Genomic DNA, 57671 nt, shown 5'->3' with positions numbered 1-57671 from the left:
CGATGCTTTTGGTGGGTGAGGGAAAGATTAATTTGGATACTTTTGCCGCGATATTAGAAAGTAGAGATCGTACCCGAGCTGGGCGTAGTGTGCCGGCTTGTGGCTTGTATCTCAAGGATATCATCTATCCTAAAGACGTGTACATTTAAATTCAATATTCTGTTTTGAAGAAAGAAAAGGCAAGTGGAAACATTGTAGATTTTAAGGTGCTCAAGCGGCTGTTTGCCTTTGCCAAACCCTACATGCTGTCGTTTAATGTGTTGATATTTTTGACTGTTGCTCTGGCAATCCTTGTGCCGATTAGACCCTATTTGATACAGGTCGCCATCGATACGGATGTTGCTCAAGGCGACTTTGATGGTTTGGTGGAGATGATTGTGCTGTTGATTGGTTTGTTGGTGGTACAGGCGATCGTGCAGTATTTTCATACTTACCTGTCGAGTTGGCTAGGCCAGCACATTATTCGTGACATTCGGACGACTTTATATGCGCATGTTCAGCGACTCAAACTCAAGTTTTTTGACAATACTCCGATTGGTAGATTGGTCACTCGAAACGTGTCGGATATAGAAACCTTGGCGGATGTATTTAGTCAAGGGATAGCCATGATGATTGGTGATTTGCTACAGCTAGTATTCATTCTCGGTTTCATGTTTTACACCAATTGGAGGCTCACTCTTGTGAGTTTGTCAATGTTGCCGATATTGATTTTTGCGACCTATATTTTCAAAGAAAAAATCAAAGTCTCCTTCAATAATGTGAGAGCTGCAGTGGCCAATCTCAATTCCTTTGTGCAAGAGCATATCACCGGAATGAACATCGTACAAATCTTCAATAGTGAGGAAGAAGAATTGAGGAAATTCAAAGAAATCAACCGAGAGCATCGTCGGGCCAATATCAAATCAGTTTTGTATTACTCGATTTATTTTCCAGTAGCAGAGGTGATCCAAGCGGTAGGGATCGGTTTGGTCGTCTGGTATGGTGCTATACAGATGATCGACAGTGTCTTCGAACCTGGCGAGTTGATTGCTTTTATCATGTATATCATGATGTTTTTTAGACCGATTCGGATGATTGCAGATAAGTTCAATACCCTGCAGATGGGGATTGTGAGTTCCAATCGAATCATGACACTGCTAGATAGTACGGAGCACATCCCCAACGAGGGGTCATATGTTCCTGAAAATTTTGAAGGAGGAGTGATTTTTGATAAGGTGTGGTTTGCGTACAACGACGAAAATTATGTCTTGAAGGATATCAGCTTTGAGGTTAAACCTGGAGAAACTATCGCGCTGGTAGGAGCTACGGGTGCTGGCAAGTCGTCGGTGATCAATTTGCTCAGTCGGTTTTATGACATCAACAAGGGAGCAATAAGCATTGATGGTGTGGATCTACAGGAGTATGATTTGGAGTCCTTGCGCCAACATATAGGGGTAGTATTGCAGGACGTGTTTCTGTTTTCTGATACGATCAAGGCAAACATTTCGTTGGGCAATCCGGATATTCCTCTCCAAAGAATCATAGAAGCAGCAGATCTAGTAGGGGCTCGTGAATTCATTAGCAAGCTACCGGGAGGGTTTGAATACAATGTGATGGAACGAGGAGCCACACTGTCGGTGGGGCAGAGGCAATTGATCTCCTTTGTGAGAGCTATGGTTTATGATCCCAAAATCATCGTCCTTGATGAAGCTACTTCCAGTGTAGACACAGAGACAGAGGAACTTATACAGAAGGCTATTGATAAGATGATGAAGGGGAGAACCTCTATTGTGATTGCGCATAGGCTATCGACCATCCAGCATGCGGATAAAATCATCGTCCTCGATCACGGACGGATCATGGAGAGTGGAACTCACGACGAATTACTTGCGAAAGACAGTTATTATTCGCAGCTTCACAAAATGCAATACAAGGAAGTGGTATTAAGTGAATAACTATTGGCTTACCCTAAGAAAATATACTTAATAGGTATGCCCGGCTCGGGCAAAAGCACCTTTGGAAGAAAACTGGCGGACCAGCTAGGAAGACAGTTTTTTGATCTAGATGAACAGATTGAAAAGATGTCTGGTTTGACGATTCCTGAGATTTTTGCGGATGCAGGAGAGGATCAGTTTCGTATGTTTGAGACCTATGCCCTAGGGATGATTACCCAACTCAACGAACCTGCCTTGATTGCTACGGGGGGGGGAGCACCTTGCTTCAATTCCAACCTGGAACTCATGAATGAAGCTGGCTGCACCATATTTTTGGATACACCACTCGAGATCATTATCAAGCGCGTACTCAAAGACAAAGCGACGAGGCCTTTGGTCAATGATATGCCAGATCAAACGGTAATTGCGGATATGACTAAGCTATACAACCATCGCTTGCCTTTTTATCAGCAAGCTAAGTTTACCACTGATTCTAACATGGACGAGGTGGTCGCGTACTTGGAGACATTGTGATAGGTTTCTCTTAGAAAGAAAAGCCGGCAGTGAGAGCTACATTGAGGTTGTTGTTGGATATGGTTGCAACAGGACTGATGTTGTCCGTAGGGTCGTCGAAACTATATATCGTGTAGGGGCTCCGTTGTGAATCGTAGTGCGTATGAACCACGGACAAGTCGATGAAGAAGGCTTCATTTTTGTAACCTATCCCTCCTGATATCCTCTGTATGCTGTTGTCAATACTACTGTCTATATAAGGATCTCCATCTATTCCATAGCCCCCTCGGAGCATAAATTGGTTGATGCGAAATTCTCCTCCTATTCTAAAGTTGATGGTATTGGTATAGAGGTTTTGAATGGAAGTATTGTCCGCGTCTACTTCAAAATCATTGGATTGTAGTGTGGACTCTGCATAGTTGATGAAGTCTACATCAGCAGATAAAAACCCACGTTTTCCAATGAAGATGGAGGCTCCAGTGGTGAATTTCCAAGGAGTGACGAGGCTATACCGGGAATTGGAGAGGTACTCGTCGTAGTATTCATAATCTGGATTGTCTATAAGTTCGTTGTACACGGTCCAAAAATCCTCCGAGGATTTTTCGCGCATGCCATAATAGGTCGGAGTGTTGACCGTGGCGCCTAACCTTACAAAGGGTGCTGGCCTAGCGATTATTCCGAATTTGCCGCTGATCCCTGTACCGTTGACTCGTAGGGTGTTGCGGGTACTGTAGAAATCGATAACATGATCGGGCTGGCCGTTGTATAGGAAGTCACTCTCTGTATAGGTGCTCTCTGTATAGTAGTTGATGGTGCTGATGCCCAGACCTGCGCCAAAAAAGAAGATGTCGTTGATATTGGCTCCTCCAGAGAAATCCCACTCGTACTGGGCACCGCGTGTTAGCACATTTTCTTCTTGGAAAGGAAAGTCACCAATGAATTTGTCATAGGCAGTGAAATCTTGCCCAGTTTGCGAGTCTGTCGCGATGTAGGGGTTGATCAAGTATTGGTTGTATGCATCGAATAGGTCACCCTGAAGATCGTCCTCTGGAATGCCCCAAGCACGATCGAGATAGGAGTCGACGATGGAGGATTTGCCAACCTCTGTGTCGTTGTATCCACCGTAGCGATAGTTGCTGTGGAAATTGTTTTTTCTCGTAACTGTGATAGCAAAAGTTCCTCCTCTAAATGCTCCGGGTTCGTTTGCTTCTTTGAGCATGCTAAATGCCATGCCCAAATTGGCAATATTGAAATTTGCTTTGAAGCCGTCGGTAGTAGTGTCGAAGTACTGTGATCGGGTGTTGTTGAAGTCTAAGGCCATGGTCATAGCCATGCTCGACCTACGGATCGAGCCGAGTCCAGCGGGATTGGCATAGGCAGCATTGATATCTCCACCCAGTGATACTTGCGCTCCACCGATTCCTTGCATCCGTGCTGTCCCCCCATCATATGTCCTGCTGAAGAGCAACGCGTCATTGTAGTAGCCAAACGCCCCGTCTGCCACTTGAGCAGAAGTAATTGAGAGCGTACTAAGTAATACCAGGGAGAGGGAGATAATTTTTTTCTTGAGCATAGCTATGTTGTATCTCTCGTGAGTTGGGATTGAGGTTTTCTATTGGGATTAAGGTTATCTTCTACTTCTGCTCGAAGAGGAAGAGGACCCAGACGACCGGCTTCCAGAGCTACTGCTTCCAGAATTACTACTTCCTGATGATCTAGAAGATCCACTTGAGCTTCTAGAATAGCTGCTGCTTGATCGCCCGCTTGAAGCCCCATTGCTATAGTTGGTTCTAGATCCACTGTTGCTAGCCCCACTGTTGTATGAGTTTCCACTGCTTTGGTATCGTCTAGTGGAGTTGCTAGTGGAGGAGTAGCTAGAACGTTGCGTTGGCGCATTGCTTGTTCTACGCGGTGTTGTATTGCTGTTAGAGCGTTGACTAGTGTTCGTGCTTTGTGTACGAGTACGAGTTGAGTTTGTCGAAGAGCTGGTTCCGCTTGTTCTGGTGTTAGAGCTACTTGATGTAGCGGCTCTTTGATAAGAAGTCGTCGTGTGATTACTTGTTGGGGTTGGGCGCGTGCTATTGTTGCGAGTAGCACGTGACGAGGACATGCTTGTGTTCGCGCTGCTGTACGATCTGTCTCTAGCGATGTATTCATTTTGACTGGAACGGGTGCGTGCCGTACTAGTGGCTGCCGTAGAGCGGGTACGCGCGCTACTTGATCTGCTGGCTGTGGTAGCCGTGCGATCTTGTACACTGTTCGTACGTGAGTTTGAACTACGTGAAGCACTGCTGCGTGCAGGTTCGACAGAAGAGAGTCTTGTCAGCCTTCCGTTGTTGGTGGATACGGTTGAACCCCTGCTGTAACGAGGGCCTCTAGCGGAACTGCTCGAATAGACGTATTCGGGATAGTGCCCATAGCTAGGATAGTAGCCTCCACCATAGCCATAGTATCCACCATACCATCTATAGCGGTTGTAGCAGTACATTGGGCTGTAAAAGGGGTCGTAGAAGAAGGGGTCATAGTAGCCATATCCTCCTCCGTATCCATACCCATAGCCATAGTTAAAGCTCAGGGACCAGCCCCAGCCAGCGTTGTACCCTATGCCCCATGCTGGGCTGTAGATAGGGTAAGCTGCACCATAGTATGGGGAGGTGTTGCCATAGTAGTTGTTGACTATGGTTGTACCTGTGGGTTGAGAGTTGTAGTTGGAGGAGGTATTCTCGTCGTACCCTTCGACATAATAATCCGATTGGGAATAGATAGGAGCATCAGCGTAAGATTGTGCTGTACTCGTATTGGTCTGGTCTTTGTATTTTTGGAGGTAGTCGGGATTGACTTGCTTGTCTGCATAGGTATTGTTATATGCGTCATTGTTGTATGCAGTGATGACCTCTTCCGAATCGTTGGCTTTGGCTTCTTCCTTCTCGGCTATTTTCTCACGATCTTTGCTCGTATAGTACATGTCATCGTAGACTTGCGCTACGGTAGGAGCGGCACTCCCGAAGAGAATGATCGCTGATGTGATGCCGATTATTTTAGTGATTTGTAGTTTCATAGAGTCCTCCTGCTAAATGATGGTACATTGAGTTTATATTATACGACAAAGAATTATATTTGCCGCATATCTCTTCGGAAATATTGCAATTTTCATACCAAAGAATTAAAAAATCAAGATGAGTAAAGGATTACCTAAAAGAAGCGAAGATTATTCGCTCTGGTATAATGAATTAGTGAAGCGAGCGGACTTGGCCGAGAATTCGGCGGTGCGAGGATGCATGGTCATCAAGCCGTATGGTTACGCTATATGGGAGAAAATGCAAGCGGTACTGGACGAGATGTTTAAGGATACAGGGCATAGCAATGCTTACTTTCCTTTATTTATACCCAAGTCATATTTGAGCAAAGAGGCTGATCATGTAGAAGGTTTTGCCAAAGAGTGTGCCGTAGTGACACACTACCGATTAAAAAATGATGAAAATGGAAACGGAGTAGTCGTCGATCCAGAAGCCAAACTGGAAGAGGAGTTGATTGTGCGTCCTACGTCGGAGACTGTGATATGGAACTCCTACAAAAACTGGATCCAATCGTATAGAGACTTGCCGTTGTTGATCAATCAGTGGGCCAATGTGGTGCGTTGGGAGATGCGAACACGGCTCTTTTTGAGGACAGCTGAGTTTTTGTGGCAAGAGGGGCATACTGCTCATGCTACCAGACAAGAGGCGATAGACGAGACAGTGCAAATGATTAATGTCTATGCAACATTTGCGGAGGAGTATCTTGCTTTGCCAGTACTCAAAGGAGTCAAAACGGAGAGTGAGAGGTTTGCTGGAGCAGAAGATACCTATTGTATCGAAGCACTGATGCAAGATGGCAAAGCGCTGCAGGCGGGTACGTCACACTTTTTGGGACAGAATTTTGCGAAAGCATTTGATGTCAAGTTTGCCAACAAAGAAGGCGGAGCAATGGAGTATGTGTGGGGAACGTCATGGGGAGTGAGTACACGCCTCATGGGAGCGCTGATCATGGCCCACTCGGATGACAATGGTTTGGTACTGCCTCCTAAATTGGCCCCTTTTCAAGTTGTTATCGTACCGATATTTAAGGGAGAGGAGCAATTGGCTGAAATCTCAGAAGTAGCATTGAAAATCAAAGCAGACCTAAAGAAGGTGGGAGTATCGGTCAAGTTTGACAACAGAGACACTTATAAGCCAGGGTGGAAATTTGCAGAATATGAACTTAAAGGGACACCTGTGAGGATTGCTATCGGACCAAAGGACCTTGCGAATGGTACTGTAGAAGTCGCTCGTCGGGATTTGTTGGAGAAGAGTGTCATGCAGTTGAATGATGATTTTGCACAGAATATTTCGGCACTTTTGGACAATATACAGGAGACCATTTATAAGAAAGCACTGGCATATCGTGAGGAGCATTCGTTTACGGCAGATACATACGAAGAATTCAAGACTATCATCAATAGCGAAGAAGGAGGGTTTGTCTATGCACATTGGGATGGTACCGCGGAGACTGAGGAGAAAATCAAGAATGAGACCAAAGCGACGATTCGTTGTATTCCGATCGATCAACCAGAGGAAGAAGGCAAGTGTGTCTATTCTGGAGCACCATCCAAGGGGCGTGTTGTTTTTGCAAAGGCATACTAAAAAGTAAAATATACCAAAGTGTCACTGAGAGAAATCGAGGCTAAATGTAAGCTGGGATTTTTCGGTATCGGTGACATTTTTTTTGATAGGGTTTAGGTGGTGAGGCGGATATGTGGCTATCTTAGGCTCCCAAAATAAAACAATCTTTACCTTGATAGACTGGATCATCATTGGCTTACTCATATTGGCAGGCATCGGACTGATTATTATAGAGATCGTCTTTGTGCCAGGCACGACGATTGTGGGTATTGCTGGTTTTTTGGTGGGTGGATATGGTATCTATCACAGTTATGAGCTTTTTGGGACGATGACAGGACATTGGGTGCTTGCTGCTTCGGTGACTGTCGGAGTGTGTGCAATAGTTTACAGTTTCAAATCCAATACATGGAGTCGATTTGCACTCAAAGGGTCAATCCAATCCAAAGTCAATGAAAACTTGGGAAGTACTTTGGTACTAGGTCAAGAAGGTGTCACTCGTTCTTCGCTCAAGCCTATTGGCAAAGCAGACTTTGGAGACGTCGTGGTAGAGGTGCGCTCCTCAGGACAGTTTGTTGAAGAAAATAAGGCCATCAAGATTGCCAAGATGGATGGGAATAAAATATACGTGGAACTAATTATAACGAATAAGATATGATGTATTATGCCATTTATGCAATGATAATCATTGTAGGATTTTTTATCTTCTTGTACTTCGTGCCAGTGGGCTTGTGGATTACAGCTCAATTTTCTGGAGTGAAAGTAGGGTTGTTTGATTTGGTATTTATGAGAATACGGAAAGTGCCTCCGTCTCTTATTGTCAACTCATTGATTACAGCAACTAAGGCAGGATTAGATGTGACCTCCAGTGAATTGGAGACACATTACTTGGCAGGAGGGCATGTGCCGTCTGTGATCAAGGCTTTGATTTCGGCGGACAAGGCGAACATCGCATTGGAGTTTAATCAAGCTGCAGCGATCGATCTAGCAGGTAGAGATGTGTTTGAGGCAGTGCAGATTTCGGTCAATCCTAAAGTAATCACCACACCAAGAGTCGCTGCAGTAGCGTCTGATGGTATACAGTTGATTGCTGTAGCGCGAGTGACTGTGCGTGCCAATTTGACTCAGCTAGTCGGAGGAGCCGGCGAAGACACGATTTTGGCTCGCGTAGGAGAAGGGATTGTCACTTCGATAGGTTCGGCAGTGACACACAAGGATGTATTAGAGAACCCCGATAAGATTTCGAAGTTGGTTTTGTCAAGAGGGCTGGATGCAGGTACAGCATTTGAAATCTTATCGATTGATATTGCTGATGTAGATGTGGGTAAAAACATCGGAGCAGATCTACAGACGGATCAAGCGGCCGCAGACCTCAAAGTGGCAGAGGCCAAAGCAGAGGAGCGTAGAGCGATGGCAGTTGCTGTAGAGCAAGAAATGAAGGCCAAAGCACAAGAGGCACGAGCCAAAGTGATCGAGGCGGAAGCCGAGATACCGAAGGCAATGGCTGAAGCGTTTCGTGATGGTAACCTTGGGATCATGGATTACTACAAGATGGACAATATCAAAGCAGATACTGAGATGCGTGAGTCCATCGCCAAACCAAAGTCTAGCGGAACTAAAAAGAAGGATGACAGGTAACAACCTGTGTGCCGTGAAGAAAATGGGGGCTGAGGAGAAATCTTCAGCCCTTTTTTATGCTTCCAATTGATGGATGAAATTTGACTTATACCCCAAACAGGGTATTTAATTTGACGGCTATCCTACACAACTTTGAAATCTCCTGCCTTAGCCTTACTTTCAAGGAATATGTATTTACTTAAACTTATTGAAAAATGAAAAATCTAATGTTGTTAGGTGTGTTTGTCATGCTGATGAGTGCTTGTACGGACTCGGCAAGCTTGTCAGACCTGAAAGAAGAAAACGCGTCGTTGAAAGAGAAAATCATGGAATATGAGAGCTTGGATGCCGTCAAAGCATACAACAATGACCCGGAGTATTTGGAGGAGCTGAAGGTGCAGGATTCCCTGGAGCTGATATTTGCAAAGAATGTAAGAATCTATCCAAACTTGGGTCGAGCTTTGACGACTAGTGAGGAGGACACGATAGTCAATGTGGAAATGCCCCAGTTTAAAAAATTTCGTAAAAAATTGAGACAGCCAAGTGGGTTCTCTGTATCGGTGTCTTCGAGTTTCTATATCGGTATCTCGACGATGCAAGACATGGTTGATCAATATATGGCTGTCAACTTGAAGTACGGGACTGATACAACGAAGTGGCCTATCCAAGGAGTCGGGATGCACATCTATACAAAGCCAGGAGCAAGAGGGGGTAAAAAATCTTTTACTGATCTTGTCCTTCTACCTAGTGGAGATGCCCCAACTTTCGATGATGATGTGATGGAGTTGCGTGGAGAGCCAGGCGCTCCAGGATACAACAATACAACGGCTTGTCCTGTTTGCAACTAATCGTAGGTTTAAGAAGGGGAAATGAAATTGGATACAGGCTTAGTGCTACTTGTTGCGCAGTATACATCTACTTTTTCACCTTTATTGTTTTTGGCCGTATGGGTGTCTAGCCAAAGAATAAAGGCCAAAGAGTTGTACTATCTGTTTGGAATTGTACTGCTGTCATTCAGTTCCGATTTGATTTCTCTTTCTTATTATAAGCTGACGGGTAACTCGACGTATTGGATTCTCAATGTCTACAATCTGATCGATACTTGCTTGGTGTTTCTCTTTTTTGGTGCCATATTGAGCAGGGCAAAGGCTGCCTATTTTTGCCTTTTTGTCGTCCTGTCGTTTACAGCCTATTACCTTTTTCATCTTGGTATACATGTGATATGGAGCGATGCTATTTCTATCAAAAATGTACTGGTATTGGGGCTTTGCATTTTGTACTTGTATGAATTGTTTGCCAAAGAGGCCGAAGTATTCATAGAGCGCAACCCGTTGTTTTGGGTGATTGTCGGTTTTTTGTTTTATACATCGGGGACACTTTTTTTGTGGTTACTGAGTGCAGAGTTCATTGGGGCAGGCAAGGTTTCATGGATGATTAATATGGTGTTGAATATTCTGAAGAATGCTTTTTTTGCTTTAGGTCTATGGAGAGCCAGAGTAGCCCGTTGAATGTAGAAATGGTCCTAGTCCTTGGGACCAGTGGGATGCTGCTGTTGGTGGCATCCATCATCCTGTTTATCTACCTCTATCAGCGCAAACTGCTCAAGAAAAAACTGGAGTATCAGGAGATCGAGGACCTGCTCAAGCGGGAGGAACTCAAGTCTGCCTATGCCATGCTCGAAGGCAAAGATAAAGCCTACCGACAAGTGGCAGAAGAACTGCATGACAATCTCGGAAGCATGCTAGTGACTCTAGGGATGCTGTCTGACACTATCCCAAAGAAGAAGGATGAGGAGTCTCGCAATCGCCTCGCGGGTAAAATCAGTGAGGTAGCTGCACGAGCCACGGAAGTGACGCGGAGGATATCTCACAGCCTGCACTCCGAGGCTTTGATGCACTTTGGGTTGAAATCAGCGGTATATGAACTGACCGACGCACTCAACGAATCACACAGCATATCGGTGAGTACTGAGGTGCACTTGGACAGGGATATTGATAGTCAAGTGAGTCTGAATGTCTACCGTATCATCCAAGAATTGATCAACAACACTTTGAAGCACGCCAAAGCGAGTCAAGTCAATATTGACCTGACCGAAACGCAAGGACATCTCAGTCTTATTTTTGAGGACAATGGAGTGGGGTTCGAAAAGCCAGAAGAACACGAAAAAGGCTTGGGGTTGAAGAGTATTCGTTCTAGAATTGATACTTTGGATGGTCAAATGACTTTACAAACAGGAAAAAAGGGAACTACGTTTATTATTGATATACCGGTATGAGTGAAATCAAAGTGTTGTTGGCAGACGATCATGCGATCGTAATGGAAGGTTTGGAAGTGATTCTAAGTGCAAGTGCAGAGGTAGAGATTGTAGGCTCTGTGTTCAACGGAGAGGAGGTCTTGGCGTTCGTCAAAAACAATGAGGTTGATCTAGTAGTACTTGATATCAACATGCCCGTGATGGACGGCATCACCTGTGCGAAGCAACTCAAGAAGGCGTATCCAGCAATCAAAATAATTATCTTGACTATGTACGCCCAAAAGTCCTTCGTCGAGGAGATCGTCAAGATTGGTATAGATGGTTGTTTGCTTAAAAGTAATACGGGCAAGGAGCTCCTTGGGGCTATTTCGATGGTGATGAATGGAAGGCCATACTACGACCAGTTGAAAGCATTCAAATCCGAAGACGAAGTGCGTCAGTACAAGCTCAGCAAGCGCGAGATCGATGTGATCCGGCTCATGGCTGAGGGGTTGACCAGCAGTGAGATCGGAGAACGGTTGTTCATCTCTGAACTCACCGTGCAGACCCATCGCAAAAATGTCATGCGCAAGCTAGATCTAAATAAAGGTCTCCAAGTTGTACAATTCGCCAAAGACAACGGTCTGATTTAGCCCCCTTTTATTGAGCCGTTCTTTTATCTTTCATGGGCCTCCGACCTCTCATTTGATTTTCATCACGGAGATGTAGTAGTTGCTGTCAGGGCTCAGCGAATGCCCTGAGACTTCCTGCCATTTGCCCTGCTGTGGAGAGAGGGATTGAGGTTGACCATCGATGGTGACCTGTACCGGCATGTCAAAAGTGTCAATGGTGTTGGTCCAGCGGTAGAAAAGGCTCTCGTCCTTTGCGAAATATTCCAAAGTCGGTACACGTATATCTCTCAAGTACTGGTCAAAAAAGGCTTCTAGGTTCAGGCCAGCGTGTTGAGAGATATAGTCCTCGATCTGCTGACTGGTGACCGTCTGGTGGTAAAACTCCTCTCCCAATCCACGCAGAATTTCACGCCATTTGTCGTCATCATTGATCCAGCTGCGTAGGGTGTTGAGCATGTTGGAGCCTTTGTAGTACACGTCCGAATCGTGATGCTCTGCGTTGATGCCATAGTCGCCGATTACAGGGTATTGATTCTGGATGTTGGCACGGGTGCCGCGGATGTACTCCCTGCCCGCATCTGTGCCGTAGAAATACTCTACAAACACCCCTTCGGAGTAGGCCGTGAAACTCTCGTGTATCCACATGTCAGCCGCATCACGATGGGTGATGTTGTTGGCAAACCACTCGTGTCCTGACTCGTGGATGATGATGAAATCAAATTTGAGTCCCCAGCCTGTACCACTCAGATCCCTGCCCAGATAGCCATTCGCAAATTTATTGCCATAGGTAACGGAGCTTTGGTGCTCCATGCCGAGATAGGGCGCTTCTACGAGTTTGAATCCATCCTCGTAGAAGGGGTAGGGGCCGAACCAGTGTTCGAAGGCTTCTAGCATGCGGTGGTTTTCTTTGAACTGCGCACGCGCCTTTTTTTCGTTGTATCGGAGTACCCAGTTGTCTATGTCCAGCGTCCCTTTTTCTCCCGCATAGGTCTCGTGCCAGTGGGTGTAGTTGCCGATGTTGATGTTGACGCCATAGTTGTTGATGGGGTTGGAGACTGCCCAGTGATAGGTCTTCGTTTTTTTCTTTTTGTTTTCCTCTGTCTTGACGAGGCGTCCGTTGGATACGTCGATGAGGCCTTTGGGCACCTCTACACTGATCAGCATGCTGTCCACTTCGTCGTACATGTGATCCTTGCATGGCCACCAGACCGATGCGCCCAGCCCTTGGCAAGAGCTGGCGATGAAGTGCTTGCCTTTTTCGTCCTTCTTCCAACTGATGCCGCCATCCCACGGCGCGTGGACTGCTTCTCTCGGTTGGCCGCTATAGGTCACGACGATGGACTCTGTAGCACCTTTTTTTTGTTCTTTTTGGAGGGAAATGAAATGTGCATTGCCTTCGGATTTGAAATCAAGTACTTTTCCATCCTGTGTCACCTGCGTGATCTTCAGTGGAGGCTGTAGGTCGACCTGTATGACCTGATGCGGTTCTAACACTTCGTACTGGATCAGGTTGCTACCCACGAGGCTTTTGCGCTCTGGCAGTACCTCCACGGTCAGGTGGTAGTAGGTCAGGTCCCACCAGACACGCTCCGGTGTGATCGTGCCACGTAGGCTGTCTTGTCTGTCGTAGGTTTGTGCTGTGCTCAGTTGAGCCGCGAAGAGCAATAATGAAAGTAGTACGTAGCGCATAATAGTAGAATCTATGTGTGCTAATATCGCAAATTTGTCAGCAATAAGTCAGGGGACTTATATGAGTGGTCAGATTTGAGCAGGTGAAGGTTTGGGGAGGGCGTCTGCGTGGTAGAACTAAGGAGCAAAATTTATTGTCAATATGTCTTGATAGCTATGTGGTCTGAGACAATTGTAATTGGCTAATTTTCATGTCGAGTTGATTTTCTCCTTCGAGAGCTTGTTTTTAGCTGATAAGACAATCAAAAACATGGCAAATAGTCAGCGTTGAACGATTCCTAGAGATGGTTTCGAGCCAAGAGGGCATTGTTACACTAAATCTAGGCAAGTGATTACTCAAGGTAGTATCAAGTGGTTCTGTTGGTTATTGTAAGAATTGTTTTTTACTGTGTTGAGCTTGAGTAACCTGATTACTCTCAATAATTGGGTTACAGAGAAGAGGAATGAGCTCTTGCAGCTATACAGACTTCTAGCTCGGGCAGGCTATCAAAGAGAGTCTGGTAGCTGTCGATGACGAAGTATTGCTTTTGGAAGTCGTGTTTGTAAAAGGGCGTGTCGAGTACAGTAGATACATCATAGGGGATGCGTGGCACGTTGGGGTCTTCTAGGGCATAGAGCGATTCGCCAGGAGAGGACACGATGCCTGCGCCATAGATTTTGATTTTTCCATCCTCTCTGATCAATCCAAACTCTACTGTAAACCAATACAGTCTGCTCATCAGTTCAATCGCTTGTGGACTATCGATGTGTTTGAGCGCGATGGCGGCCAGTCCTTTCATGAACTCACTGAAGTGCGGGTTGCTGAGCAAAGGAACGTGCCCAAACACGTCGTGAAACATGTCTGGCTCCTCGAGGTATTCGAGTTGGTCGAGTCTGCGCAACCACGTGGTGACAGGAAAGTGTTTGTTGTGCAGAAACTCGAAAAAGGGTTGATCAGCGATCAAGCCAGGGACGACATAGATGTGCCATCCCGTAGCAGTTTCTAGGTTTTGGTTGATTGAGTCTAAGACTGGGATTTCCTTTGGCGTGAAGCCGCAAACTTCTAAACCCTGCGAGTAGGCCTCCGAAGCACGGTCTTGCAGTAGGGTGATTTGCTTTTGATAGAGTCGTTTCCAAACCTCAAAATGCTCCTCAGAATACTGACTGTAATCCTGATGCATCGGTTCGGTAGGAAAGGCATAAGGTGTTCTGTTTTCCAACATGGTGTATCATTTTGGGGTGAAGGAAGACTAACAAACGTTAGTTTTTATGGAATTTACATAAAAGTACGGAGTAGCACAATTTTATTGGTAACTGTTGGGACTAAACGATGCACTTTCGCGCATCTTACTTTACTTCACAGAAACCTCAACTGGATACTAGTATTTAGGTTTTAGACAAAAACGGAACGCCTTTTTTGTCTAAAACCTAGTGTCTATTGAACTAAAGGTCTTGGATTGGCGTGTGGCTAGGATTTGTTGGTGAGTAGTTCGTTTTTGAGTGCAGAGGCACGCTGCATCATGTCCACTTCACGCAAGAGATCGATAGATGCATCTATCTCCGCTTTGCGAATGGCGACACTTTCGATATTGAACCCAATGGGAATGTTTTTCACTCGGCTAAATTCTAGGAGTTCTTTGGCGACTATTTTGCAGATGTCGAGCGAGCGTGAGAGTATATCCTCCGAACGCTCTAGGTCGTTTTTGAGCCATTTGGGGATATAGATGCCTAGCCACTCCATGAACTGCAGCGTCTTGACAGATCCGCACGGAGTGAGGGTGAAAATGATGGGTGCGAGCGGTGTGTTCGTGTCTTGGCAGTGGTAGTAGTAGTCGGACAAGAAATCCTTGGCATTGTCGAGACTATAGACGCACTGGGAGATGAAGAAGCGACAGCCGTTTTCGATTTTGCGTACGACACGTAAGTGTTCGTCTTGTTTTTTGAAATGTCGCTCGGGGATGGTGACTCCACCGATGATGAGCTTGGAATCTGCCGATTCTTTGATTTCGTATGCGTCGTTGAGTGATAGGCCTTCTTGCCCTGTAGAAGGTGATCCGACGAATACTGAGTACTCGATCTGATTGGGGTTGGTAGCCAGCCACTCTTGAAACCCCGCTTGGGTGAACTTGCCGACACTTTTGTATATGATCTTGGGTACGTCTAGATCCTGCAAGTAGCGGGCACTGTATGCACCAGGATCCAGCGTCTGCATGAACGGGAACGGACGAGGGACGTCTGTTCGAGCAGATTCGTCCTGTATATCGTACAGAACTAAGGCGTCTAGATTGATGTTTTTGAGTCTTTCGATCTGGCGACTGGCTATGGCATGGATTTTTTCCTCGTCGGTGTTATCCTTGGGAGGAGTCAAGCCATAGAATAAATAACCACTTTTGTTCTGTTCAATTTTATTATTTAGCATTCGTCTGTTTCTGGTGGATAGGTTATGGTTTTATTAGCCCAGTGCTTTTTCTAAATCAATGACCAAGTCTTCGGCATCTTCTATCCCGACACTTAGTCGTATAAGCGAATCTTTGAGACCAGATTTGAGGCGCTCTTCGCGTGGGATAGTCGCATGTGTCATGCTGGCAGGGTGGCCTACGAGTGATTCTACCCCTCCGAGAGATTCGGCTAGAGAGAACAGCTTGAGGTTTTCCATGAGAGCAATTGCGTTTTCGATTTTGTCAGATTTGAGTGCAAAGGAGATCATGCCACCAAAGTCGGACATTTGCCGCTTGGCTATGTCATGATTTTTGTGATCTTCAAATCCCGGCCAAAAAACGTCTTTTACCTTCGGGTGTGATTTCAAAAAGAAAGCAATACGGCGTCCGTTTTCACAATGTCGCTGCATGCGGATGTGCAGTGTTTTGACCCCTCTGAGCACAAGAAAGCAATCTTGAGGTCCAGCTACAGCTCCTGTTGAGTTTTGTATGAAGGCAAGTTTTTCGTGGAGATCGTCACGGTTGAGCATGAGTGCCCCCATCACTACGTCTGAGTGTCCTGAGATGTATTTGGTGACGGAGTGCATGACGATGTCTGCTCCTAGTTTGATGGGGTTTTGTAGGTAGGGGGTGGCGAAAGTATTGTCCACACAAAACAGCGCGTTGAATTTTTTGCATACTCCACTTAGCCCTTTGATATCGATGATGTTCATCATGGGGTTGGAGGGAGTTTCGATCCAAACCATTTTAGTGTTTTCGTTGAAATGCTCCGAGACTCGAGTCAGGTCTAGGAGATTCACAAAGCGGAATTTGATGCCTGCTTCTTGATAGATTTGTGTAAACAAACGGTAGGTGCCACCATAGAGATCGTTGGAGCTGAGAACTTCATCGCCAGGTTTCAAAAGTCTCAGAACCGAATCAATGGCTGCCATTCCCGATGCAAATACCAATCCATGGTTGGCATTCTCCAAAGCGGCCAGGTTCGATTGCAATGCGTCTCGGGTCGGGTTTTGCGAACGAGAGTATTCATACCCTTTGTGTTTGCCGGGAGACGGCTGTACATAGGTAGAGGTCTGGTAAATAGGCGTCATGATGGCTCCAGTGGTGGGGTCTGGCTTTACCCCAGCATGTACGGCTTTTGTTCCAAATTTCATAGGAGTTGGATTCGTTATGTTCTTTCCTCGGTGCTGCTGATTGAATCTAAATAATTCTTTTGAGGATTTTAAGGAACAAAACTAATCAATATCGGATATTCGCTCTTATTTTTTGCGATGACATTTGACAGATTGGGACAGCAGCGGTTTATTACACTTTTTAGACAAAACAAAAGCATAGGGATACTGATGCTCTGGATGGCTATTGTGCCACTTAGTGCGTCGGTGTTGAGTGCGTATTTTTTGGTGGGTAGGGAGGAGGCTATGTCAGAGTGGACGATGGTCGCTTGGCTGTTGCTCTACGGTTTGACAGCTGTAACGATGGCGATGGCCATCACCCCGACGACTTATGTGGCTCTATTGAGTGGTTATTTTTTTGGGTGGGAAAGCCTCGTAGCTGTGGTGGTGGCTTACCAATGTGCTTCAGTACTGGGATATGGACTGGCCAAGCTGCTCAATGAGGGATTTGTGTCTAACCTTGTCAAGGTGTACCCCAAAGCGAAAGGATATATGGACAATGTCAGCCAAAAACAGTGGGCTACCACTGTACTTTCTCGTCTTTCACCGGCTTTGCCTTTTGCTTTGATGAATGTCGTTCTTTCCTCGTCAGGTATTCGGTTTGTGCCTTTCTTTTTTGGAGGGCTGTTCGGGATGTTGCCTCGTACCGTCTTGTTTGTTTGGGTGGGGAGCAAGGCGCACGAACTCCAGGACGCCTTGTATCAAGATCAAGGAGTACTCTGGAGTTTGCTTATTTCACTTGTCGTGTTGTACGCTATTTACCGCCTTCTACGTCCTGCTTCTCCATAAAATACTTGTCTAGACGCTCGTTTAGATCCTTTTTGGTCAATGTGTATTCGGGAGACAGACTCAGCTGGCCAGGTAGATCCTCGACGTGTAGGGTTTGCGTTGGGAAGGCAAAATGAACACTCAATAGACGTCCTAGTTTGAGGATTTCGAGGATGATCTCTTGTCTGAATTTCAGCTCGTCTGACCAAGTCGGTGCTTCGAAGAAGATATAGAACAAAATGTCTAGTGACGAAGCACCCATGTCATTGAGATGAATTTCGAAGCGGTCTTTGTGGGTGTTGGGGTGAACATTGTGGATTTTTTTCAAGCCTTCGACGAACACTTCGATGCGTTCTGGAGGAGTATCATACTTGATGGCTAGTGTAGTTTTGAATCGTCGATATTGTCGTAGACCGTTGTTGTCGATGGTACTGTCGGCTAACTGGCCGTTGGGTATATAGATCAGCGAGTTGCGAAAGGTACGTATACGTGTGGAGCGAAAGCCCACTTCTTCTACCGTGCCGTCTATTTCTCCAGTAGTGATCCAATCGCCTATCTGAAAGGGTTTGTCAACGAATATCATGAGCGAACCGAAGAAGTTTTTGATGGTGTCTTGGGCGGCCAAGGCAAACGCTAAACCTCCTATGGATAGACCTGTGAGAAGAGGCAGAATCGGAATGCTCAGATTGTCCAAAATCAAAAGACCACCAACAATGACGACACAGATACGAAGGATTCGTTTGAGTAGAGGGACCAGTTGGTCATCTAGTGAACTTTCTGTTTTGCTGACCCATCGCAGCATGAAAATTTCTACGATATTGATCAGTCGCAAAAAGGCAATCATTCCAAAGAAAGGCACGAGCCCTTTGATAGCCAACATGACATAGTAGCCGACCTCCTTGGGGAGCTGTAGCATCGGATAGACCACTGCCAAACTTAAGAATACAGCCATGGTACCGATGGGTTTGGCTACTGGTAAAATGTATCTATTGCCAACCTCTCTATGGGAGACTTTGTCAAGGACTCGTACGATGAGCTTTTCAAAGACTAGAGAAAAGAGCGCACGAACAAGGTAGCTGAAGACGAAGATGGCCACAATGCCGATCCATTGCCAGATCTTTAGCCCGAGAAAGTAGGCCCCTAGTTTGTCTTCTTTGGCTTCTTCACTGAGGATGAAGTCTGTGCCAAACTTGAAAAGCTTTTTATGTACCGTGTCGATTTGAGCCATTTCTGGCGGTTGGATTTGCCAACGCCCATTCTTTCGCAGGAGAAATACGTCGGGGTATTCTTCCATGAAGGCGTATCGATGCTCATTGGTCAGCGAATCAAAATAGTCCTGCTCCTTGGGAACCTTGTCAAAGAAGATGTAGATGCCAGCACCTTCTAGAATTTGCTCTAGTTTTTTGGTATATTCTATTTTTTCTTCGGTTTTCATCTTGTAGTTGTTGAACAAGATGGATGCGGCAGACAGGTTTTCTTCTTCTCCTTCTGTGTTGGTAACGAAGGTTTGTAGTGCTTCGTAGGGAGACTCTAAGCGTGAGGTGATTGTGTCTTGCTGCACACGAGCAAGCGAAGAGAATGATACGGCTAGAAATAGGACAAGTAGTGATTTCTTCATGAAGTCAAGTAGTATGTTGCTGTAGCAAAATTAGAAATTATTGTTTGCTCTGTGAGAGCATCCAGTTGTAAATATCCTCTCCAGCATAGACCCTTTTCCAGGTGTCATGTCCAAGGTCTTCTTCTGTGGTGAATTTGAATTGACGATGACCCAACGAGTCGAGTGCATTCATGCCAGGGTAGAAGTATTCTACCTTGATGACTTCATCTCTGCCTCCTGCAAAGCACCAGATTGGTGTTTGGTGATGCGCCAAGGAGGGCATCAAGTCTGGATGACCCCATCCCACTACAGGGTGTATGGCCGCAAAAAGGTCGGGGTGTTTGCTACCCATGTACCAGGTTCCGAATCCTCCATAGCTCAGCCCCGAGAGGTAGATCTTACTTTCATCCACCCGGTATTCATCTTTGACCTGTGCGATCATATGGAGCAAATCCTTTTCGACCATTTCCCAACCTCGCATCGGGCCGTATTGCTGGTAGGGGAAGGAGTCGTTGGCTACTTGACCATTCATCGGGGAGTGAGTTGTAAAAAAAGCTTCTCGCTGAGGGGTTCCAGACTTTAGTCGCTTAGGAGCCTTGTTGAGGTCTCTATTTTGCAGATAGGGTATGCCCAAAGTGTCCAGCCCAAACATGTGGAGCTGGGGCATGATCATCAGGAAGGGGAGGTCGCGGCGTTGCACCCATGCTTCGTAGATGGGGCCATGTGCCATGGTATAGGCGAGTTCTTCTTGTCCGTTTCCTCGTTCGCCATTGCCATGCAAAAATAAAATCACAGGCCAGTCTTTGTCCTCACTGTCGTACCCTTTGGGTATGTAGAGGTAGTAGTTGCGTTCGGATTGATCTGTGTCACTGATGTATGGGATTGTTTCGAGTCTTTCGGGACTAGGGGTAGGAGGGTGACATGCCACACATGTGAGCAGAGCGAGTAGTAGTAAATAGTTCGTTTTCATAAGACACAAAAAAGCCACAATTAAGTGGCTCAATTTAGTGGGATAATTTAAAATGTTTGTCAAGAATCTTGGGGTAAAGGTGTCCAAATTTTTCGTAGCACCATGACCTTAGCTTTTCGATATGCTCGCCTACAGAGGCGATGGCTTTGGTGAGCTCTTTTTCGAACAGTGACCTGTCGAAACTTACTTTCGACAAAATCGTTTTGGAGTATTCTAACATTTTGCGGTGGGTTTTTAGAAAATAAAGACTATTGTGTACACTGCTCGTCTAGCAGCCAAATAGCAATGATCAATATAAGAATAATCGATTACATTTGCAATTTGTCAAAGTAAATACGGCTATGAGTAAAGTAGGTTTTTCCTTCGTTATTTTATGGATGGTTTTTGGTTCTGTTTTGTCAGCTCAAGACGTTTCTATTGAGCTGGGACAGACCGATATTGCCCTCAATCAGATGTTTACGATCACGATCAAAGTCGAGAACGCTAGGTTGCAAAACTATGGTGGTTTCCCAGAAATAGAGGGTTTTCAGAAGCGAGGCACATCTTCGTCCTCTTCTACGAATTTTATCAATGGGGTGCGCAGTTCTACCCAGAGCTTGACGCAAAATTACTTGCCAGTATCAGAGGGAGAGCACCGTCTGCACCCGTTTAGGATGACCATCAATGGCCAATCGTATACATCCGAAGGGCAGCTCATCAAAGTAGGGCCAGCCATGCAACAGCAACAGCGCCGGAACTCTGCTGACCCGTTTGGGTATGATCCGTTCGAAGAGCTGTTTGGTCAGCGCAACCGCAACCAGCCGCAGGAATTTATCGATGTGGAGGCAGATGCTTTTTTGGCTTTGACGACAGACAAATCTTCGGTATATCCAGGCGAAGGGTTTACGATGACGTTGGCCTTTTATGTTTCTCAAAAGAACCGTGCAGAGATGCGTTTTCATCAGTTGGGTGAGCAACTTGAGGATATTATAAAAAAAATAAAACCGACCAACTGCTGGGAGGAGAATTTCAATATAGAAAGTATCACCGCTGAGCCAGTCAAGATCAATGGCGAAGAGTACAATCAATTTAAAATATACCAAGCGACCTATTATCCTCTCAATGAAGAGACGATAGAGATACCGAAAGTGGGCTTGGAACTCATCAAATACCAAGTGGCAAAAAACAGGACCTACTTTGGTAGAAACAAAAAGGAGGAGTTGGTGATGTTTTATACCAAGCCGAAGAAGGTGACCATCAAAGAAATGCCCGAACACCCGCTCAAAGAAAGTGTAGCGGTGGGTAACTACACTCTCAAGGAAAAGATAAGCGCCGAAGAGCTGCGGACAGGTGAAAGTTTCAGCTATGACTTTAGTATAGTGGGAGAGGGAAATATCTCAGCAATCAATGAGTTGGAACTGAATAGCGATGAGAATTTCGATTTGTTCGCGCCCAATATCAAACAGGATATCAGCCGAAGCAATGGTAAAGTAAGAGGAAGGAAGTCGTTTAGCTTTTATGGTATACCCAATGAGCCAGGTGATTTTGATATGGGTGAGTACTTCCATTGGATCTACTTCAATACCAAAACGGAGACTTATGACACGCTCAAATCCGAAATCGTGCTACATGTGACAGGGGAAAGCAAGAAGAATGAATCCATCTTGTCCAACGATATGGGGTCGTTTTATGATGGGATCGAGTTGGAAGACAATACATTGATATCGCTAGATAGTCGTAAAAACCTGCGAACTATCGTCAATCTTGTTATTTTTGCGCTCATAGGGATATCGATGGCTCTCATGTTTAAGAAGTAGCCATCTATAGCCGTAGACAACAGCCCATTTCAAGTACTACACGGTGGAGTCGGAGGTCGATTCCAGATAAAATTTATTAGATGAGCAATTCATTTGGATCTGTATTCAAGATCACTACTTTCGGAGAATCACACGGTAGAGCTTTAGGCGTGACCATCGATGGTTGTCCAGCGGGCATAGAGTTAGATATGGCTTTCATACAAGATGAACTGGCAAGAAGGAAACCAGGCCAATCCAAAATCACTACACAGCGCAAGGAGCCCGATTCGTTTGAGATATTGAGTGGGGTGTTTGAGGGCAAAACCACTGGTACACCTATGGCCATGGTGATATTCAATACTGATCAGAAAAGCAAAGATTACTCGCATATCGCTGAATCATATCGTCCTTCACATGCTGATTTTACGTACCAAGAAAAATACGGCATCCGAGACTATCGTGGAGGAGGACGTAGTTCGGCTCGGGAGACAGCGGCGCGTGTAGCAGCCGGAGCTGTGGCCAAACTGGCACTCCAGCAGCTCGGAATAGCAGTACAGGCTTACGTGTCTCAAGCCGGCACCATCAAGACGGATAAGGCATACCATGAGCTAGATTTGTCGCTCACCGAGTCCAACATCGTGAGATGCCCTGACGGTGAGGTGGCGGATCAGATGATCGCACTCATCGATAGTGTTCGCAAAGCAGGGGATACTATCGGGGGAGTGGTGAGCTGTGTGATCAAGGGCACGCCTGTCGGGTTGGGTGAGCCTGTGTTTGACAAACTGCATGCAAGATTGGGAGCCGCTATGTTAGGCATCAATGCCGTCAAGGGCTTTGAGTATGGTAGTGGCTTTGAGGGAGCCAAGATGCGTGGTTCTGAGCACAACGATATTTTTGATAGCGAAGGTGGAAAAGTCACGACCCGCACCAACCTGTCAGGGGGGATTCAAGGAGGGATTTCCAATGGAGAGGATATCTATTTCAATGTGGCATTCAAGCCTGTCGCAACCATCATGAGAGATCAGGAGTCCATCGATATCCATGGTGAATCGGTGACAGTGTCGGGTAAAGGCCGACATGATCCATGTGTCGTGCCAAGAGCCGTGCCGATCGTAGAAGCCATGGCAGCCTTGACGATCCTAGACTTTTACCTGTTGCAAAAAACTACGCAGCTTTAGGGACTTCAAATTAGGTGAAATAGCGGATTGAATTAGCTGAGAGAGGAAGGTTAACTTTGTTCTTTTTGAATTTAAACCAAAAGACTATGAGTTCCTTTTACGAAAATGAAGGCTTCGTCACGACCCATCTAGACCTTAGTGATAAATCGATGCACATCAAATGGGCAAAGCTATCCAATGACGCTGTGATTGAAGCGTGTTGTTTGGCTCAGATTGAGCAGGTCAAAAATGGAATTGTACGCATGTATCTTGACGTGTCAGATGCGGTGGGTGTACCCACCCAAGAGAGACAAAAGTGGTTCGAGACAGTTTTGTTTCCTGCATTTTCTGAGCACGGACTCAAGGTGGCTGTGACTATTTTGCCGAGTAGTGCGATTACAAAACTGGCTTCAAAAAAGTGGGTCAAAACGAGTTCCCCCTTTTCGTTTGATATGTTTGAAGCACAAGATTTGGAGGCAGCAAAAGAATTGGCAGCAGGGTACTGAGAATATTTTTCTAACATAGATTATCAAGCGGAAACTTAATTTGTTAAGTTTCCGCTTTGTTTTTTAAACAACCCCAAAATAATTTGTTGTACATCCGATGGTGATCATTCGGAATTAATCAATTACCCAAAAGATGAAAAAATTACCACTACATGTCAAAATCATTTTAGGCCTCGTGGCAGGTGTCATATGGGCCTTGGTGTCAAGTGCCTTAGGTTGGAATGAATTTACCATTACATGGATTGACCCGTTCGGCACGATATTCATTCGATTGCTTAAGTTTATTGCCGTGCCGTTGGTGTTGTTTTCGATCATCAGCGGGGTGGCAGGACTGAGCGATGTGAGTAAGTTGGGGCGCCTTGGTGGCAAGACATTAGGAGCTTACCTTGTGACAACTATCGTGGCAGTAGGGATTGGCTTGTTGCTGGTCAACATGGTCAAGCCGGGCACGTTCATGGATGATGAACAGCGAACTAAGAACCGTGTCTCCTATGAATTGTGGCTCAAGGACAATGGTATGGGAGCCCCAAAAGATGGTAAATGGTTTATCAATATGCCTGAAAATGCTCATTTGATGAATCAGGCAATGAACGAAGAGATTGCTGCGGAAGACCTCAAGGAGGTAGAAAAGAAAATGGCTCTAGCCAAAGCTCAGAAGGAGGCGAGTCCCCTACAATTTGTTGTAGAGATGGTGCCTGAGAACGTTTTTTTGTCGGTTTCTGACAACCGGTTGATGTTGCAAGTGATTTTCTTTGCCATCTTTTTTGGAGTGACGATCGTGATAGTGCCTCGAGACAAGTCCAAACCGGTAGTGGATTTTATCGAGGGGGTCAACGTGATCTTTCTCAAAATGGTTGACAATGTAATGAAAGCAGCCCCATTCTTTGTCTTTGCTTTGCTAGCAGGGGTGATCGCCAAGATGGCAGATACCCCGAGGGAGGTTTTGGAGATTTTTCTAGGTTTGGGGTCCTATTCGGTGACTTTGTTTGTGGGGCTAGCATTTATGGTCTTTGTGTTTTATCCGATGCTCCTCAAACTATTCGTCAAGAAAATCAAGTATCAGGAGTTTATCAAAAACATTAGCCCTGCTCAGTTCTTGGCATTTTCGACTAGCTCAAGTGCGGCTACTTTGCCTGTCACTATGGAGTGCGTCGAGGAGAACATGGGAGTGCCTCGAAACGTGACGAGTTTTGTACTGCCAATCGGCGCAACGGTCAATATGGATGGGACCAGTTTGTACCAGGCGGTGGCGGTTGTGTTCTTGGCACAGTTGCATATGGTGGATTTGACTTTTGCTCAACAGTTGACAATAGTATTGACGGCAACCTTGGCATCTATCGGAGCAGCAGCCACGCCGAGTGCAGGTCTGGTGATGATGATCATAGTGCTTCAGTCTGTAGGTTTGAACCCTGCTTGGGTGGCGATTATTTTTCCAGTTGACCGTATTTTGGACATGTGTCGTACAGTGGTCAATGTGACTGGAGACGCTACGGTTTGTTCGTTGATTGCAAAATCTGAAGGGGAGTTAGAAAAGTATTCCTAATCATCCCAACCAATTTATATGCTTCACGTCCTAAGTGATGTGGAGCAATTCCACTAGTTTTGTAAAAGAAGAAAAGATACAATCATGGAAGACGGAGTAAAAAACGCACCAGCAACGATATATTTAGAGTCCAACCCAAACCCAAACACGCTCAAGTTTGTGGTCAATTATTTTTTGATTCCTGAGGGGATGAATTTTGACTACCCGACAGTGGAGTCTGCGACCAATTCTACTTTGGCGCAGGAGTTGTTTACCTTTCCATTCGTCAAGGGAGTGTTCGTGATGAGCAACTTCGTGACAGTGACCAAGGATGCTGAGACAGACTGGGCCGAAGTACAAAATGGAATTAGAGATCACATCAAGGGATATTTGGATTCAGGACAGCCAGCTGTTGACCTATCCAAGGCCTATGAACAAGCGCATGAGGAACAAAAAACTACAGCACCAGTTTCGGACATGGACGAAAACATCAAAGGAATTCTTGATGAGTATATTCGTCCTGCGGTCGAGCAGGATGGGGGTGCCATCAGCTTTCATTCGTTTGAAGATGGAGTGGTCAAAGTGGTCTTGCAAGGATCATGTAGCGGGTGCCCATCGTCGACATTGACGCTCAAAGCGGGGATTGAAAACCTACTGAAAAGAATGGTGCCAGAGGTGAAAGAAGTAGAGGCGATCAACGGGTAGTACTAGTTGTCACCGAAGAATATGAAGAGCCCTGAGCAAGGGCTTTTTTTATACCCATTCAAAAGCAAACAGCTCGCCTAGGTGTCGTTTGAGCTTGAGCTCCACAGCTGTGAGGTCTTGTTTCTTGCCCAGTTCTTTTTCTAGAGATGTGACAGCTTTGTCATCGATCCCACAAGGCACGATGTTGCCGAAGTAGTGGAGGTCGGTATTGATGTTGAACGCGAACCCGTGCATGGTGACCCATCGGCTAGCTTTGACGCCCATGGCACATATTTTTCGGGCACGTTTTTCGTTTTTGTAATCTATCCAAACACCAGTGAGTCCGTCGATACGCCCAGCTGAGATGCCATAGTCAGCACAGGTGAGGATGATGGCTTCTTCGAGGAGGCGGAGATATTTGTGTATGTCGGTGAAGAAGTTGTCCAAGTCTAGAATCGGGTAGCCGACGATTTGTCCTGGTCCGTGATAGGTAATGTCTCCACCTCTATTGATTTTATAGTAAGAGGCTTCTTTGGCCTGCAAACCTGATTCGTCTAGGAGCAGATTTTCTTCTTTGCCAGATTTACCCAATGTATAGACATGGGGGTGCTGGCAAAACACCAGACGGTTTGGAGTAAGGGAGTGTTGTGCTGAAGGTAGTTGCCGGTTAGCAATTTTGATATCTACGGCCTCTTTGAATAATTTCTCTTGGTAATCCCAAGCTTCTTGATAGTCAATCAAACCCAGATGGATGAACTGGGTTTCCTTGTTGATGATGTGATTCATACGTGGGAGGAGAGTTACTCTTGTTGTCTTTTTTTCAAAGACTTGATGAAACGATTCCATGCAAATGGGTTGAGCAAGGAGATCGAGTTGGGTTGATATTGTAGGCTGTAGGCATTGGCCTGTTGCTCCATGTAGTATTCGTAGTTGCCACTTGATCCCATAGTCAGGTCGCCAGACATACGGTTGAGCATTCGTTGATCAACGTTGCGTTGCATATTGTTGAGATCGTATTGATTGGGTAGCTGCAGGGCTAATACGGCCTCCTTAAACATTTCTTCGCTAGGGAAAGCGAAGACTTCCAGTTCTTCGAGGTACGTAGTGTCACGCTTGAGGGAAATTACTACCGTGAGGTTGTCTCTGTCGCTGACTAGTACTGGTACAGTGAAATTTTCTTTGACAAAACTAACGGCACTGACGATGAGGCTATCGCCTTCTAGTACAGCCATGGAGAAATATCCGTAGGGATTGGTGGTAGTGCCTCGCCCTCCTTTTGGTGCATAGAGATGGACCCCAGGGATGCCCATTTCTGACTCTGCATCCACGATAATTCCCGAAAATTGGATGACCTTTCTGTCTTGTTGGGCAAAGGAATCTACCGACATCAGAGTCAGTAGTACAGTGGTCAATATCGTAGCGGTAAAAAGCTTCAAGGGTTTTGTTTTATTTAATGCTAATTTGCGTAAGAAAGTTTTCCAATAGTGTAAAAATACTAAATAATAGCGAAATGCGTGGAGGTAGTGTCGGCTGCCCTTCCAAAAGTCGTCTTCTATGAAACTTAAACATTTTAATATTCAATATGGTTCTCAGATATTCAAATCCTTTTCGGATGAGGCGAGAATTCGAATTCTTTCGTTATTGTTCAATCATGAGGAGCTATGTATTTCAGATATTGAGCATATTTTGGATTTTACGCAGACGAAAACTTCTCGACATATTTCATATCTAAAAAATGCTGGCTTGTTGAACTCCAGAAAGGATGACCAATGGGTGTTTTATGAGATCAAGGAGGAAGTGATGGGGTTGGTGTCTCAAATATTCAAATATTTGGATAAGGATGTACAGCTTCAGAAGGACGATGAGGTGTATCAAGTACTAAGGTCCAATCGGGAATTGGCGATGAACAAAAGACAAAACAGATTTGAGTAAAACGTACAAATACATATTCTTTGATTTGGATCATACCTTGTGGGATTTTGATGGCAATGCCAAGCAAGTGCTCAGGGATCTCTACGAGTTGCATGATTTGGCTAGACTAGGGGTCGTCTCATCGGAGCACTTCATCGAGCGGTTTTTTGAGACCAATGATGCGTTGTGGGCCCAGTACAATGTGGGTGAGATAGACAAGTTCTATCTGCGTAATCAGCGTTTCAGGTTGGTGTTTGAAAATGCGGGGGCTTTGATGTCTCTAATCAGCGAGTCGTTTTTGAAGGAGTTTAACAAACAGTTTCTCCAAGGAAATCCAAAGCAAAATCGACTCATGCCTGGAACGATAGAAGTTTTGAACTATCTCCATACCAAATATCCTTTATTCATCATTACCAATGGATTCGAAGAGGTACAGTCCATCAAGATGGAAAACTCCAAAATTGATGGATATTTTGATCGAATCATTACTTCTGAGAAGGCCGGGTTCAAAAAGCCATTTGCGGGGATATTTAATTACGCCATGAAATGGTCAGGTGCAAATGCAGAAGAGTCTATCATGATCGGAGACAACCTAGACACGGATATCAAAGGAGCGCGTGACTATGGTATGGATCAGGTGTATTTCAATCCAGAGCGAAAGCCGCACCAAGAAGAAGTAACTCATGAGATTCAACAGCTAGACGAGTTGCTGGGTATTCTCTAATCGATGAGCAAGAGCTTGTGGGGCTCGTTAAAAATAGTTAAAAGAGGAGTCGCCAAAGGCTAAAAGCGTAAATTTGATCAATGGCGCGAATCAAAATTAGATGGCTAGTCTTGGCGATGGGTGGGGCTTTAGTTGGCTTGGTGGTCTTTCAGATCGCTTGGTTGGACAATGTCATTGGCTCCAACGAACAGGCGTTCAAGATGAACGTCCAGAGTGCCATGGAAAGTGTCGCATCCAAACTCGAGAAACGGGAGGCATTGGAAGTGACGGTAGACAATTTTCATACGGATTTCATGTACAAGAGCCTCTCCAATGTAGACAGCAGTCATGTAGAGTTGATTGAGAGCACCTTTGAGAAAAAAATCATTGACATTCAAGATCTGGTGAAAGATTCGACCAATCGCCCAGAATGGATGAGCTTTTATTTCAATTCGGAAACGGGTGAAGAAGGACTCAAAAGTACAGAAGTGAAACTCTCGGAGGACCTGAATGGGAATGATAACAAGGTCATTTATTTGGGTGAAGACCCAGATACCGTCCGGACAACCAAAAGGGAGTACGAGAAGCGGTTGAGGCATGTGGCCAAGAAGACTGAGTATGTGCAGTTGGCGTTGCGCGAGCTGTTTTCGGGCAAGAGGAAACTTGTAGATAGACTGAATACGGAAGATTTGGACTCGTTGATTGCAAGTAGCTTGGCGGACAAGGGAGTCTATCTGGAGTTTGATTATGCGGTATATGACCCACTCGAAGGCGTGGTGATGCATGACAAGGATGGCGAAAAAGTGTTGGAGTCCGACTTGAAGATTAGCCTCTACCCCAATGATATCATTGGAGAAGTAGGGTATTTGTATGTCCGCTTTCCTCATCAGAAAAGGTATATTTTGGGGCAAGTGTGGATGACCCTTTTGTCGTCGTTGTTTTTTATTTTGATCGTTTTGTTTTGTTTTAGTTTCGCAGTACATACAATTCACAAACAAAAGCAACTATCAGAAATCAAAAACGATTTTATCAACAATATGACACATGAGCTTAAGACACCGATCTCTACGGTGGCTTTGGCAAGTGAGGCTTTGCGTGATCCTGAGATTCAGAGTACCGCATCGCTAAAGGACAGGTATCTGGGCATCATACAAGATGAGAACAGCCGTCTAGGGATGCAGGTTGAGAAAGTACTACAAATGGCGGTGATAGACCGGAATGATTTCGAACTCAAACTGGAGACGATCAATATTCATTCGATCATTGAAAATGCCTTGGATAAGAGCTTGATTCAAGTATCGAGCCGAGGAGGACGGGTTTCTAAAGAGTTGAATGCCATCAAACAGGAGTTGGTGGCAGACCGTGTGCATCTAACCAATATTATTTTTAATCTACTGGACAATGCTGCAAAATACTCGCAGGGAACTCCAGAGATCTGTGTGATGACTGAGGATACCGCCGAAGGAATCGTGATCAAAGTGCGTGATCATGGCATTGGGATGTCTCGGGATGGAATCAAGCGAGTTTTTGAGAAATTTTATAGGATACCGACAGGTAATTTGCATGATGTCAAGGGGTTTGGCTTGGGGTTGTCCTATGTCAAGAGTATGGTCGAGGCGCATGGCGGTGAGATCAGTGTACAGAGCGAATTAAAAAAGGGGAGTGAGTTCAAGGTGTATTTCCCGTATGAAAACAAAAATAAAACAGTATGACTAAAATATTGGTGGTAGAAGATGACCCGAATTTGGGACAAATTCTCAACGAATACTTGCAGCTCAAGGGCTATGAGACAGTGCTGTGCAAAGATGGTGAAGAGGGGTTTGAGGTGTTCAAGCGTGAGTCGTTTGATTTTTGCATTTTGGATGTGATGATGCCCAAGAAAGATGGCTTTACTCTGGCACAGGAAATTCGAGAGGTCGACCGCAACATTCCGTTGATTTTTTTGACGGCCAAGTCGATGAAAGAGGATACCATCGCAGGACTAAAGATCGGTGCGGATGATTATTTGACCAAGCCTTTTAGCATGGAAGAGCTTATTTTACGTATTCAGGCTATTCTCAAGCGGAGTGGTGGGCTATCCAATAGTGCTACACTAGTGAGTAAGTTTGAGCTGGGATCTTTGACGTTTTATTATGATAAGAGTCTGTTGGTACGCCCATCGGGGGACGTGAAGTTGACCTCACGTGAGAATGAGCTGTTCAAAATGCTATGTGACAACATGAATCAGACCATGGAGAGAACAGCGGCACTCAATGCCATCTGGAAGGATGACAGTTATTTCAATGCTCGGAGTATGGATGTGTATATTGCAAAATTGCGAAAGTACATCAAGGAAGAAGAGCAAATTCACATCTTGACCATACACGGTCAGGGATTTAAGCTTGTCAAAGTAGAGTAATTATCGTATTTTTTTGCTATCTCTGTTTTACAGAGTAAAACATTAAACCACAGCCCAATATGCAACTCGTCCCGTCCATTGCCATCAAAGATGGAAAAGTCGCCCGTGTGACTAAAGGTGATTTTTCGAAGGCAACTATCTACGACCAAAATCCGATTGATTTGGCCCAGCAGTTTCAAGATCATGGAGTCACTAGGCTGCACATGGTTGATCTAGATGGGGCCAAAAAGGGGAAGGTTATCAATTACAATATTTTGGAAGCCGTCGCAGGCTATACTGATTTGGCCATCAATTTTTCTGGTGGTGTACATACAGATGGTGACATCATGAAAGTCCTCGAGTGTGGTGCAGAGAGTGTGACTTGTGCGACGATGGCAGTGTACTCTCCGGATGTGTTTGCCTCATGGATTATGTCTTATGGGAGAGAGAAAATCGCCATGGCTGCAGATAGTTTGGATGGACAGATTCGCGTCGGGGGCTGGCAAAAAGATACCAAAATTGATGTGCACTCACATATCGCCTATTTTTATGACCGTGGATTGAAGTATCTTAAAACAACCGATATATCTAGAGAAGGAGTCTTGTCAGGCCCCTCGGTGGATCTTTATAAAGACATTCTACATCACTACCCCGGGATTTTCTTGTTTGCGAGTGGAGGGATCAGGGGGGAAGAAGATATCATACAACTCAAAGCTCTTGGGGTACATGGCGTAATATTTGGCAAAGCTTTTTATGAAGGGCACTTGACGCTCAAGCAAATCGAAAAACTATGTGCGAGCTAGAGTAGAGGATGACGCTCTCTCTCGTGCGCTGAGAGCGTCCTATTCGTTGTAGATAGGGCGCCTTTTTTGCTTAGGTACGATGAAGTAGAGTCCGTCACTTTTTTCTACTTTTCGCCCTTCTCCATATTCTAGCGGATGCTCTAGATCTTTTTGCGAGTCCTTTTGTGTTTTGGAAGCACTGACCTTATTCCTTCCGAAAATGAAGTTGATGCCAAACTGTATGTCGAAAGATTTCATGTTGGGTACATCCCAAGATTTGAGAACTTGGTCACTAGCGATGTAGAGTTGCAGTGCGCCTAGCGTGACCTCTGCTGCTAGCCCGAGATCTATCCCTTGTTGTGGTTTTTTGATGATATTTCCTGATACGGAGAATATATTGCCCAGTTGTCTGGTATAACCGACAGCATAGAGCATGCGCCAAGAGCCTTGGACGATTCGTGACGAGACAGTAGCCGTGACTTTGTCCTTTGGACTGAGATGGTACATGCCACTAGCATACACGCTGGTGTTGAGGCCTGATCGGTAGGACTTGTAAGTCACCGAGTCATCTAGCTTATTGAGGAGTGAGTCACTGATGATGTCTTCGATGTTGTCGGCATCTTTGAAGCTGAAGTCACCAAAGTTGATAGTGGTGTCGGCGACAATATAATTGCGAGGATCAGCCTTCCAGTTGATGAATCCTAGGTCGTTGATTGCTACAGAGGTACTGAACTTATCGTTGATACGCCAGTTGGCACCTAGATCTATCCCAAAGCCTAAGTTGTCGTTGTAGGTGAAGTATTCTTGGATTTCTTCGTTTGAGCCATCTTCCAAGATGTTGAGTCCTGAGGTGTTTACCGCCGTGTTTTTGATTTGGAGTTGGTGTTGATAGTCATCGTCTATGGTCACCGATCCCGAAAATTGAGTGTCAGAAATGGCACTGACCATTCCATTCAAGAACTTGCCTCTGATGCCCACTTCTAGTTTTTGTTTGGGGAATTTTTTCCAAAGGCCTAGGCCATATTCACGGTAGTACCTTGAGTCTGTCAAGGTGTTGGTCAAATCCAATGTCTTGCCGATATAGGATTCGTTTCCGTTCCAGGCAAAGTCTACGAGATCATGACTGTAAAAGGACTTGGTAGAAATTCGTTCCCGGACAAATATAGATATGGCGGTATTGTTGTTGGGTTTGATGCCCAAATAGAAGGTGGAGATTTCAGCTACGACGCCTAGATAATTGTGCTCTTGGGATTGATTGACAAAGTTGTCAAAATCATAGACCTTGTTGCCATCTTCGTCCATAGTGACCATGTCATTGTAGCTGACACGTGAGTTGACGTCTACAGCCAGCCCAGACATGAGAGGCAATCCAAAAAACACTTTTGCCTCAGGGACATAGGATGCGTTCATGTTGTTGCCTTGGAAGGTTCTGTTGCCAAGATGGTATAGGGATAGACCCGATTGGGCGTTTGCCGCAAAATTGATGCAGAACAGGAGCAAGGTGGTGAGGGTTAGATTTGCTTTCAATGCTTTATAGTTCTATGTCTAGAGTGGCTTGCACTCCCAAAATAATTTCTAATTCGTAGTCTGCGTATATTTTGACGTAGGTGTCATTTATCGCATCATAACTGTCGATGTTGAGCAACAGACGTAGTGTTGGTTCGTTGTTGAGCGCCTCGATGCCCTCTCCATATATTTTGACGAAACTGATGTTTTCAGAAGGGTCTTGTACTTTACCGTTGGAGGGAACCTCCGGGGAATTAAATACAGTGACTTGATCTAATTGGTAGACCACCGCACTGTCTATGTCTAAAAATTGGAGATCAATCGTGCCGCTGAGAGGGAGTCGGTTGAGTGTCTTGATTCGGAGGAATAGGGAGTCCGCCTCTTCAAAATCGATGTCTTCTAAGCTGTAGTCTATGTTTCTGGCAATGTTGCTGATCTGTAGTTCGAGAGGAAGTTCTATTTCCATGATTGTCGTAGCACTGCTGTTTTGGTCGACAAAGTTACGGTCCTCGATAGGTACGATGTTGTTGCTGTTGCTGTAGTTGCTTAGGGCATTGATCGCAAAGTCTAAGCGGTTGGGAGCATTGCTAAATAGCTCACCAATATTGGAATTGCTATTGTTGATCCGGATGGTGGAACTTGTCGTTGATCCTACAGAATAGATGTCTGGGGCATTGACAAATTGTGGAGACTCGGTGATGCTGCCCGAAAGAGTGACTTGGTCACCATCTGCATTGGTGGACACGATTTGATTGAGTTCTAGACCCATGGTGACCCCAAAGGAGTTGTCTATGGTCAACCGAACCTCTGGGTTGTTGAATTTAATGTCTCCATCTAGTTCGTCAAAGAAGTCCATTTCGATGACTTGGGAATCAATGGATAAGTTCTTTTCTCCAAAATACCCATAGATTGTTTCGAATGTAGCATCGGTGATATCAATGCGGTACTGAAATACATCAGTGGCATACACACTGCCACCTTCGGGTATTTTCAATGTGCCGTTAAAAACACCTGTAAATACGTTTTCGTTGGTACTGTTTTTTGTGGTTTCGGTGATGTGCCCTGAGAGGGTTTGGCTTTGATTACCTGTCCCGTTTGGTGCTACGTTAGCGTTGAGGACGATGGGGAGACCAGTATTGCGGTCGATTATGTCGTTGATTACCATCTCAAATTCGAGATCTACATCAAAGGTCGATTCGTAGGTGATGGTGATTGTTCCTCCGTTGTAGAGGAGAGAGTCTAGTTCTTCGCCATCTTCGATGGGGTAAATGAACTCTAGGTTTTGAGAAAAATTCAAATCTCCCGCTTCGATGGGCGAGGCGTTGGTGATTTCTGCTGGAGACTCGATTTGTCCTTCGTTGCTGTTGTCATCGATGACTACAATCTGGTCTACATCAGTGAATTCCGTGGTGTCACGGTAGATTAGCGATAGTATGCCGGCTTGAGTGGTATCTACCTCCAACTGTTCGTCTTGTAGGTCCTCGATGAGTTCTCCAGCGGTATATGTTGTGTTGCCCAGTGGAGCTACTACCGTACCTGTATAATTGGGGAGCTCTATATTGTCAAAATCCAATTGGTCGGTGTTGCATCCAAAGAATGCAAGAGAGGCAAATAGGAAAGACGAAAACAGGTGGGGTTTTTGTCGGTTAAGATGTTTCAAGTTTATTCGGAGTTATATCACACATTTAGGCGTCCAAAATAGATCCACTAGCTGATGATGAAATGGTTTATGAATGTAAAATCGTAAAATAAACCTACTCTTAAACGTTCGATCTGGCAATTATTGCAGGAGCACAGGATTAAATCCAAATACTACAATTCCTTAATAGAATCTTCCACTTTTTGTTTCATGTCTAACTTGTATTTGGCTAGATTATTACCGATTTGAGTGTCATGGCTCCCAATGATTTGTGCTGCCAAGATGCCTGCATTTTTGGCACCATCTAGAGCAACAGTCGCTACAGGTACACCACCAGGCATTTGCAATATCGAGAGTATTGAGTCCCAACCGTCAATTGAGTTACTTGATTTGACAGGGACTCCTATGACAGGTAGTGTCGTCAGTGAAGCGACCATGCCGGGCAGATGTGCGGCTCCTCCTGCTCCTGCAATGATTACTTTGAGGCCTTTATCTTTGGCGGATTCTGCATATTCTACCATTCGGTGGGGGGTTCGGTGGGCCGAGACGATGGTGAGCTCGTAGGCTACACCGAGTTCTTCGAGTACTTGTGCTGCCTGGTTCATGATGTTGAGGTCAGACTTACTACCCATGATGATTCCTACTTGTGCTGTCATAGTATTATGCGATTATTTTGATGCTTTCTTTGAGTTTTCTTGCGGTTTGTTTCAAGGTTTGGAGGTCTTTGCCTACCAGTGTCACATGGCCCATCTTTCGATACGGCTTGGTGTGTTTTTTGCCGTACAAGTGGACGTGCATGCCTTTGATTCCCATGGCCTGATCGATCCCTTCGTATTTTGCAAGGCCTGTATGGTCAGGGTGCCCGAGCAGATTGATCATCACCGCACTGCCTTTGGTGTCGGTATCACCTAGAGGTAGGTTGAGGATGGCACGGATATGCTGCTCAAACTGCGAAGTGATGTTGCCCTCAATGGTGTGATGTCCACTGTTGTGCGTACGAGGTGCGCATTCGTTGACCATGAGATTGCCATCCTTGGTGACGAACATTTCTACGGCCAGTAATCCCACCATATCAAATTTTGATATCACGGTTTCAGCTAGTTCTCGTGCTCTGTTGCGTATGTCGAGATCAATCTCTGAAGGGGAAAAAAGAAATTCTACGAGATTTTGCTCTGGATGATACTCGAGTTCTACGACAGGGAAGGTAGTCATGTCTCCGTTTTCGTTGCGTGCTACGATGACCGATATTTCTTTTTGGTAGTCAACGAACTTCTCCAAAATAGAGGGGGCTTCAAACCCTTTATCCAGTTGTTCTGCTGTTTTGATGATCTGTACACCTCGCCCATCATACCCGTCTGTGCGGAGTTTGTTGGCGGCAGGGAGCATGTCGGTATAGTCCTGCAGGTCTTCCTTTTGGTGGATGAACACAAACTCTGAGGTAGGAATGTCATGATCTAGATAGAATTGTTTTTGGAGTCCCTTGTCCTTGATAGTTCTCAGGACGGAGGGTTGCGGAAAAACTTTCTTGCCTCGCCTTTCGAGTTCTTCGAGCGCTTCGACATTGACATTTTCGATTTCTACTGTGATTACATCACAGGGGTCTCCGAAAGCGAGGACTTCATCGTAGTTGGTGATGTCTCCGTTGACGAAGTGGCTTGCGAGGTTTTTACAAGGAGCGTTGGGGTCCGGGTCAATACACGAAATCTCTAAGTTGAGGTCCATGGCAGACTGGATCATCATGCGACCCAACTGTCCACCACCCAAAACACCAATAGAAATACTAGGATCAAAAGTCATAGAGCAATATTAGAATGAAAGCGCAAAAATAAGCGACCCGGTCTAAGTAGAGCAAGTATTTCTATTTTTTGATAATTCCCATCTTTTCCATGAGGGCGCTGGCGTTGAAACTGCGACAGGGACCAGGTGTGAGTTGGTAGTCGAAGTGGATTTCTCCATTTTCTAGTGTACTGTTGAAGCTGAAGTTATTCATCAGTGGGTTGCGCAGTTCGGCGAGTTCTACATCGTGAGTAGATATTAGTCCCATGCAGTTGCTGTTCGTGAGTTGACCGATGAGTGCGATAGCTCCTGTATGCCTGTCTTTCGTGTTGGTGCCTTTGAGGATTTCGTCGAGCAGGTAGAGAGTTGGCTGTTCTTCGCTCAGCTCATCGAGGAGCTGTTTGATGCGTCGGATTTCGGCGTAGAATGAACTGACGCTTTCTTCGAGGTTGTCCTGAGTCCGCATACTCGTGAAGATCCGAATGGGTGAGAAGGAAAGTGTCTCAGCTGCTACGGGGGCACCGGCCTGTGCCAGTACGAGGTTGATGCCTAGGGTACGGAGAAAAGTACTCTTGCCTGACATGTTGGAGCCAGTGACGAGAGCGAGTTTTCCTTTTCCCGAAAGAGAAAAATCATTGGAGACTGATTTTGTCGGGAGCAACAAGGGATGTCTCATCTTTTGGGTCGCAAATTGGCAAGGTTGGTCTTCTACTCGTGGAAAGCTGTAGCTTGATTCAACAAAGGTGTATGTCGCCAAGTCCGATAGTGCGACGACTTGATCTACAGCGGAAAACCATTGTAGAACCAAAGGGCTATGGTGTTGGTGCCAGCGCTTGATGCGGTGTATGATCATGAGATCGGTCAAAAGAAGGGAGTTGATGATTTGGTAAATCATGTTGCCTCGATTGGTGAGGAAATCTAGTGAGATGCGGAGTTGTCGGATGGCTGATGAAGCAGCGTGGTTTTTTCCGAACTTGTCCTTGAGTTGAGTGAGGTGAGGGCTTTCAAAATCACGGGTTTCGATATCACGAATGAGCAACTCATAGCCTTTGAGTAGACGGTTGAAGGCGCTTAGGTTTTTGGTCAGGTTGAGCAAGGGCTGGAAAACTACTCTCAAAAGTAGGAAGTTGATTCCTACAGCAAGGAAGATCCATTGAAAGGGGATTGCAAAGATCTCTATGCTAATGATGAGACTGAGTGTAGCGAGGGGGAGTGCGATTTGAGCGACAGACCATAGCGCGGGCAGGGGGACTTGGGTGTCTGACTCTAGTCCTTGGACGAATTCAGTCAAATCAAGTTTTTCTTCCTCTTTGTTGGCTACATGGACCAAACTGTAAGCGGTGTGTTTTTGATTCCAGTCTAAGTCTTCGCTGAGCTCGCGTATGGCTGCTTGACGTGCATTTATTTCCTCCGTTGTAGCGGGGCTAGAAAGCCAAGCAGCGAGGGTGTCTTGACTGCCAACAAAGCGACTCCTGTTGAGCAACTGAAACAACGAGTGTTTGCCAAAGATGTCTAAGTCTGGAGCGTAGGGATGACCACTATGCAAGTAAGAATTCCCATCTGGGAAGGTTTTGAGTTGTCGGTCGATGCGCAGGATTTCTTCATCGTTGACTTGTGTCAAACTCTTGGCAAGTTGGAGCTCAAAATTTTTGCGATTGTGTCGATTGATCAACAAACCAAAGCAAGGAACATAGAGTATAAAAGTGAATAAGGCAAAGGCTGTTTCACGATTTTGGAACAACAGATAAATGACATATGCCACGATCACAAAGCTGATGAACCGTACCCATCCGAGTACAGAAGCCTGTCTTTTTTTAGATAGATACTCCTGATAGAATTGATCTCTGCGCGATTCGAAATACTGTTTTTTGTCGTTGTGACTCATTTATTTGAAGACTTGGTAGGCTATCAATGCACACACGTAGGCTAGACCTGACATGTAAATCAATTGCAAAATAGGCCATTTGAGCGACTTGGTCTCTCGGTATACTACCGCGAGGGTACTCATGCACTGCATTGCAAAGGCGTAGAAGATCATGAGTGAGAGGCCAAGTGCAAAAGTGTACATCGGTCCACCGGTGATGGGGTTGACTTCTGCACGGAGTTTGTCTTTGATGGTGCTTTCATTTTCTTCGTCAGCGCCTACACTGTAGATCGTAGCGATTGTACCTACGAATACTTCACGAGCCGCGAATGAAGTGATGAGTGCGATACCTATTTTCCAATCGTACCCGAGAGGTCGAATCATTGGTTCGATGGACTTGCCAAGGATGCCTGCGTAGGAGTTTTCGAGGCGATATGAAGCCACCGCGTGATCCAAGGCCTCTACATCATTGGACAGTTCGGGGTGTGTCTGTGCTACGAGAGCCTCTGCATTTTCGAACTGATCACCTGGTCCATAGGATGCCAGCACCCATAGTATGATGGAGATCGCCAAGATGATTTTCCCTGCTTCGAACACAAAGGTCTTGCTTTTGGAGAAAATAGTAATCCAAACATTTCTCCATTTGGGCATACGGTAGAGAGGGAGTTCCATGATGAAGTAGCTGCGTTCTTTGACTTTGAGGATTTTTTGCAAGATTAATGCAGAGAAAATCGCTCCGAAAAAACCAAGTAGATACAAGAACATCAGAGTCAAGCCTTGTAGGTTGAAGATGCCGAGGACTTTTTGCTCTGGGATCACAAGTGAGATTAAGATGGCATAGACGGGGAGTCTTGCCGAACAGCTCATAAAGGGAGTGACAAAGATGGTAATGATACGATCCTTCCAACTTTCGATGTTTCGGGTAGCCATGATGGCAGGGATGGCACAAGCGACCCCAGAGATTAGGGGGACAATGGACTTACCGTTGAGTCCAAATTTACGCATGATTTTGTCGGTCAAAAATACGACACGAGCCATGTATCCAGATTCCTCCAAGATCGCAATGAAACAAAACAACAATGCGATTTGAGGGATAAAGATCACCACACCTCCTAGACCAGGGATGATGCCCTCTGCGATGAGATCGGTGAGGATGCCTGATGGCAGGTATTCGTTGGCTAGAGCGCTGAGCTCTGCGAATCCCATGTCGATCCAGTCCATGAAGGGGTTGGCCCATTCGAAGATGGCTTGAAACATCACAAGCAATACTGCCATGAAAATGAGGTAGCCGTAGATTTTGTGCGTCAGAATACGATCAAGTTGACTTGTTCGGGTTTTGACCTCCGTTTCGACGGTTTTGGTGACGACATCACGGAGTTTGTTGCGGATGATTTTGTACCGTTCGACAGTTTCTGTGGTCTGAAACTGCCGGTCACAGAAGTTGTACTTGACTTTAGCGTCTGCTATAAATTGCTTCTCTTCGTTGCTCAAAAAAGATTTGCTGTAGGTCTGCTGTGCGTATTGGTACGCTACATAGTCGTTTTTGAGGTTGAACTTGTCACGGATCACAGGTATGATCTCAGGCGACAATGTATTGGTGTCATAGAAGGGCTTGTAGTCTTGGCTTGTTTCATTGAGTATCTCGTCTTTGAGTTCTCCTAGCCCTTCGCCATTTCGTCCGTTGATGGGGATGACCTTGGTGTTGAATTCTTTCTCAAGGGCAGTGATATCGATGTTGATGCCTTGTTTGTTGGCGATATCCAGCATGGTGAGTACGAGGATCGTAGGCTGCCCGAGATCGATGATTTCGGAGAAAAGGAGTAAGTTCCTTTCGAGGTTGGAGGCATCGGCTACCGCGATGATTTTGTCCGGATAGTCGTGAGCATTTTCGTCGCTGAGGAAATCGAACACGACTCGTTCGTCCATAGACCGTGGGTAGATACTGTAGGTGCCAGGGAGGTCAAGGACGTTGGTGAGCGCCTCTTGATGCAGGTAGGTGCCGGAAACTTTGTCCATGGTGACTCCAGGGAAGTTTCCGACTTTTTGGTTCATACCCGTGAGCAGGTTGAATACCGACGTTTTTCCTGCGTTAGGATTGCCGACGAGTGCGACGTTGATAGCTTTTTTCATGCGAGGGTTATGAGAGGATGATAGTCTTGGCTTCTTCGACTCTCAAGGAGAGTGCATAGCCCGACACTTCGACACAAATCGGATCACCAAGTGGAGCAGCAAACTTCATGAGGATTTCTGTGCCCGGGAGCACACCCATTTCCAACAACTTGAGAGAGATATACTCGTCGGTGAAATCTTTGACCATGCCCTTTTGACCTGGAGTCAAATCAGCTGCTGATTTTTCCATTTGCGTTATTTAGAATCTTTTAAAATAAGGGCAAATCTATTCCTTTTGTCCTAGGGGTGCAAATATGCGGAGGTGAGATGTCTCATGTTCTACTTTTTGGGTTAAACCGATTTTAGATTTGTTAATTTCGTATCCTTAGAATCATGTACTTATGGCGAAAGCAAAAACTGTATTTTTTTGTCAAAACTGTGGCGCACAATCTGCCAAATGGGTTGGCAAGTGCAACAGCTGTGGCGAGTGGAATTCCTATGTAGAAGAAGTGATTGAATCTACTTCTGAGAAAAATGTCAAAATATGGAGTTCTCAAGAGCCGCAAAAGAAGGTCCCTAACCGGCCAGTGAAAATCAAGGAGGTACAATCCGAGAAAAGTGAGCGTGTCACGACTCACGACCAGGAGCTGGACCGTGTCCTTGGTGGAGGCATCGTAGCGGGGTCTTTGGTACTGGTGGGGGGAGAGCCTGGTATTGGGAAATCGACACTTTTTTTGCAGATGGCCTTGAAAATGAATGACCGCAAGGTGCTCTATGTGTCAGGAGAGGAGAGCCCTCAGCAGATCAAGATGCGGGCTGAGCGAATGGCCCCTTTGTCTTCGGACAATTGTTTTTTGCTAGCGGAGACCTCTGTGAGCCAGATTTTTCAACAGGTCCTTCAGGTACAGCCTGATGTGTTGGTCATCGATTCGATACAAACGCTCTACAGTGCCAAAATTGACAGTTCGGCGGGGAGCGTGAGTCAGGTACGCGAGTGTACCGGGGAGTTGCTGCAGTTTGCCAAGACTTCAGGGGTACCGGTATTCATGATTGGACACATCACCAAAGAAGGAAGTATAGCAGGTCCGAAGGTGTTGGAGCACATGGTGGATACGGTCTTACAGTTCGAGGGGGATCGTCATTTGAGTTATCGGATTTTACGTACGACCAAAAATCGCTTTGGTTCTACCTCGGAGATTGGTTTGTATGAGATGTTGGGCAATGGGATGCGACAAGTGACCAACCCGTCTGAGATTTTGATTTCTAATAAGGACAACCAACTCAGTGGAGTGACTATAGGTGCTTCGATTGAGGGCAACCGTCCCTTGCTTATAGAGACTCAAGCTCTGGTGAGCACCTCGGCGTATGGCACACCACAGCGATCTACGACAGGCTATGATGCCAAGCGTCTCAATATGCTCCTCGCCGTACTCGAAAAACGAGGAGGTCTTCGGCTTGGCAATCAAGACGTTTTTCTCAACATTGCTGGAGGATTGAAAATAGACGATCCAGCACTCGATTTGAGTATCTGCGTATCGGTGGTGTCCTCACATGAAGATCAGGTGATATCGTCCGACATTTGCTTTGCAGGTGAAGTGGGGCTGGGCGGAGAGGTGAGAGCAGTCAATCGCATCGAAAATCGAGTTTCTGAGGCTGAAAAATTGGGCTTTTCAGATATTTACATTTCTCAAGTGAATCAAAAATCTTTGGATCCATCCAAATTTCGAATAAAGATTCACTTTGTCGCTAATATTGTCGAGGTATTTAAGCAACTTTCGTCAGAGTGAAATAGAACACCATGTTCATTAGCCCGTACAGGGTTTAGAAACCAAACACTATAATAGATATGAAAAAACTAATCTACCTTTTCGTTTTTGTCCCGATGCTAGCGTGGGGACAAGCACCTACTGTACAACAAGAGTTTGCTGGAGGAGCTTCCTTCAACAAAGGACACATCGTTCAACTGCTGGAGATTATCCCAGATGATATGCTTGGTTGGAAGCCTAATACCGATGTCAGAACCATCTCAGAAGTGGTCGCTCACATCGCTGCGGCCAACTATATGTTTGGGGGCTTCTTGGGAGCAGCGCCTGCTGTTGGTGTGGACGCGCAGAGTTTTGAAAAGACACTCAAGTCGAAAGAGGACTTGCTCAAAGCCATCAATGATTCATTCGATTATGTGACTGCAGCTTCTGCGGCAATTAAGAAAAATGATCTAGAGACTGAGGTTGAATTGCCATTTGGCAAGTACACCAAAAGAGCGATCATGTCCATCTGCAATTCCCATTGTTCCGAGCACAAAGGTCAGTTTGTCACCTATGCTCGGTTTATCGGAGTGACTCCTCCGTGGAGTGGACAGATGTAATGCGGGGTGAGGCACAAAAAAAGCACTGCAGGATACGCAGTGCTTTTTTTGTGTCTTGGTGGCTGTATTAATTTTCTTCTTCTTTTCTCATCTCACCCAAGACGTTGATTTCTGGGATTTCTACATAGTTGAATTCATAGTTGAAGAACGAACTCAAATCTTCACCGGCTTCTTGCATGTCTTCGTCACCGTCTTCGAAGTACCAGTTTACTTTGACATTTTTGCCTTTATCGATTCTCAGGTCATTGACTTTCTTGAATAGGATATAGATGCATTTTGACGAACTCGTGTTGAAATACTCATAGGCAATATTGAGCGTCAACGTAGGGGTGTCTGTACTGCCAAACTGATCAATGCTCTCGTGCAAGTGTTTGTAAAATGCCAATGGATTTTCTGGGCTTGATTTCCCCCTGATGTCAAGCAACCCCTTTTGTGGATTGAAATATATCGATGGTGTGATTCTAGTGGCTCTTATAAAAAATCCTTTCATGTGAATTCAATCTATTTTTCTTCGTTATCAAAAATGAAAAATTCCTAGCACTTATAAAATAAGCGAATCCCCTAAAAATAAATTTTAAGTAGATATGCCATAAATAAGTTCGTAGGGCTGTTCTTGCTGCTTGTGGCGAGTAGAACTTTTCTCAACTCGACGAGTAGAGTTACAAATTAGGAAAAATTCTTAGAAAACCAAGGATTAGTTTTCGGTGTCTTCGTCCAAATCCGAAAAGAAACGATCACTATCATCTTGTTCAGAATCTTCATCCCCTTCTTCGCCTTGTTCGAAATCCCCTTCTTCATCACTTGTATCTTTGGGGTTGTACTTGATCACTTTAAATTCCGTACGACGGTTTTGTTGGTGTTCGATTTCGGAGTCTGCATTTTCGATGATGAGTTTGGACTCTCCATAGCCTTTGGCTGTGATTCGCTTGCTATCTATCCCTTGGGCGATGATGTAGTCTACTGCAGATTGTGCTCTACGCTGTGAAAGCTGTTGGTTATATTTTTCATCTGCACGGACATCAGTATGCGAACTCAGTTCGATGGTGATCTCGGGATTGTCACGCATGATCACTACTAGTTTGTCCAGTTCCTTGGCAGCCTCTTCTTTGATGTCTGATTTATCTAGATCGTAGTAGATGTTGTTGAGTACGATAGGTTTTTCGATGACGATCTGGTTGAGAGGGAGATCGATCTCGAAATTGACGTTAGTGACCATTTCTTTTAAGGTGGTTTTGTCGAGGGATTTTCCGATCGTAGAAAAATCGATTCTGGTCGTGAAGTAGTTTTCTTTTTCGGCGATGAGGTAGTAGTTCTCTTCAGCATACACACGAAACTCGTATTGCCCATCGGACTTGGTGAATACCTCGTCTATGATGCCGTCTTCTTCGTCCACGAGCACGACTTTGGTATTGGATAGTGGTTGCATGATTCCTTGTTGGTCTGGGGTCAGTGTGGTGCCTGAGAGGAAATAATTGACGATTTTGAGGTTCGGGTCATCATTGACGAAGGTGTATATGTCATCATCTCCTTTGCCTCCTTTTCTGTTGGATGTAAAGAACCCACGAGAAGGGTTGAACAAGAATAGGCCAAAATCATCGGCAGGAGAATTGATAGGGAGTCCAAGGTTTTCGACGACTACCTGTCCTCCATCTCTTGTGGCTTGGAAAATATCGAGCCCACCGAATCCTGCCTGCCCGTCTGATGAGAAGTACAGCATGCCGGTCCCGCCCACATAGGGAAATATTTCATTGCCAGGGGTATTGATGTGTGGCCCCATGTTGCGAATGTCTACCCATCGACCTCTTCTGTTGAGTTTAGCGATGTAGATGTCTAGTCCGCCATAGCCTCCCTCTCTGTTGGAGGAGAAGTACAGTGTTGTGCCATCTGCAGTGAGTGCAGGGGTGGAGTCCCAAGAGTTCTTGCCGTTGATAGAGAGTGGACGCGCTTCGCTCCATTGCCCGTTTCGGTAGCGAGTGAAGTAGAGGTTGACTTCATTTGTCCCGTTGGATTTCCCGTTGTTTGCTTTCGCGAAAATCACGGTTTTCCCGTTGGCTGACATGGTGATAGTGCCTTCGTTGATGTCTGGGTCGTTGATGTTGTCGTCGAGTGCCTCTAGGCTTGAAAGGTCCACCTTGGCACCTTTGGTACGTGCACGGTAGATGTCGGTAAAGGGGGTGCCGGTTCCTTTGTAGGTCTTGCCCCCGTCTCGATTGGATGTGAAGTAAAGGTAGCCATTGTTGTATACGGGGGAGTATTCTGCTGCAGGGGTATTGATTTCGTCTAGATTCTTTACTCGGAAGTAGTTGACTTTTGCGCGTAAGTCATCTAGTTTGTACAGATTGTCCAACTCGTTTTGTGCCCATATGATGACATCTTCGTCTTCGGCTTTGGCCAAGTACTCCCGGAGAATTTTCTTTTCTTCCTCTTCTTTTTGGTTGCTTTTGAGGGCCAAAGCATAGTAATAGTAAGCTTTTTCTTCTTTCGTGCCATGGTCGATGGCAGCCTTATAGTAGGGTTCTGATTTTTTGAGGTTGTTGGATTTGCGGTAGGCTTCTGCTAGGGCATAGTTAGATAGGGGGTCGTCTGCTTTGAGTGCTTTCTTGTATTGATGGATGGCCGTACTGTATTCCCCCTTGTCGAAACTCTTGTTGGCTTTTTTGAGAGGGCTACAACTGGCGACTACTAGGAGCAGAGCGGAAATGAGGTATCGATTAAACATTTTCATCTAATGAGTAATCTAATAAAAGAAAATGAGCTTAGAAATATCTTTTGATCCAGCTGTCTTGTGCGGGCACTATCCACGATGCATTGAGCTCTTGGATGGTCGGGACCAAGTGGTTGAAGGTCAAGGTGTCTTTTTTGATTTTCCCATTTTCGATATGGGTTTTGAGCTCAGAAATAGGGCTTTCGAAAATTTCATCCTGGAGTATAAAGCAAACCTGGGTACGGTCAAAAAAATCCACGTTGAGCTTTTGGGCTAAGTTGCGAACTAGACCTACGGACGCATCAATCGAACAGCCGCTGGCTTGGTTTAAACTTTCGTCGACAGACAAAATCAAAAATTTATCGTGAAGGACTTTGAATGCGCTCTTGAGCGGGGCACCATGTGCTGCCCATCCTGTTAAAAATTGTGTGGCTTCCTCTTGAATGAGCCTCAAGTCTTGTGGCTCAAATGATTTATTGGCTTGGTATATCCATACTCTTGCCGATTCGGGCATTTGGTCAAAGGGAACTATCATTCTTGTACGTTTTTATTTTAGATTTACGAAAAAGAAAGAAAAAGGCTACACTTACTTTGTGTCGGCTTGTTCGACAGTTTCCACGGCCTCTGGAGACTGCGGGAAAAGAATCGAGAGCACAATGGATAGTGTCAGTGCCAAGATGATAACGATAAATGACCAGATCACAGGTATGTGTAGATGTCCTATGCCGATCCATTCAAAGCCACGCTGTAGGATGTCCCACTCTAGGAGCATTTTTGCGCCTATAAAGATAAGTACTACCGAAAGACCCTTTTGAAGAAGGTAGAACTTGTCCAAAATATTGGCTAAAAGAAAGAACATAGCTCTCAAGCCCATCACTGCGAAAATATTGGAAGTGTAGATGATGAACTCGTTTTGACTGATGGCAAAAGCTGCGGGAATAGAATCCACTGCAAAGATCAAATCTGTAGATTCGATCAATAGGATGACGAGAAATAGGGGGGTAAACCAAAACTTTCCATTTTCTCGAAAGGCGAATTTTCCTCCTTTTTCGTCTTTGGAGATGGGGAGAAATTTTCTCGCCCATTTCGTAAGGATGTTTTTTTCTGGATTGACATCCATTTCTTCGTCTTCGTTGAATATTTTGATGCCCGAATAAATCAAAAACACACCGAAGATGTACAAGATCCAGTGGAACTCACCAATCAGCAATGCCCCAAGGAAGATGAAAATGGCACGGAATACGATGGCTCCTAGGATACCCCAAAAAAGGATGTCATGGTAATATTCGTCTTTGACTTTGAAGTACCGAAGGATCAAAAGGATGACGAAGATATTGTCTACTGAGAGGGCCTTTTCTGTGACATATGCCGAAAAGAACTCCAAGGCATCTTGAGACCCGCCACCAAAATAGTAGATGAGTCCTCCAAAGATTGCAGATACTACAATCCAAAAGATGGTTTGCATCAAGGCATCTTTTTGGGAAATCTTCTTGGGTCCTTTATGGACCAGTCCCAAGTCTACCACTAGGAATAGCACGATGACCACCCCGAATATGCCAAACAATAGGCCTTCGTTGGTTCCAGAAAAGAGATTAGTAAGTATCAAGTTCATTCCTTCAATGTTATTTGGTGTCCTAGGTCGGGCTAACCGCAAAAGAAAGCAGAATATAATATAAACAGGATATAATACTCAACTCTTTTGGGTGCTTTAGATCAGTGCTACAATCTACGGGTTCAATGTGTAAGATTATTCGACCAATTGTAGATTGACCATGTGGCTGTATGTACTATTGGTTTGATTGACAAGATTGTCATGGTTGCCGGACTCTATGATTTGCCCATGTTCCAATACGAAGATCTTGTCGGCAGTTTTGATAGTAGCCAATCGATGCGCTATGATTAGTGTTGTACGGTCTTTCATCAGTTCGTTGAATGCCTGCTGTACTTGGTTTTCTGATTCCGAATCCAATGAGCTGGTCGCTTCGTCTAGGATGAGGATGGCGGGGTTTTTGAGTATCGTCCGGGCAATGGCGATGCGTTGACGTTGGCCACCAGAGAGCTTGATGCCCCGTTCGCCTACGAGCGTGTCAAGTCCTTCAGGGAAGCTGTCTATGAACTCCATAGCGTGTGCTTTTTGTGCCGCATCGAGTATCTCAGCTTCGGTTGCGCCGGGCTTGCCGTAGGCGATGTTTTCTCGGATAGATCCACCAAATAGGATGATTTCTTGCGGGACGATACCGATGTTGCCTCGTAGGGTTGCGATATCGAAAGCTTCGATGTTGGTGTTGTCAATTTTGATGCTGCCTTGATGTCCTTGGTATAGCCTTAGCAGTAGCTGGGTAATGGTTGTTTTGCCTGCGCCACTTTTGCCGACCAAGGCGACTTTTTCTCCTGCCTTGATCTCCAGTGAGAGCTGATTGAGGACTTGGATGTCTTTGCGGCTTTCGTAGGCAAACGAGACCTTGTCAAATGAAATGTTGCCATTTACTTTGGCTATTGGGGCTACTTGCTCTTCAAGCTCTTCGGGCGCTTCATTCTGAATCTCTAAGACACGCTCTGAGGCACCAATGGCTCGTTGCAATTGCCCAAATAGGTCTCCGAGACCTGCGATGGATCCTCCGATGAAGGAGGTGTAGAGGACAAATGAAATCAAGTCTCCGATACTCATTTCTCCATTTTGGAGGAGAACTGCTCCATACCAAATGATGGCTACCATCGCACCGAGTAGTGCAAAGATGATAAATGAAATGAAACCTGCTCGGTATTTGGCTGCTCCGATGGCTGCATCTACTACTCTACTGAGTGATCCAAAGAATCGATTTTGTTCGTAGGTCTCGTTGGTGAAGGATTTGACTGCCAGTATAGATTGGAAGGTCTCTTCAGCGATAGTGGATGAGGCGGCTAGTTCGTCCTGAGAGATACGGGACAATTTGCGGATTTTTTTTCCAAAAATCATCGCGACAAAAATCAAAATGGGCAGCACGCAGAGCATGAATACACTCAGAGCAGGCGTCGTGACGAAAATCAGTGTCAAGCCTACGATCAGTGTGATGATCTGGCGGATAAGCTCTGCGAGTGTGGTGGAGAAGGTCGTTTGCAACATGCTCACATCGGCGGTCATGCGGCTCATCAGGTCGCCTGTCCGGTTTTTGTCAAAAAATGAAATAGGCAGTTGAATGATTCTTTTGTAGAGGCCGTTGCGGATGTCAGCCATCGCGTTTTCGCTGACTTGTGCAAACAGGTACACGCGAAAGTAAGAGATGATGGCTTGTAGAAATAGAATGCCAAGTAGAAATAAAGCGATCTGTGTGATGTCTGTGAGTATCCAGCTTTGGTCGCCACTCGCTGCGTCGATGAGCTTGCCTGCTACGAGGGGGAAGGCCAATAGTAAAAAGCTACCAATGACTAAGAAAATAAGCCCTACGATAAACTTTGATTTGTATGGGATCAAGTATTGAAAGATGCCGTATAGCTTTTTGAAATTTTCGCCATTGAGCTTCCTCTTGTCCTCTTCCTTCAACTTCTCTCTTGCCATTTGTGTCCTAATATTTGCGCAAAAGTAAGCTTCTAATTTTTACCGACCAATCGATCTTGTTAATTTGGAACTATTGTCAATAGGATTGCTAGATTTGAACAAAAAGACATGAAAAGTATTTGTGTGTATTGTGGTTCGTCGATGGGAAATAATCCTGCGATGAAAGAAGTGGCTGCAGAACTGGGACAGGAGCTGGCAGAGAGGCAGGTTAGCTTGGTTTATGGGGGAGCCAGTATAGGCCTGATGGGTGTGCTTGCAGACGCATGTCTAGCTAAGGGAGGCCGGGTTATCGGGGTGATTCCGGGTTTTCTAGATACGGTAGAGATTACGCACAAAGGGGTTACAGAGATCATTCGGACCGAGTCCATGCATCAGCGAAAAACAGAGATGGCCGAGCGAGCGGAGGGATTTATCGCGATGCCTGGCGGCTTTGGAACTTTGGAGGAGCTGGCGGAGATCTTGACTTGGGGTCAACTGGGGTTGGTGCAAAAACCCATTGGGATCTTGAATGTCAACGGGTATTATGACCCGCTGATGATTTTCATGGACCACATGCTAAAGAACGAATTGATTCGAGAAGATCATCTCAGTTTGTTTGTGATTCGGGACAATGTCAAAGAACTCTTGGAAGACATGGAGTCATTTGAAGTCAGCAAGACTGATCATCGACAAAAACTCGGATTGACCTGATTTTTTGGATAGCTCGTTACATTTTCGTTTATTTGGTAGCAGTAGTTTTTTTGAGAGTAGCTTCGGAAAACTGTGCAAGAATCTTTTTTACATTTCGTTTGGCAGTATCAGCACTATGATACGCAAGGGCTGCAAACGACAAACGGTGGAGTTGTCGATGTTTTTGCTACCGGTCACCACAATACAGAGGGAGGGCCGGATTTCCTACAATCCAAGCTGAAGATTGACGGTATTCAATGGTTTGGCAGTGTGGAGATACATGTCAACTCCTCTGATTGGGAGCATCATCAGCACCACAAAGACCCCAAATACAATACAGTCATCTTGCATGTCGTATGGCACGACGACCGAGAGTGTCGTCGAGAGGATGGTGAGGTTCTTCCTGTTTTGGAGTTGAAAAGTAGGGTGAGCGAAAGCTTCGTGTCTCGCTACAAAAACCTGATCAATCAACCCGCCGAAATCCCTTGCCAAAGTCAATTGGATCAAGTGCGAACTATCGATAAGGTCTCGATGTGTGATCAGGTCGGGGTAGAGCGTCTTCGGCGAAAGTCCAAAGAAATACTAGAGCGGTTGGAACAAAACAAAGGGTCTTGGGAAGATACGGCCTATCAGACCATCGCGCAGAACTTTGGTTTCAAGAAGAATGCTGAATCTATGTTGAAGTTGTCAAATGTCCTTACCCACAAAATTCTTCTCAAGCATCTGCATAACATCGTTGATATCGAAGCACTGGTGTATGGAGTTGCGGGCTTTTTGGAAGGAGACATCGAAGATGGGTATCATCAGAGGTTAGCAGATCGCTACCAGTACCTGTCCCAAAAGTACAATTTGAAGGGGCGTGGTATGCTACGTGTGGAATGGGAGTTTTTGAGGATGCGTCCATGGAATTTCCCGACAATTCGTTTGGCTCAGTTGGCCTCTTTTTTTACAGACAATGCCAAATTTTTTGATCGAATACTGAATCACGAGTCGATTACCGAACTCAAGAAAATGTTTGTTCATCCCCCTTCTGAATATTGGCAAAGCCACTATGATTTTGACAAGGAGTCAGCCCGTAAGTTTGGTGGCTTGGGGTCAGGGAGTTTAGAGGTCATGCTAATCAATAGTGTGGCGCCCATCCTTGCTGCATATAGTCAGCATGTGAGGCAGGAGTCCTATATGGATCGTGCAGTGCAGCTTTTGCAAAGCCTGAAGCCAGAGCAGAACCATATTCTAGATAGGTGGGAGTATTTGGGGATCAGGGCTAAGTCGGCTTTCGATAGTCAGGCTTTGATCGAATTGAAGAATGAGTTTTGTTTGAAAAAGAAGTGTCTTTCCTGTAAAATTGGGATCAAACTGATCTCAGACTGATTTTGCAAAACATCATAGTGTACGTGTTGAACCTGCTGTTCTTGGCAGGAGGAGTGCTTTTGATTCGTCGTGGGATTGGTGCGGGGTTGCATCCGGCTGTGTTTTGGGTGGCTTTCGTGTTCAAATTGTGCTGTGGTCTGCTTCTGGGATTGCTGTATATGTACCATTATCAAGGAGGAGATACATGGTTTTATTTTGATCAAGCGTGGGGCTTGGCACAGTTGGATTGGGAATCATTTTGGTCAGAGATCAGTGAAGCGCCGGAGAGTAGTCAGGCTGTAAGAGCGATTTGGTTCACGAGGTTGGTGGCGGTAGGGATTTATGTTTGGCATGTGGATTACTGGTTGTGTGGGATGTATTTTTCATTGTTTAGTTTTTGTGCGGGAATATATGCTGTTGTTCGTTTCTCGGAGTGGAACGAGTCCTTCCAATGGCCAGCAGTTATATCGTTTCTTTTTTTTCCATCGGTAGTGTTTTGGAGTTCTGGTTTGCTCAAAGAGAGTTTGGCTTATGCTGCATTGCTGTTCGTGCTCGGGTTTTATGCGTCGTATCGATCCAGACGAGTTATCCGTTTATTGGATGGAGCTGTGTTGATATTGGGAGCTGTAGTATTGGTGGTCATTAAATACTACATCGCGGCGTTACTGTTTCCGGCTGTGGTGTTTTTGATGACGTGCCATGTGATGGGACGTTGGTTTCCTCAAGGGGGTGTCTGGAGTCGTGTGGTACGGGTTGGTTTGTTATGGCTTGTGCCTGGATATCTTTTTTTGTATTGGCTTAGTCCCAATTTTCATTGGGGCCAATTGTGGGGTGTGATTCAGCAAAATCATGACATGATTCTAAAGCAGAGTGATTCCTTCAGCCAAATTAGCACTTGGTCGGTGGGGGGAGGAATGATCGAATGGGCAATCAATCTGTTATATTTTCTTGTGTCCGGTATTTTTCGCCCGATGCTAGGGGAGACATGGTCCTTTCCTCAAGTGTGGAGTGCCCTAGAGAATTTTGCTTTGTTGGTTTACTGTATATATGCAGTGACGAGACGATTTAGTGTGAATAGGCAATACTTGATAGAAATTTGGAGTCTGGTGGCGTTTGTGGTGTGTTGTGCGGTGCTGTTGAGTTATAGTGTGCCCAATCTTGGAACGATCGCCCGATACAAGGTGTATTACATGCCACTCCTTTTGTTTTTAATTCTCAATATCCCTGTTTATCTCCCTTTTTTGAAAAGCAAGACGTGAGATTGTCTACGGATAATCGATAACTTCGCGGTATGGATAACCCAGTAATAATATTTGGAGCAGGAGGTTTGGGAAGAGCCGCTCTTGAGATTTTCGAATCGAATGGCAATGTCATCTATGGTTTTTTGGATGATAACAAAGATCTACATGCCACAGAAATTGACAATATCCCTGTTTTGGGAAGCACGGATGACGATGGTTTTTTGAAATTGATCGGAAAAAAGTGTGAGGTGTTTGTTGCAACGGATGACAACAAGGAGAAAAAGAGCTTGGCAAAAATGATCACCGACAAGCGAAAGAAAATGCCCGTCAATGCGATCCATAATGGAGCCCATATCTCCAAGTCATGTGTCATTGGTCACGGTAATTTTGTCAATGCAGGTGTGATTTTAGGAGCAGGAACAGAGATAGGCAGTCATTGTCTACTACACTCTGGTGCGATTGTCGATCATTCTGCTAAGCTGGGAGACTTTGTGCAAGTAGGTGCTGGAGCCATTATAGGGGCAAATGCAGAGATAGGCGAAGGGGCATTTATAGGTTCTGGATCTACCATCGTCTCAGGTGTCAAATTGGGCAAGAATGCTCGAGTAGGAGCTGGATCTGTGGTCGTAGCGGATGTGGCTGCTGGCAAGACTGTGTTTGGCAACCCAGCTGTAGAAGTCAAGAAATAGTGTGTCGCATCGATGCTAGACACTCGCAATGTCTAGATTTCTCAAACTTTTCATTATCTTGAAATAGTCCTTTGAGCCAATGTCTTCATGCAAACAATCTTAGAAACGGATCTCATCCTCAATCAAGATGGTAGTGTCTATCATCTCAATCTCAAACCTGAGAATATCAGTGATACGATCATCACAGTAGGTGATCCAAGTCGTGTGTTTCGAGTCAGTCAGTACTTTGATAAGATTGATTTTGAGATGAATCGTCGCGAGTTTATCACGCACAAAGGAAGCTACAAAGGGAAAAAAGTGACAGTGATCAGTACAGGTATGGGGACTGACAATGTCGAGATATTCATGACGGAGTTGGATGCATTGGCTAATATCGATTTGGAGACACGTCAAGTCAAAGAGAAAAAGCGTAAGCTGAATATCATTCGAATAGGGACCTCTGGGGGGTTGCAGGAGGATTTGCGACTGGGAACTCACTTGGTGTCTGATTTTGGGATAGGGCTGGATACTTTGATGATGTTTTACAACCTCAGGCAGACAGGGTTTGAAAACACCCTGACCAATAAACTCAAACAGTACATCGATTTGCCATTCAAGCCGTATTGTGTGGAAGGGTCCGTTACATTGAGAGAGAAATTCGCTTTTGATATGTTACGAGGCAATACCGTAACTTGTCCAGGGTTCTATGCCCCACAAGGGCGAAACATTCGATTGGATGTGAAATATCCGCATTTGATGGAGGACTTGATGTATTTTCACGTCGACGACTTTTGGTTGACAAATTTCGAAATGGAGACGGCGGGATATTATGCCCTTGGTCGGCTCATGGGACACGAGATGCTTAGCCTCAATGCTATTATTGCCAACCGAGCAAAAAATAAGTTTTCTAAAGACCCCGACAAGGTAATTGATTCCTTGATCCGCAAGGTGCTGGATAGATTGTAGTGAGGTCTTTGTTCGGGGGCCAAACATGGAGGATATTTCCTTTTGAATTGATTATCTTGATGACTAATACTTGATTATGAATAGTCCGACACGTGTATTTGATTTTCTCCATTATCAATTGGCTACACACCCTCTCGAGGTGTGTTTGAGTCAAAAGGAACAAGGGAATTGGCGTGCCTACTCAACGGGAGAAGTGCTGGATATCTCAGCCAAACTGAGTCTCGGTCTGCTCAAACTAGGGGTAGGACCAGGAGATAAGGTGGCCATCATATCGCCCAATCGGGCTGAGTGGAATTTCGTAGACCAGGCATGCAGCGAAATAGGTGCTGTGTCTGTTCCGATGTATCCGACCATCACTGTAGAGGATTACCGATATATTTTTGAGCACGCAGAGGTCAAGGTGGTCTTTGCAGCGGATCAGGAGTTGGTAGGCAAGGTGCAAGAGGCTTCAAAGACTACAAGTGTGCAACATATCTATTCGTTTGAGGATGTCGAGGAGTGTCCCAATTGGAAACAGGTGTTGAGTTTGGACCCCAATGGGGACTGTGCGCGTGTAGAGCAAATCAAGTCGACTATTCGACCCGAGGACTTGTTTACTATCATTTATACTTCAGGTACTACAGGCAAACCCAAAGGGGTCATGCTGTCACATGACAATGTCGTCAGCAATGCCCGAGCGGTCAAAGTAGCTCTTAGGGAATTGTTTGATCACGGAGGGTCTGCTTTGAGTTTTTTGCCACTGTGTCATATTCTGGAGAGGACGGCAATTTCTTTTTATTTTTTCAGGAGTGTATCGATCTATTATGCAGAGAGCATGGATACCTTGGCAGATAATCTCAAGGAGGTCAAACCGCTAATGTTTACAACGGTACCTCGTTTGTTGGAAAAGGTGTATGATCGTATTGTGGCCAAAGGTTATGAGTTGTCATGGGTGAAGCGTAAACTGTTTTTTTGGGCGGTGAGGTTGGGTTTGAAATTTGAACCCTATGCGTATCAGGGGGTATGGTACACGGTCCAGCTGAAAATTGCCCGTAGGTTGATCTTCACGAAATGGATAGAAGCTCTCGGAGGCAACCTGAGTTATGTCTTGGTGGGAGCCGCTGCGCTACAGCCTCGGTTGGCACGCGTATTTTGGGCCGCGGGGATTCCTGTTTGTGAGGGGTATGGACTGACAGAGACCTCTCCAGGTATTGCTTTTAATGTGCCCTTTGAAGGAGGAGTGCGAGTCGGTACCGTAGGTCGTGTATTGGACAGGATTCAAGTCAAGATTGCAGAGGATGGAGAGATTCTTTGTCAAGGTCCAAATGTGATGCTTGGCTATTACAAGGCTCCAGAACTAACAGCAGAGATTATTCAAGAGGGATGGTTACATACAGGAGATATCGGTGAGCTGGAGGACAATTTTCTCAAAATTACTGATCGGAAGAAGGAGATGTTTAAAACTTCAGGAGGAAAGTATATCGCTCCACAGCGAATGGAAAACCGATTCAAAGAATCTCCTTTTATAGAACAAATTATGGTCATAGGTGAGGGGCAGAAGTTTCCAGCGGCGATCATTGTGCCCAATGTGTTGGCACTTACGGATTGGTGTACTCATCATGGGGTGGTTTTTTCTCGCACGAGTGAGCTACTCAAACATCCGCAGGTCGCTACTTTGATCCAATCTCAGATCGATAAGTACAATACTGGTTTTGGTCACTGGGAACAAGTCAAGAAATATGAGCTTGTGGAGGATGAGTGGGGTGTGGATACGGGAGAGTTGACACCTACGCTCAAACTCAAGCGTCGTGTAATCAAGACGCGGTACGCGGAGTTGATTCGAAAGATATACGAGTCATGACAGAGCCTAGTGAAAGGCATCCTCGAAATGGGTGATTTTGTTCTCTGCATTGACCGAAAACACATCAAATCGTATGGCTTTTGGCCAACGTGTCTCTTCTAAGTAATGGGCAGCTGCTGATAGGATCAAAGACTGTTGATTGGGGGAGACAAATGCTTCGGGATGTCCATATCTCTCGCTTTTGCGATATTTCACCTCTACAAAAAGCAGTAAATCCTCTGTGCTTACTATCATGTCTATCTCTGCTCTTTTGTACCTATAGTTTCTTGCCAAAATACGGTAACCCAATGTCATGAGATGTTGGGCGATGAGTTCTTCTGCTTGATTTCCAGTGTTTTTAGTGTTTGTCAAGTGTGTGAGGCAAATGTTGTCTACTAATGTACTTAAGTATTTACGTAAAATCAAAACTCAGTATTTCTTCAATACTTAAATACTTCCAAGTAATAAACCTGCCATAACGCAGTAAAATAAATGTAATGACCGCATATTAGAGAGGTTTAAATCAAAATATGGGTCTTTTTTTTGATAATATGTCAATGTATGACTGGTTTTGTCATTGACGTTTGAATAATTACAATCAAAATACTGAAAAATTGAAAATACTATAAATATCATGTAAATCAGTTCGATTTCTGCACTTCAACTAAGTAGTTCTACGTGGTTTTGTTACTTTAGCAGCTGAGGGATATGAAAAACTTCAAAACCCACTCTTGTTTTGATGAGAGAATAGAGAATACAAGAGAGGGTAAACTTTAGCATTTTAATTCGGCGATTTGTGCTTTGCAGCAAGGGCAAATCATCTGCTGATTAGGACTATAAATTTATTTTAAACTTAAAATTATTGCTATGACAATTTTGACTAATGTAATGAGTGAAATGACTACTGAGGCGGCCGCACAGGCTTCTGAAGGAGCTGTTGCGCTTTTTACGGCAAACAACATCTGGATGATGTTGGCTACAGCTTTGGTGTTTATTATGCACTTGGGCTTTGCAGGTGTGGAGGCTGGTTTTGGACAATCCAAAAACACAGTGAACATCCTGTTCAAAAATACTATTACACCGATCATCGGTCTATTGACTTATTTGATCTGTGGATTCAACTTGATGTATCCTGGCGAGTTTCAGTACATCTCTGGCGTTTTAGGATTTGCTGGACCGGGTATCGGTTTCGATGCAGCTACTGATGGCGCTTCTATTGATTATGCTGGAGCAGGTTATACATACTGGACAGATTTCTTGTTCCAAGGGATGTTTGCTGCGACTGCTGCCACTATCGTGTCTGGTGCGATTGCTGAGCGTGTGAAAGTATCAGCTTACATGATCTTCACTGTGGTTTATGTAGGGTTGGTTTACCCAATCTTGGGCTCATGGAAATGGGGCGGAGGATTCCTTGATGAAATGGGATTCTATGATTTTGCTGGTTCTACTTTGGTTCACTCTGTAGGTGGATGGGGCGCATTGGCTGGTATCATCATCATCGGGCCACGTCTTGGCAAATACGTAGATGGAAAAGTAATTGACAAGCCAGGAGCTTCTGTGCCGTTGGCAGTGATCGGAGTATTCTTGCTGTGGTTGGGATGGTTTGGTTTCAATGGCGGTTCTGTACTGTCTGCTGATCCAGATCTAGTTTCTTACGTATTGGTGACAACTTGTATGGCTGCATGTACAGGTGGGTTGTTTGGCTTCTTTACAGCTAAAGTTATTTTCAAAAGAATGGACTTGGGCATGGTGCTCAATGGTATCCTTGCAGGTCTAGTAGGAATCACTGCTGGAGCAGACGTAGTGTCAGTGACTTCTTCATTGATCATCGGAGCAGTAGCCGGAATCTTGGTTGTATTGTCTGCAGTGACTTTGGACAAATTCA

General features: G+C 45.2%; 53 protein-coding genes (2 of these 53 cut by a window edge). 30 read left to right on the top strand and 23 right to left on the bottom strand.

The features are described from left to right. The 3 genes in view from truA to BFP72_RS15835 are tightly spaced (at most 15 nt apart) and all read left to right on the top strand, a layout consistent with a single transcriptional unit that may run on beyond the window. Positions 1 to 149: the final stretch of a tRNA pseudouridine(38-40) synthase TruA gene (gene truA, locus BFP72_RS15845; RefSeq protein ID WP_099600066.1), read on the top strand. 595 nt of this gene lie to the left of the window's left edge; only the last 149 of its 744 coding nucleotides appear in the window; its start codon lies off the left edge, out of view; it ends in the stop codon at positions 147 to 149. Between the two features lie 15 nt (positions 150 to 164). Next, positions 165 to 1934, top strand: coding sequence for an ABC transporter ATP-binding protein (locus BFP72_RS15840; protein WP_255397235.1), 1770 nt, complete (start codon positions 165 to 167; stop codon positions 1932 to 1934). A 3-nt stretch (positions 1935 to 1937) separates the two neighbouring features. Then, entirely contained in the window at positions 1938 to 2447 is a 510-nt protein-coding gene (locus tag BFP72_RS15835; protein WP_143520102.1) for a shikimate kinase, read from the top strand. Between the two features lie 10 nt (positions 2448 to 2457). Here BFP72_RS15835 and BFP72_RS15830 read toward each other — a convergent pair whose 3' ends face one another. Further along, positions 2458 to 3999 (bottom strand): OmpP1/FadL family transporter, encoded by a 1542-nt coding sequence (locus tag BFP72_RS15830; RefSeq protein ID WP_099600064.1) that lies wholly within the window; start codon positions 3997 to 3999, stop codon positions 2458 to 2460. Between the two features lie 54 nt (positions 4000 to 4053). After that, on the bottom strand, positions 4054 to 5484 hold the full coding sequence (locus tag BFP72_RS15825; RefSeq protein WP_099600063.1) for a hypothetical protein: 1431 nt from the start codon (positions 5482 to 5484) through the stop codon (positions 4054 to 4056). A 118-nt stretch (positions 5485 to 5602) separates the two neighbouring features. On the opposite strand from BFP72_RS15825, the gene proS reads away from it, so the two are divergent. The 7 genes from proS (at position 5603) to BFP72_RS15790 (ending at position 11566) form a co-directional block, all read left to right on the top strand. Beyond that, positions 5603 to 7087: a proline--tRNA ligase gene (proS, locus tag BFP72_RS15820; protein ID WP_099600062.1), complete on the top strand. Its 1485-nt coding sequence runs from the start codon at positions 5603 to 5605 to the stop codon at positions 7085 to 7087. 151 nt (positions 7088 to 7238) lie between these two features. Then, the gene (locus BFP72_RS15815; protein ID WP_099600817.1) at positions 7239 to 7721 is read left to right on the top strand and encodes an NfeD family protein; all 483 of its coding nucleotides are present in this window, start codon (positions 7239 to 7241) and stop codon (positions 7719 to 7721) included. Further along, the gene (gene floA, locus BFP72_RS15810) at positions 7721 to 8701 is read left to right on the top strand and encodes a flotillin-like protein FloA (RefSeq protein ID WP_099600816.1); all 981 of its coding nucleotides are present in this window, start codon (positions 7721 to 7723) and stop codon (positions 8699 to 8701) included. The genes BFP72_RS15815 and floA overlap by 1 nt, the downstream gene beginning before the upstream one ends. 194 nt (positions 8702 to 8895) lie before the next feature. Continuing rightward, on the top strand, positions 8896 to 9528 hold the full coding sequence (locus tag BFP72_RS15805) for a hypothetical protein (RefSeq protein WP_143520101.1): 633 nt from the start codon (positions 8896 to 8898) through the stop codon (positions 9526 to 9528). 21 nt (positions 9529 to 9549) lie between these two features. Then, positions 9550 to 10188, top strand: a complete 639-nt coding sequence (locus BFP72_RS15800) for a hypothetical protein (protein WP_099600060.1) — start codon at positions 9550 to 9552, stop codon at positions 10186 to 10188. Beyond that, entirely contained in the window at positions 10164 to 10955 is a 792-nt protein-coding gene (locus BFP72_RS15795) for a sensor histidine kinase (RefSeq protein ID WP_099600059.1), read from the top strand. Before BFP72_RS15800 ends, BFP72_RS15795 begins: the two co-directional genes overlap by 25 nt. After that, complete coding sequence (locus BFP72_RS15790) at positions 10952 to 11566, top strand: response regulator transcription factor (protein WP_099600058.1); 615 nt, start codon at positions 10952 to 10954, stop codon at positions 11564 to 11566. Before BFP72_RS15795 ends, BFP72_RS15790 begins: the two co-directional genes overlap by 4 nt. A 48-nt stretch (positions 11567 to 11614) precedes the next feature. On the opposite strand, the gene BFP72_RS15785 is transcribed toward BFP72_RS15790, so the two are convergent. The 4 genes from BFP72_RS15785 to BFP72_RS15770 form a co-directional block, all read right to left on the bottom strand. Continuing rightward, the gene (locus tag BFP72_RS15785; protein WP_099600057.1) at positions 11615 to 13234 is read right to left on the bottom strand and encodes a M1 family metallopeptidase; all 1620 of its coding nucleotides are present in this window, start codon (positions 13232 to 13234) and stop codon (positions 11615 to 11617) included. Between the two features lie 428 nt (positions 13235 to 13662). Beyond that, entirely contained in the window at positions 13663 to 14436 is a 774-nt protein-coding gene (locus BFP72_RS15780) for a phenylalanine 4-monooxygenase (RefSeq protein ID WP_255397234.1), read from the bottom strand. A gap of 245 nt (positions 14437 to 14681) precedes the next feature. Next, complete coding sequence (locus BFP72_RS15775; RefSeq protein WP_099600056.1) at positions 14682 to 15632, bottom strand: methylenetetrahydrofolate reductase; 951 nt, start codon at positions 15630 to 15632, stop codon at positions 14682 to 14684. Positions 15633 to 15665: 33 nt separating this feature from the next. Continuing rightward, positions 15666 to 16805, bottom strand: a complete 1140-nt coding sequence (locus tag BFP72_RS15770; protein ID WP_099600055.1) for a PLP-dependent aspartate aminotransferase family protein — start codon at positions 16803 to 16805, stop codon at positions 15666 to 15668. A 117-nt stretch (positions 16806 to 16922) separates the two neighbouring features. On the opposite strand from BFP72_RS15770, the gene BFP72_RS15765 reads away from it, so the two are divergent. Then, the gene (locus tag BFP72_RS15765) at positions 16923 to 17612 is read left to right on the top strand and encodes a TVP38/TMEM64 family protein (RefSeq protein ID WP_099600054.1); all 690 of its coding nucleotides are present in this window, start codon (positions 16923 to 16925) and stop codon (positions 17610 to 17612) included. On the opposite strand, the gene BFP72_RS15760 is transcribed toward BFP72_RS15765, so the two are convergent. Then, positions 17578 to 19209 (bottom strand): mechanosensitive ion channel family protein, encoded by a 1632-nt coding sequence (locus BFP72_RS15760; protein WP_099600053.1) that lies wholly within the window; start codon positions 19207 to 19209, stop codon positions 17578 to 17580. The two genes, BFP72_RS15765 and BFP72_RS15760, sit on opposite strands and share 35 nt — an antisense overlap. A 37-nt stretch (positions 19210 to 19246) precedes the next feature. Further along, positions 19247 to 20158, bottom strand: coding sequence for a prolyl oligopeptidase family serine peptidase (locus tag BFP72_RS15755; protein ID WP_099600052.1), 912 nt, complete (start codon positions 20156 to 20158; stop codon positions 19247 to 19249). A 341-nt stretch (positions 20159 to 20499) separates the two neighbouring features. On the opposite strand from BFP72_RS15755, the gene BFP72_RS15745 reads away from it, so the two are divergent. From BFP72_RS15745 to BFP72_RS15725, 5 genes are all read left to right on the top strand, one after another. Continuing rightward, positions 20500 to 21954, top strand: a complete 1455-nt coding sequence (locus tag BFP72_RS15745; RefSeq protein WP_099600050.1) for a BatD family protein — start codon at positions 20500 to 20502, stop codon at positions 21952 to 21954. Positions 21955 to 22034: 80 nt separating this feature from the next. Continuing rightward, positions 22035 to 23111 carry a chorismate synthase gene (aroC, locus tag BFP72_RS15740; protein ID WP_099600049.1) on the top strand — a complete coding sequence of 359 codons (1077 nt, stop codon included), beginning with the start codon at positions 22035 to 22037 and terminating at the stop codon, positions 23109 to 23111. 86 nt (positions 23112 to 23197) lie between these two features. Then, on the top strand, positions 23198 to 23596 hold the full coding sequence (locus BFP72_RS15735; RefSeq protein WP_099600048.1) for a hypothetical protein: 399 nt from the start codon (positions 23198 to 23200) through the stop codon (positions 23594 to 23596). 133 nt (positions 23597 to 23729) lie between these two features. Further along, entirely contained in the window at positions 23730 to 25139 is a 1410-nt protein-coding gene (locus BFP72_RS15730) for a dicarboxylate/amino acid:cation symporter (RefSeq protein WP_099600047.1), read from the top strand. Positions 25140 to 25223: 84 nt separating this feature from the next. After that, positions 25224 to 25823 carry a NifU family protein gene (locus BFP72_RS15725; protein ID WP_099600046.1) on the top strand — a complete coding sequence of 200 codons (600 nt, stop codon included), beginning with the start codon at positions 25224 to 25226 and terminating at the stop codon, positions 25821 to 25823. A gap of 48 nt (positions 25824 to 25871) precedes the next feature. On the opposite strand, the gene lipB is transcribed toward BFP72_RS15725, so the two are convergent. Continuing rightward, on the bottom strand, positions 25872 to 26588 hold the full coding sequence (gene lipB, locus BFP72_RS15720) for a lipoyl(octanoyl) transferase LipB (protein ID WP_099600045.1): 717 nt from the start codon (positions 26586 to 26588) through the stop codon (positions 25872 to 25874). A 14-nt stretch (positions 26589 to 26602) separates the two neighbouring features. After that, positions 26603 to 27238, bottom strand: coding sequence for a carboxypeptidase-like regulatory domain-containing protein (locus tag BFP72_RS15715; protein ID WP_143520100.1), 636 nt, complete (start codon positions 27236 to 27238; stop codon positions 26603 to 26605). A gap of 118 nt (positions 27239 to 27356) precedes the next feature. On the opposite strand from BFP72_RS15715, the gene BFP72_RS15710 reads away from it, so the two are divergent. The 5 genes from BFP72_RS15710 (at position 27357) to BFP72_RS15690 (ending at position 31596) form a co-directional block, all read left to right on the top strand. Then, positions 27357 to 27734: a metalloregulator ArsR/SmtB family transcription factor gene (locus BFP72_RS15710; protein ID WP_099600043.1), complete on the top strand. Its 378-nt coding sequence runs from the start codon at positions 27357 to 27359 to the stop codon at positions 27732 to 27734. Next, on the top strand, positions 27727 to 28437 hold the full coding sequence (locus BFP72_RS15705; protein ID WP_099600042.1) for a YjjG family noncanonical pyrimidine nucleotidase: 711 nt from the start codon (positions 27727 to 27729) through the stop codon (positions 28435 to 28437). The genes BFP72_RS15710 and BFP72_RS15705 overlap by 8 nt, the downstream gene beginning before the upstream one ends. An 80-nt stretch (positions 28438 to 28517) precedes the next feature. Next, positions 28518 to 30128, top strand: coding sequence for a sensor histidine kinase KdpD (locus tag BFP72_RS15700; RefSeq protein WP_099600041.1), 1611 nt, complete (start codon positions 28518 to 28520; stop codon positions 30126 to 30128). Next, positions 30125 to 30814, top strand: coding sequence for a response regulator transcription factor (locus tag BFP72_RS15695; RefSeq protein ID WP_099600040.1), 690 nt, complete (start codon positions 30125 to 30127; stop codon positions 30812 to 30814). Before BFP72_RS15700 ends, BFP72_RS15695 begins: the two co-directional genes overlap by 4 nt. 59 nt (positions 30815 to 30873) lie before the next feature. Continuing rightward, on the top strand, positions 30874 to 31596 hold the full coding sequence (locus BFP72_RS15690) for a HisA/HisF-related TIM barrel protein (protein WP_099600039.1): 723 nt from the start codon (positions 30874 to 30876) through the stop codon (positions 31594 to 31596). Between the two features lie 39 nt (positions 31597 to 31635). Here BFP72_RS15690 and BFP72_RS15685 read toward each other — a convergent pair whose 3' ends face one another. The 7 genes from BFP72_RS15685 to BFP72_RS15655 all read right to left on the bottom strand — a co-directional run bounded on the left by BFP72_RS15685 (position 31636) and on the right by BFP72_RS15655 (position 40719). Then, positions 31636 to 33102: a DUF5723 family protein gene (locus BFP72_RS15685; RefSeq protein WP_143520099.1), complete on the bottom strand. Its 1467-nt coding sequence runs from the start codon at positions 33100 to 33102 to the stop codon at positions 31636 to 31638. 4 nt (positions 33103 to 33106) lie between these two features. Continuing rightward, entirely contained in the window at positions 33107 to 34741 is a 1635-nt protein-coding gene (locus BFP72_RS15680; RefSeq protein WP_143520098.1) for a hypothetical protein, read from the bottom strand. A gap of 152 nt (positions 34742 to 34893) precedes the next feature. Further along, entirely contained in the window at positions 34894 to 35376 is a 483-nt protein-coding gene (gene purE / locus BFP72_RS15675) for a 5-(carboxyamino)imidazole ribonucleotide mutase (RefSeq protein ID WP_099600036.1), read from the bottom strand. 4 nt (positions 35377 to 35380) lie between these two features. Beyond that, positions 35381 to 36517, bottom strand: coding sequence for a 5-(carboxyamino)imidazole ribonucleotide synthase (locus tag BFP72_RS15670; protein WP_099600035.1), 1137 nt, complete (start codon positions 36515 to 36517; stop codon positions 35381 to 35383). 61 nt (positions 36518 to 36578) lie between these two features. Continuing rightward, positions 36579 to 38381, bottom strand: coding sequence for a hypothetical protein (locus BFP72_RS15665; protein WP_099600034.1), 1803 nt, complete (start codon positions 38379 to 38381; stop codon positions 36579 to 36581). Beyond that, a complete protein-coding gene (gene feoB / locus BFP72_RS15660; RefSeq protein WP_099600033.1) occupies positions 38382 to 40490 on the bottom strand; it encodes a ferrous iron transport protein B in 2109 nt (702 codons plus the stop codon). 7 nt (positions 40491 to 40497) lie between these two features. Further along, complete coding sequence (locus BFP72_RS15655) at positions 40498 to 40719, bottom strand: FeoA family protein (RefSeq protein WP_099600032.1); 222 nt, start codon at positions 40717 to 40719, stop codon at positions 40498 to 40500. Between the two features lie 151 nt (positions 40720 to 40870). Here BFP72_RS15655 and radA point away from each other — a divergent pair, with 151 nt between their 5' ends. Further along, a complete protein-coding gene (gene radA / locus BFP72_RS15650) occupies positions 40871 to 42256 on the top strand; it encodes a DNA repair protein RadA (protein ID WP_099600031.1) in 1386 nt (461 codons plus the stop codon). Positions 42257 to 42315: 59 nt separating this feature from the next. Continuing rightward, on the top strand, positions 42316 to 42834 hold the full coding sequence (locus BFP72_RS15645) for a DinB family protein (RefSeq protein ID WP_099600030.1): 519 nt from the start codon (positions 42316 to 42318) through the stop codon (positions 42832 to 42834). A 67-nt stretch (positions 42835 to 42901) separates the two neighbouring features. On the opposite strand, the gene BFP72_RS15640 is transcribed toward BFP72_RS15645, so the two are convergent. From BFP72_RS15640 to BFP72_RS15620, 5 genes are all read right to left on the bottom strand, one after another. Further along, positions 42902 to 43324 carry a DUF1987 domain-containing protein gene (locus BFP72_RS15640; protein WP_099600029.1) on the bottom strand — a complete coding sequence of 141 codons (423 nt, stop codon included), beginning with the start codon at positions 43322 to 43324 and terminating at the stop codon, positions 42902 to 42904. Positions 43325 to 43528: 204 nt separating this feature from the next. Continuing rightward, positions 43529 to 45559: an OmpA family protein gene (locus BFP72_RS15635; protein ID WP_255397233.1), complete on the bottom strand. Its 2031-nt coding sequence runs from the start codon at positions 45557 to 45559 to the stop codon at positions 43529 to 43531. A 31-nt stretch (positions 45560 to 45590) separates the two neighbouring features. Then, positions 45591 to 46073 carry a hypothetical protein gene (locus BFP72_RS15630; protein ID WP_099600028.1) on the bottom strand — a complete coding sequence of 161 codons (483 nt, stop codon included), beginning with the start codon at positions 46071 to 46073 and terminating at the stop codon, positions 45591 to 45593. 51 nt (positions 46074 to 46124) lie between these two features. After that, complete coding sequence (locus BFP72_RS15625) at positions 46125 to 47150, bottom strand: TerC family protein (protein ID WP_099600027.1); 1026 nt, start codon at positions 47148 to 47150, stop codon at positions 46125 to 46127. 135 nt (positions 47151 to 47285) lie between these two features. Further along, positions 47286 to 49073 (bottom strand): ABC transporter ATP-binding protein, encoded by a 1788-nt coding sequence (locus tag BFP72_RS15620; protein WP_099600026.1) that lies wholly within the window; start codon positions 49071 to 49073, stop codon positions 47286 to 47288. 108 nt (positions 49074 to 49181) lie between these two features. Between BFP72_RS15620 and BFP72_RS15615 the strand changes: the two genes are divergently transcribed. The 6 genes from BFP72_RS15615 to BFP72_RS15590 all read left to right on the top strand — a co-directional run bounded on the left by BFP72_RS15615 (position 49182) and on the right by BFP72_RS15590 (position 55807). Beyond that, positions 49182 to 49763 carry a TIGR00730 family Rossman fold protein gene (locus BFP72_RS15615; protein ID WP_099600025.1) on the top strand — a complete coding sequence of 194 codons (582 nt, stop codon included), beginning with the start codon at positions 49182 to 49184 and terminating at the stop codon, positions 49761 to 49763. Between the two features lie 72 nt (positions 49764 to 49835). After that, the gene (locus tag BFP72_RS15610; RefSeq protein ID WP_099600024.1) at positions 49836 to 51113 is read left to right on the top strand and encodes a DUF2851 family protein; all 1278 of its coding nucleotides are present in this window, start codon (positions 49836 to 49838) and stop codon (positions 51111 to 51113) included. A gap of 2 nt (positions 51114 to 51115) precedes the next feature. After that, positions 51116 to 52351: a hypothetical protein gene (locus tag BFP72_RS15605; RefSeq protein ID WP_099600023.1), complete on the top strand. Its 1236-nt coding sequence runs from the start codon at positions 51116 to 51118 to the stop codon at positions 52349 to 52351. Between the two features lie 32 nt (positions 52352 to 52383). Continuing rightward, complete coding sequence (locus tag BFP72_RS15600; RefSeq protein ID WP_099600022.1) at positions 52384 to 53022, top strand: acetyltransferase; 639 nt, start codon at positions 52384 to 52386, stop codon at positions 53020 to 53022. A gap of 87 nt (positions 53023 to 53109) precedes the next feature. Continuing rightward, positions 53110 to 53967 (top strand): nucleoside phosphorylase, encoded by an 858-nt coding sequence (locus BFP72_RS15595; protein ID WP_099600021.1) that lies wholly within the window; start codon positions 53110 to 53112, stop codon positions 53965 to 53967. Between the two features lie 76 nt (positions 53968 to 54043). Continuing rightward, a complete protein-coding gene (locus BFP72_RS15590) occupies positions 54044 to 55807 on the top strand; it encodes a long-chain fatty acid--CoA ligase (protein ID WP_099600020.1) in 1764 nt (587 codons plus the stop codon). Positions 55808 to 55813: 6 nt separating this feature from the next. Here the strand turns inward: BFP72_RS15590 and BFP72_RS15585 are convergent, their stop codons facing one another. Next, positions 55814 to 56158 carry a YraN family protein gene (locus BFP72_RS15585; protein ID WP_158233437.1) on the bottom strand — a complete coding sequence of 115 codons (345 nt, stop codon included), beginning with the start codon at positions 56156 to 56158 and terminating at the stop codon, positions 55814 to 55816. Positions 56159 to 56674: 516 nt separating this feature from the next. Between BFP72_RS15585 and BFP72_RS15580 the strand changes: the two genes are divergently transcribed. After that, positions 56675 to 57671, top strand: the 5' portion of a protein-coding gene (locus tag BFP72_RS15580; RefSeq protein ID WP_369824148.1) for an ammonium transporter. It continues 275 nt past the right edge of the window; only the first 997 of its 1272 coding nucleotides appear in the window; its start codon is at positions 56675 to 56677; its stop codon lies beyond the right edge, outside the window.

Source organism: Reichenbachiella sp. 5M10 (assembly GCF_002742335.1).
Classification (GTDB): domain Bacteria; phylum Bacteroidota; class Bacteroidia; order Cytophagales; family Cyclobacteriaceae; genus Reichenbachiella.
This window is presented reverse-complemented; position numbering and strand designations above follow the sequence as displayed.

Coding starts and splice junctions, on each gene's coding strand:
- purE (WP_099600036.1), bottom strand. CDS start 35,376: ATGACAGCACAAGTAGGAATCATCATGGGTAGTAAGTCTGACCTCAAC.
- BFP72_RS15690 (WP_099600039.1), top strand. CDS start 30,874: ATGCAACTCGTCCCGTCCATTGCCATCAAAGATGGAAAAGTCGCCCGT.
- BFP72_RS15755 (WP_099600052.1), bottom strand. CDS start 20,158: ATGAAAACGAACTATTTACTACTACTCGCTCTGCTCACATGTGTGGCA.
- BFP72_RS15735 (WP_099600048.1), top strand. CDS start 23,198: ATGAGTTCCTTTTACGAAAATGAAGGCTTCGTCACGACCCATCTAGAC.
- BFP72_RS15775 (WP_099600056.1), bottom strand. CDS start 15,632: ATGCTAAATAATAAAATTGAACAGAACAAAAGTGGTTATTTATTCTAT.
- BFP72_RS15790 (WP_099600058.1), top strand. CDS start 10,952: ATGAGTGAAATCAAAGTGTTGTTGGCAGACGATCATGCGATCGTAATG.
- floA (WP_099600816.1), top strand. CDS start 7,721: ATGTATTATGCCATTTATGCAATGATAATCATTGTAGGATTTTTTATC.
- BFP72_RS15800 (WP_099600060.1), top strand. CDS start 9,550: ATGAAATTGGATACAGGCTTAGTGCTACTTGTTGCGCAGTATACATCT.
- BFP72_RS15825 (WP_099600063.1), bottom strand. CDS start 5,484: ATGAAACTACAAATCACTAAAATAATCGGCATCACATCAGCGATCATT.
- BFP72_RS15590 (WP_099600020.1), top strand. CDS start 54,044: ATGAATAGTCCGACACGTGTATTTGATTTTCTCCATTATCAATTGGCT.
- BFP72_RS15760 (WP_099600053.1), bottom strand. CDS start 19,209: ATGAAGAAATCACTACTTGTCCTATTTCTAGCCGTATCATTCTCTTCG.
- BFP72_RS15765 (WP_099600054.1), top strand. CDS start 16,923: ATGACATTTGACAGATTGGGACAGCAGCGGTTTATTACACTTTTTAGA.
- BFP72_RS15780 (WP_255397234.1), bottom strand. CDS start 14,436: ATGTTGGAAAACAGAACACCTTATGCCTTTCCTACCGAACCGATGCAT.
- BFP72_RS15640 (WP_099600029.1), bottom strand. CDS start 43,324: ATGAAAGGATTTTTTATAAGAGCCACTAGAATCACACCATCGATATAT.
- proS (WP_099600062.1), top strand. CDS start 5,603: ATGAGTAAAGGATTACCTAAAAGAAGCGAAGATTATTCGCTCTGGTAT.
- BFP72_RS15630 (WP_099600028.1), bottom strand. CDS start 46,073: ATGATAGTTCCCTTTGACCAAATGCCCGAATCGGCAAGAGTATGGATA.
- feoB (WP_099600033.1), bottom strand. CDS start 40,490: ATGAAAAAAGCTATCAACGTCGCACTCGTCGGCAATCCTAACGCAGGA.
- BFP72_RS15635 (WP_255397233.1), bottom strand. CDS start 45,559: ATGAAAATGTTTAATCGATACCTCATTTCCGCTCTGCTCCTAGTAGTC.
- radA (WP_099600031.1), top strand. CDS start 40,871: ATGGCGAAAGCAAAAACTGTATTTTTTTGTCAAAACTGTGGCGCACAA.
- BFP72_RS15700 (WP_099600041.1), top strand. CDS start 28,518: ATGGCGCGAATCAAAATTAGATGGCTAGTCTTGGCGATGGGTGGGGCT.
- BFP72_RS15670 (WP_099600035.1), bottom strand. CDS start 36,517: ATGACTTTTGATCCTAGTATTTCTATTGGTGTTTTGGGTGGTGGACAG.
- BFP72_RS15600 (WP_099600022.1), top strand. CDS start 52,384: ATGGATAACCCAGTAATAATATTTGGAGCAGGAGGTTTGGGAAGAGCC.
- BFP72_RS15620 (WP_099600026.1), bottom strand. CDS start 49,073: ATGGCAAGAGAGAAGTTGAAGGAAGAGGACAAGAGGAAGCTCAATGGC.
- aroC (WP_099600049.1), top strand. CDS start 22,035: ATGAGCAATTCATTTGGATCTGTATTCAAGATCACTACTTTCGGAGAA.
- BFP72_RS15695 (WP_099600040.1), top strand. CDS start 30,125: ATGACTAAAATATTGGTGGTAGAAGATGACCCGAATTTGGGACAAATT.
- BFP72_RS15625 (WP_099600027.1), bottom strand. CDS start 47,150: ATGAACTTGATACTTACTAATCTCTTTTCTGGAACCAACGAAGGCCTA.
- BFP72_RS15655 (WP_099600032.1), bottom strand. CDS start 40,719: ATGGAAAAATCAGCAGCTGATTTGACTCCAGGTCAAAAGGGCATGGTC.
- BFP72_RS15770 (WP_099600055.1), bottom strand. CDS start 16,805: ATGAAATTTGGAACAAAAGCCGTACATGCTGGGGTAAAGCCAGACCCC.
- lipB (WP_099600045.1), bottom strand. CDS start 26,588: ATGAATCACATCATCAACAAGGAAACCCAGTTCATCCATCTGGGTTTG.
- BFP72_RS15595 (WP_099600021.1), top strand. CDS start 53,110: ATGCAAACAATCTTAGAAACGGATCTCATCCTCAATCAAGATGGTAGT.
- BFP72_RS15745 (WP_099600050.1), top strand. CDS start 20,500: ATGAGTAAAGTAGGTTTTTCCTTCGTTATTTTATGGATGGTTTTTGGT.
- BFP72_RS15725 (WP_099600046.1), top strand. CDS start 25,224: ATGGAAGACGGAGTAAAAAACGCACCAGCAACGATATATTTAGAGTCC.
- BFP72_RS15615 (WP_099600025.1), top strand. CDS start 49,182: ATGAAAAGTATTTGTGTGTATTGTGGTTCGTCGATGGGAAATAATCCT.
- BFP72_RS15645 (WP_099600030.1), top strand. CDS start 42,316: ATGAAAAAACTAATCTACCTTTTCGTTTTTGTCCCGATGCTAGCGTGG.
- BFP72_RS15730 (WP_099600047.1), top strand. CDS start 23,730: ATGAAAAAATTACCACTACATGTCAAAATCATTTTAGGCCTCGTGGCA.
- BFP72_RS15805 (WP_143520101.1), top strand. CDS start 8,896: ATGAAAAATCTAATGTTGTTAGGTGTGTTTGTCATGCTGATGAGTGCT.
- BFP72_RS15785 (WP_099600057.1), bottom strand. CDS start 13,234: ATGCGCTACGTACTACTTTCATTATTGCTCTTCGCGGCTCAACTGAGC.
- BFP72_RS15665 (WP_099600034.1), bottom strand. CDS start 38,381: ATGAGTCACAACGACAAAAAACAGTATTTCGAATCGCGCAGAGATCAA.
- BFP72_RS15830 (WP_099600064.1), bottom strand. CDS start 3,999: ATGCTCAAGAAAAAAATTATCTCCCTCTCCCTGGTATTACTTAGTACG.
- BFP72_RS15795 (WP_099600059.1), top strand. CDS start 10,164: ATGGAGAGCCAGAGTAGCCCGTTGAATGTAGAAATGGTCCTAGTCCTT.
- BFP72_RS15710 (WP_099600043.1), top strand. CDS start 27,357: ATGAAACTTAAACATTTTAATATTCAATATGGTTCTCAGATATTCAAA.